Raw genomic sequence first — 57,671 nt, 5'->3', positions numbered from 1 at the left:
ACCGAAGGCGCGATGGTGGTCAAGGAACTGCCATTCGTCGTCGGCGTTCTCGGCGATTTCTCGGGCAATCCGACCCAGCCGCTGAAGCCGTTCGGCGAACGCAAATTCGTTCAGATCGACCGCGACAATTTCGATGAGGTGATGCGCCGCATGACGCCTGGCCTCAACATTGCCGTTGCCAATACGTTGCAGAAAGACGGCACGGACATGCAGGTCAACCTGAAGTTCGAAAGCATGGACGATTTCGAACCCGGCGCCGTCGTGCAGCAGGTTCCTGCCCTCAAGGCGCTTCTGGACGCCCGCAATGAGCTGCGCGACCTGCTTTCCAAGGCCGACCGTTCGGAAGATCTGGAGCGGATGCTGGAAGATATTCTGCAGAACAAGACCGACCTCGCAACGTTGGTTTCCGAACTCAAGGAAAAGAACGGCGCGAGCAAATAATCGCCTGTGCGGAGGAAAACCTCCCCGAACGGCCCCCGATTGCGGGGCTTCAACTGTTCAAGCGGCATTTTCTCGAAGCCGCATGTGGAAGGACTGAAACATGAGCGCTGAAAGCCTGCTGAAAAACGAAGCACAGGCAACGACCGCCGAAGATCAGGGACTGCTGTCCAAGGTGGTTGCCGCAACCCGCCAGACCGAACCGGACCGCGCGCAAAATCTTCTGCGCACGCTGACAGACCAGGCGCTGAAGGGAACGGTCAAATACGACCGCAACCTCACCGTCACCCTCAACCATGCCATTGCCGAACTGGACCGGACGATTTCCGAACAGCTCGCCGCCATCATGCAGGCGCCGGAATTCGCCAAGCTCGAAGGCACCTGGCGCGGGCTCAACTATCTCGTCAAGAATTCCGAGACGAGCGTCAACCTCAAAATCCGCGTCATGAATGCCGGTAAGCGGGAACTGGCGCGCGATCTGGAAAAGGCCGTGGAATTCGATCAGTCGCGTCTCTTCAAGGCGATCTACGAAGACGAATTCGGCACACCCGGCGGCGAGCCGCTCGGCGCGATCATCGGCGATTACGAATTCGACAATTCCTTCGATGACGTGCAGCTGCTGCAGGGGGTTTCGTCGATTGCGGCGGCGGCTTTCGCACCGTTCATCTCGGCGGCAAGCCCGCAGATGTTCGGCTTCGAGGATTATCGCGATCTCGCCCGTCCGCGCGATCTCGAGAAGATTTTCGATACGGTGGAATATGCCAAGTGGCGCAGCTTCCGCGAAAGCGACGATTCCCGTTTCGTCACGCTCGCTTTGCCGCGTGTTCTGGCGCGCATGCCCTATGGCCCGAAAACCAACCCGATTGACGATTTCGCCTATGACGAAACCAGGGGTGCGGTGAATGGCGACCTGCAGCATGACGAATATTGCTGGATGAACGCCGCCTATGTCATGGGAACAAAGCTGACCGACGCTTTTGCAAAGAGCGGCTGGTGCACGGCGATCCGCGGTGCGGAAAATGGCGGCCGGGTGGAAAATCTGCCCATGCACGTCTTCTCCAGCGATGACGGCGATCTCGATCTCAAATGCCCGACGGAAGTGGGCATTACCGACCGCCGCGACGCGGAACTCGGCAAGCTCGGCTTCCTGCCGCTCTGCCACTACAAGAACACGGATTATGCGGTGTTCTTCGGTGCCCAGACCGCGCACAAGCCGAAGCTTTACGACAAGCCGGAAGCCACGGCCAACGCCGCCGTTTCGGCCCGCCTGCCCTACATCATGGCCACGTCGCGCTTCGCGCATTACCTCAAAGTGATGGGCCGCGACAAGATCGGCTCCTTCATGGAAGCGTCCGACTGCGAAGTCTGGCTCAACCGCTGGATCGCCAACTACGTCAACGCCAATGACGAAGCGGGCGAAGAAAGCCGGGCGAAATATCCGCTGCGCGACGCCAAGGTGACCGTGCAGGAAGTGCCGGGCAAACCCGGCGCATACAATGCGGTCGCATGGATGCGGCCCTGGTTGCAGATGGAAGAACTGACGACCTCGCTGCGCATGGTCGCCCGTATTCCGTCGAAGAACTGAACCCGGACCGGGGTGGTCCGCCACCCCGGCCCCGTTCGTCACCCGGAGCCCGCTCATGGCGCATCAGTCCTTTCCGGACGCCCGCATTTTCGCCGACCAGCTCATCGCCCTCATCGACGATGCGTTGACCGGCCAGGTGAACGCCATTCTCCATCACCCTGATTTTCAGGCGATGGAAGCGAGATGGCGCGGGCTTGCCATGGTCGTTCGCGAGGCTGGCCGCGGAGCCGACGTTAAGGTGAAGCTGCTGAATGCCAGCTGGCGCGATCTTGCCCGCAACACGGAACGCGCCACCGACTTCGACCAGAGCCATCTTTTCGAAGTCGTCTATAATCGCGAATTCGGCATGCCGGGCGGCGAACCGGTCGGCCTGTTGATCGGCGACTACGCCTTTTCCCCTGACGATCTTCAGGGCGCCGATTCCATCACCACGCTGTCGCAGATCGGCATGGTGGCTGCGGCCGCCTTCTGCCCCTTCGTCGCGGCGGCCGCACCTTCCGCCGTCGGCCTGCAGGATTTCGCCGAACTCAGCCGGGTTCACGACTTTTCTTCGCTGAAGCAGGATAAATCGCGGCTGCGGTGGAATGCGCTGCGCGCACGCGACGATTCCCGCTTTGTCGGCCTTGTTGCGCCGCGCGTTTTGCTGCGCTCTCCCTACAGGCCCTATGCGCGCGGACGCGATGACGGATTTCCATTCCGCGAGCATGTGGCGGAAAGCGGTGAGACCCTGCTGTGGGGCAATGCCGCCTTTGCCTTTGCAACGGTGGTGGTGCGCAATTTCGTCGATTCCGGCTGGTTTGCGGATTTGCGCGGCGTGACGCAGGATGCCGTGGATGGCGGCATGCTCTCTTCCCGGCAATTGCCGCCGCTCGATCTCGGCATCGAGAGCAACGGCCTTTCCGCGCAGCCGCCCGTCGAGGTGCAGCTGACGACCGGACAGGAACAGCAATTTTCCGATCTCGGCATCGTGCCTGTCTCCACCACCTATCTCTCCGGCATGGCGATCTTCAACGCCAACCAGTCCCTGCATGCACCCGGCCATTATTCCAGCGAAGCGGCAAGACAGAACGCCCGCCTCGCGGCCATGCTGCAATATGTGCTGTGCGCCTCCCGGTTCTCGCATTACCTCAAGGTCATCATGCGCGACGATATCGGCCAGCTGAGCGATGCCTCGACGATAGAGCGCAAACTGGAAGGCTGGCTTTCCTCCTACACGCTCGGCAATGACGATGCCGAAGCGGCGCTGCGCACGCGCTACCCGCTGCGCTCTGCCGGGATCAACGTTTTCGAGGTTCCCGGTAAGCCCGGAACATTCTCCTGCACCGTGCGCCTTCAGCCGCATTTCCAGCTCGATGACGTCTCCACGAGCTTCCACCTCATTGCCGAAACCATGATGCCGCCCGCCGCCGCATCCCGGTCTCCGGCCGAGCCGCAAAGGATACCCGCATGACGCTGCGCGACGATATTTCCCGCCTTCTCGACGATGACCGGCTGCAGGACGCAATCGGGCTTGCGCGCGAACACGTCAAAACGAAGCCTACCGACAAGGATGGCCGCCATTTCTACATCGACCTGCTGGTCCTTGCCGGCGACTATGAGAAGGCCGATGCGCAATGCAATCTGGCCGCAACATTCTCGCCGCAGGAAAGCGTCGGCTTTTCTCTCTTTCGCCATCAGCTGCGCGCCATGGCCGCACGCAATGCGTGGTTCGAAAACGGCGCGGTGCCGGATTTCCCCGGCGGTCCGTCCGAACTCGATCAGCTGGCCATCCGGGCGAATATCGCTGCACGCAGTGGCGATGCGGATGCCGCCAGAACGGCACTGGCTGAACTCGATGATAAACGCGGCAATGTACCAATCGGCCGCAACGGCAAGAGCGCGGGCGATATTCGCGATCTTGACGACCGGATTCCGCATGCGCTGGAGGTGCTGACCAATGGCGGCCGCTACCTGTGGATCGATTACAGCCGCATAGAAAGCCTCGCCATCGACCCTATGAGCCGCCCGCGCGACCTCGCTTTTCGCGGGGCTGAGCTGACGTTGCGCGACGGCGCGGTCGCATCCGTGCTGCTTCCGGCGATCTATCACGGTGCGAAGGACGATGTCAGCCTCCTCCTCGGCCGGGAAACCCGATGGAGCGAGGAAGACCAGCCTCTGGCAACCGGGCAAGGCCAGCGCTGCCTGCTGATTGGCGACGATGTGGTGCCGTTCCACGAGATCGGTTCCCTTTCCGCCGCCTCCGACGATGAAAGGCAGATCGCCCGTGGTTGATCCGCTCGAGCAATATCGCGCGCGGCAGAGAACGCTGTCGCGCTCCGTTCTGGACCGGCTGCTCGATGACGCACCGGATGCGGAAACGGATTTGCTCGTCAGCCTGAAGGATCAGGCGCGCGAGATGCGCGAGGTGATCCGCCGCGATCTCGAGGCATTGCTCAATACCCGCCGTAACCCCGCCGGCCCGCCGACAGCACTGAAAGAGCTTACCGATGCGTTGGTGAGCTATGGCGTGGACGGCATTCTTTCGGCCAATCTGGTAACGGATGCCTCCAAGGCGCGGCTCGCACGCAGCATCGAGCGACGGATTTCCCTGTTCGAAACCCGCCTTGGCGATGTGCATGTGACGATCCTGAAAAACCGCACGGATGGCGACCGGGCGCTTCGCATGCGCATACAGGCGAGTTTCCGCCTTCAGGAAGGCATGCCGCCGATCAGCTTCGAATCCCGGATCGATCCGTCCACACAGCGATTCCTGGTGGAGGCGACGAATGGCTGACGGCTTTCTCGAAAAATACAATGACGAACTCTTCGCGCTCCGAAAACGCGCTTCGCGTTTCGCAGCGGCGTTTCCCAAGATCGCCGGCAGGCTGCGCATGACGGGCGATGTCGCCGACGATCCGCATGTCGAGCGGCTGATCCAGAGCTTCGCCTATTCCGCCGCCCGTGTGCGCCAAAAGCTGGACGACGAGTTTCCCGAACTGTCCGACAGCCTCTTGGAAACGCTCTACCCGCATTATCTTGCGCCGATCCCGTCCATGAGCGTGGTTCAGTTCACCCCAAGCACGGCGCTCGCAACCGTGCAGACACTTCCGCGGCACAGTGAAATCCTTGCCGAGCCGGTGGGTGGTGAAAGCTGCCGTTTTCGCACCACGCAGGCGGTGGAGATCGCGCCACTGCAAATCGCAGCCGCAACGCTGTCCGGCCAGCCGATCGACGCGCCTTTTTCGGCCTCGTTTGCCGGCGCCGCCAGCTGCCTACGGCTTTCGCTGCGCAGCACGGCGCCGCGCGGCGGCACCTTCCCGGAAATGGGCCTGACGAAGCTTCAGATTTTTCTGTCCGCCGCATGGCAGCAGGCCACGGCGCTTTACGAGCTTTTGACCAACCATTGCGTGGGCATGGCGCTTGCGCGGCACGCCGAGGACAAGGAAGCCGTCTTCCTGCCCGCCGGCAATCTCACGCCATCAGGTTATACGCGCGATCAGGCCATGTTGCCCTATCCGGCCAACAGTTTTGACGGATACCGGCTTCTCACTGAATTCTTCGCGTTGCCGCAGAAATTTCTCTTTCTCGACATCGACGGGCTGGGCAGATGGAGCGGCGGCGATTGCGAACTCTACATCTATCTGGATGCGGCGGACACGCAGCTTGAGCGCATGGTGTCGGTCCGGGATTTCGTGCTGAACGCCTCGCCGGTCATCAACCTGTTCAAACAAAGCTGCGAACCGCTCAGCCTCGATGGCACGCGCACGGAATACCGGCTGCTGCCGGATGCACGGCGGCAGCGGACCCGCGAAATCTATGCCGTCGAAAACGTTCAACTGACCAGCCGTTCCGGGCAGACCGAAAAGACCTCCCCGTTCTTCGGCCGCACCCAGCGCAACAACGGCGCGAACGTGTTCTGGCAGATACAGCGCCGTTTCGACGACGACGGTTCCTCCGATACGGACATCGCCTTCGTCGATCAGAAGCGCGGACCGCTGGGACCGCTCGACATGGTGGCGAGCATCGATACGCTGTGCATCAATCGCGAATTGCCAAGCCAGCTTCCCTTTGGCGGCGGCCACCCCTTCCTGCAGCTTTCGACCGGCAACGAGGCGGTGAAATCCATCCATGCGCTGATGCCGCCGACGGCGGCGATCCGCGTCAACGAACGCTCCGCGCGTGAATGGCGGCTGATCTCGCATCTCCTCCTTAACCACCTCTCCCTCACCGACAGCGGCGGCGCGCCGCTGAAGGACATTCTCTCGCTCTATTCCTTCAGGGACAGCCCGGAAACCCGGCAGCTCGTGGAGGCGATCAGCAATGTTAAGGCGCAGAATTCCCATGCCCGGATCGGCTCGGCCATGGTGCCGGGAACGGATATCACCGTGGAATTCGACCCTGCGCTGATCGCGCGGCCTGCCGCATTTGTTTTCGCCAATGTCCTCAATCATTTCTTCGGGCTCTACACCTCGATCAACAGTTTCACGCGGCTGACGGCGACGATGCGCGGCCACTCCAAACCGATTGCCCGCTGGCCAGCCCGCGCGGCAGACCGGCCGCTGCTCTAGGAGACCGGGATGGAACAGCAGACGCCAACCATGAAAGACCGGCAGGCGGCGCTTCTCAGCGACGATCCCGGCCGCTTTGAGCCCGCCACCGCGTTTCGCGTTGCGCAGCTCGTTTCGGCGGATGACGGGATTGTCGTCGGCGCCCATGGCGGAACACAGCCGACCCCGCTGGCGATCAGCGGTTTCAACCGCAAACGCGGCCAGGCCGAACTGAAATCCGCCTTCGCGCCCATTGTCGGGCCGCTCGGTTCGCTGCCGCCGGCCTATGGCGAATTGCTGCAACGGGAAGAACGCAATCGCTCCGGTGCGCTGGCAAGCTTCTTCAATCTGTTCGCGGCAAGGTTCAGCGAACTGTTCGTATCCGCAACGGAAAAATACCGCCTCGCGAGGGGATTGCGCTGGTCGGCCGAGCAGCGGGAGAACGGTTTTCGCAAAACCCTGCTTGCACTCACCGGGTTCCGCACAGCCGGTCTGGTCGAGAAGGCAGGCGTGAGCGAAGATGCGCTCCTGCGTTTCAGCGGTCTTCTGGCTGGCCGCAACCGCAATGTTGCCGCCCTGACCTCGATGCTTTGTGAATTCACGGGACTTCCGGTGAATGTCGAACAGTTTCGCCGGCGATGGGTGGTTTTGCCGCTTCACGAACAAAGCCAGCTCGGACAGGCATCCGGGCTGAGGCTCGGACAGAACACGACGGCGGGAAGCGCTGTCGAAGATATGAGCGGCGGTTTCCGGATCGTGATCGGCCCCGTCGCCTATGCGGATTATCTGGCGCTGACGCCCGGATCGAAGCGGCTTGCGGAGATATTTTCGCTGACACGCCTGTTCGTCGGAAGCGCCTTGCATTTCGATGTGCAGGTGATCCTGAAAAAGGAGGACATTCCCTTTTGCCGCCTCGGCCAGTCCGATGCCCCCGCTCGCCTCGGCTGGAATAGCTGGGCTCGCGTGGCGCCCGCAGAAAAAGACAGCGCCGATGCTGTGGTGACCGAGCGGGAAGGCTCGGCGATTTCCGCGTGAGGGCATGGATATGAAGCTTGCACTCAAGGACACACGAAATATCGGAGCCGCAAGAGCCAGTCAGTGGAGCTTCGAGCGCGGCCGCCGCGTCATCGGCCGGTCTCGCGATTGCGACTGGCAGATCGACGACAATGAGCGGCGCGTTTCCAAGCTGCACTGCACGCTGAGCCGCGATGGCGAAGGTTTTACGATCCTTGACCAGAGCGCGAACGGCACGCTGGTCGATGGCCGCCTGCTGCTGGAAGGCGAAAGCGCGCGTCTCCGCGACGGTTCGCAAATCAACATTGGCGGGCAGGTTTTTCAGGTCGCCATCAGCGGCGATGCCGAGCTGGATTTTTCCGATCCCGATGCTTCCCTGCGCATGAGTGACGAGCCGCTGACCATTTCGGCGATCCTTGCCGACATCGCCCCGAACGGCCGTTCGGCCGGCGGCGTGATGGGCAACACCGCCTCCGCCGACGACTGGTCCGAAACATGGCGCGAGGGCGCGAAGCGGAAGGCGAAATCCATTTCGCGAAATGTCGAGATCGGCTGGAGCGAACCGCCCGCGGCGCGCGGAATAGGCGCCGTTCTGCCTGATAACTGGGACGAGGAGCCGGTTGCAAGCAGCGAGCACGAACATACCGACGCACTGAACACGCCGGTCATGATCTCTCGTCCGGTTTCGGCCTCAGATAACGAGGATTTCGACAGCGTTTTCCCGGAAGCAGGCGAAGACCTGACCCCAGAGGGCGCATCGGCTGCGGGCGCTTCGACCGCGCAGGAGATCGGCGATCTTCTGACCGCGCTGGAGCAGGAAAGCGCCGATTGTCTGGCCATTCTCGACATTGAAGGCGAGCGCACCGGCCACGGTTCGTCAGCCTCCCTGAGCGAGCGGATGGAAACGCTCATCCGCCAGCAGCGGCGGCTCGCCGCCTCGCTTGAAACCCTGATCCACGGCTGCACGCAAAAACTCGAGCCGAGGCTTCTCGAAGCCTCCGTCGATGCCGGCAACGATCTTCGTGCCAAAATCGAGCGCCGCGACTGGCAGGGGCTGATCATGAAGACCGATTACTGGTCCACTTACAAAAAGCAATTTGAGGAAAACGGCCGTCCATTGCCGGTCAGGCAGTTCCTGCAGCGGGCAGCGCGCGGCGAGGCCGCGCCCACGCAGGAACCTGACGCGATAACGGCCGATGCAAAGGGGGTAAACAACCACGATGAGACATGAGAACCGTGTTGCCTGGAGCGAGGGCATGTTTCTTCGCGTTCAGCATTTTCAGCAATCCGACCGCTGGACCGAACGGCTGGTGCGCAACACCACGCGCAATCTCTCGCCTTACCCCTGGGGCATCGCCGAAATCGGCGTGGACCGCAGCGCGCTGTCGATAGGGCAATTCGCCCTGTCGAACCTGCGCGGCGTACTTCCCGATGGAACGCCCTTCGAAGCGCCGGAGGATTCCGACCTGCCGCCGCCGCTCGATCTCGACGAAAGCGTCAAGAACGCCGTTATCTATCTCGCCCTGCCGGCCCGGCAGCCCGGCAAGGCCGACATGTCCGCCAGCGGCCGCAACGATGCGAACAATGTGCGCTTCACCGCCTCCAGCTATGAGGTCTCCGACACCAATATCGAGACGGATTTCGTGGCCCCCATCGATGTCGGCCGTCTCAGCCTGAAGTTCCTGAAAACCGGCGACGATCTTTCCGGTTACGATCTCATCGGTCTTGCAAGGGTCATCGAGGTCCGCTCAGACCGCGCGGTCATTCTGGACCCGGATTTCATTCCTCCGAGCCTGAGCTGCGCGGCGGCGCCCCGCCTCAACGAATTGCTGACGGAGCTTCTGGGGATCGTTCGCCACCGCGCCCAGGCGATTGCCGAACGCATCGGCGATCCGACGATCAGGGGAACGGCGGAAGTGGGCGATTATTTCCTGCTGCAAATCCTCAACCGGGCCGATCCGCTGCTGGCGCATCGCTGCGCCAACGCCACGCGTTTTCACCCCATCCGTTTTTACGAAGACTGCATCCAGCTTGCCGGCGAGCTTGCAACCTTCACCACGGACAAAAAACGCGCGACGGATTTCCCGCCCTATCGGCACGAGGACTTGAAAGCCACCTTCGGGGCGGTTTTCGACGATCTGCGCACATCGCTGTCCGCGGTTCTGGAACAGGCCGCCGTTGCGATCGAGCTGGTGGAGCGCCGCCACGGCGTCCGCGTCGGCACCATCCACGACCGCACGCTGCTGCGCGATGCCGGCTTCGTGCTTGCCGTGCGCGCGGATATGGCCGCCGAAGACATTCGCCGCCGCCTGCCGGCACAGATCAAGGTGGGGCCAGTGGAGCGGATTTCCGAACTGGTCAATGTGGCGCTGCCCGGCATTCCCGTGCGCTCCCTGCCGGTCCTGCCGCGGCAATTGCCCTATCGGTCCGGCACCGTCTATTTCGAGATCGACACGCAATCACCCCTCTGGAAGCAGCTTGAGACCTCCGGCGCGATTGCCCTGCATCTGGCAGGCGAGTTCCCCGGACTTGAGATGGAAATGTGGGCGTTACGCGAATGAGCAAGGAAAACCCCTCTTCCTGGCAGGACTTGCCGACGGTGGTCGAAATCACCGAGGAAAGCCGCCGACGCAACCAGAACGCCCGCAACATGGCGGCGATCCTCGAAGACATTGTCGAGACCGACGCCCCGGCCGGGCGACCGAAGACAAGCGCGGCCGCCATGCCGGTCGACCAGCTGCTCTCCGGTTTCCATTTCGGCGGCGGCGATGTGCCGACGCTGGTGCAATCGGCCGCTCCCCTTCTCAACCTCGCGCATCTCCTGCGCTTCAGCGATGCGGAGCCGGATCCCGATCAGCTTCGCCGCGCCTGCATTGAGGCGATCACCCGCTACGAGCGCGACCTCGCTTCCGCCCGCATCAGCCCCGAGCGGGCAAGAGCGGCGCATTATGTCGTCTGCGCCACGGTGGATGATGTGGTTCTGAGCAAGCCCTGGGGCGTGCGGGCAGGCTGGGCGCGCTCCGGCCTTGTCTCCACCTTCCACAACGATGTCACCGGCGGCGACCGGGTTTTCGACATTCTCGACCATTTCCATCAGTCGCCCGGCGCCAGCAAGGATCTGCTGCTGCTGATCTATCTGTGCCTGTCGCTGGCTTTCGAAGGGCGCACCCGCGTTTCGCCAAAGGGTGCGCTGGAGCTTTCGCGCATCCGCGACAGCCTCTACAAGACGCTGATCGGCCAATACGGCACCTTCGAACGGGAGCTTTCACCGCACTGGAAAGGCGTGGAAGCCCGTCATACGCCATTGCGCACGATGGCCGCGCTGTGGACCCTGCTGTCCCTGATGGCGCTTGCCTTCGCGCTTGGTTATCTCTTCTTCACGCTGTCGCTCAACAACGCATCCGATGTGACCTTCGAGAGGCTCGCCCATCTGCCGCCGAACGAGACGCCGAGCGTGCTGATCGCAAGCCCGCCCCAGCCACCGGCGCAGGTCGAAACGCCCAAGGTCGTGGAACCGCCGAAGCCGGTGGAGCCACGGCAACCCTCCCGGCTTGAAAAGCTGATGGCCTTCCTTCAGCCGGAAGTCGAAAAGAAGCTTGTCACGCTGGCGGATGTAAACGGGCGGCTGCGCATTCGCATCAACAATTCGGGCCTGTTCTCCACCGGCAGCGCCGATGTCAGCCCGCAGTTCCGCGATCTCATCCAGCGTATCGGCGGTGCGCTTGCGGCTGAAAAATTCCGCGCCGTCGTCATCGGCTATACCGATACCGTGCCGATCAAGACGGTGGAATTTCCATCGAACTGGCACCTTTCCGAAGCCCGCGCCAAGGCGGTCGGGGACATTCTTTCACAATTCACCGGCCCGGAAGCGATCCTGACGGAAGGCCGTGCCGACAGCGACCCGATCGCCGACAACAAAACGGAGGAAGGCCGCCAGATCAACCGCAGAACGGAAATCATGGTCCTGACCAATCCCGATGAAAAACTGAGCGACGCCGGCATTCTCTCGCCGACCATCCAGAACAGTTCGGGACAGCAGCCGCAAGAGGCACAGCCATGAATCCATTGAGCTATTTTTATACGATCCGATCTTATGTCGAGAGCTATGCCGCTCTCATCGGCCGCCGTTTCCTGTCGCTGTTATGGGTGGTCGCGCTCTGCATCGTCATCTGGTTTTACGGCTATCTGGTCGCGCTGGGCGATTTCAAGCCATTGGGAACGACGCAGGCCCGGCTCATCGCTATCGGCATCATTCTCGCCATATGGCTGATTTATATCGCCGTCACCATCTATCGCGGCCGCAAGCAGGACAAGGAACTCGTCGACAGTATCGAGCGCGAAGCCCTGGCCAACCGCCAGGCAGAAGTCGGCGAGATACAGATGCGTCTCAAGGAAGCGCTGGCGCTGCTGCGACGGGTCACGAAAAAGCGTTTCGGTTATATTTACGACCTTCCCTGGTACGTGATCTTTGGCGCACCCGGCTCCGGCAAGACGACGGCGCTCACCAATTCCGGCCTGCAATTTCCGCTTGGCGATGCGCTCGGCGAAAACGCGGTAAAGGGCATCGGCGGCACACGCAACTGCAACTGGTGGTTCGCCGATGAGGCGATATTGATCGACACCGCCGGCCGCTACACCACACAGGACGACCTCGATGGCTCATCCAAAGCCGGCTGGGAAGGGTTCCTCGGCCTTCTGAGACGCTATCGCCGGTCGCAGCCGATCAACGGCGCGCTGGTGACATTGTCCATCCCCGATCTTCTCACCCGCGATCCCGAGGAACAACGGCAGGAACTGCGCTCCATCCGCCAGAGGCTTTCGGAACTGGATGAATATCTGCATGCCCGCGTTCCGGTCTATATCGTGTTGACCAAGGCCGATCTGCTGCATGGTTTCGTGGAATTCTTCGACGGTTTCAACAAGACCGACCGCCAGCAGGTGTGGGGCACCACCTTCAAGCTGGATGAGAGCTATACCGCCGAGAATCTGCCGCAACGCCTGACGGAAGAGTTCGAACTGCTGCAACAGCGGGTCGATGCGATGCTGATCGAGCGCCTGCAGCAGGAGCAGAATGCCGAGACGCGCGGCCGCATCTTCCGCTTCCCCGCCGAACTTGCACGGTTGAAAGACCGACTCCATGAGGCCCTGACCGAACTCTGCGCACGGTCCCCGCTGATCGAAGCGCCGCTTTTGCGTGGCGTTTATCTCGCTTCGGGAACGCAGCCGGAAACGGAAAGGTCTCCCGCAGCGGCCAGAACCCGCCGAAGCTACTTCCTGTCGCGGCTGTTCAAGGATGTCATTTTCCCCGAAGCCGCGCTGGTGATGCGCGACAAGCGCCTTTCCGGACGGCAATTGCTGGTGCGACGCATCGCCTATGGTGTTTCGGCCGCCGCGGTCGCCATCGTCTTCACCGGCTGGATTTTCACCTATTTCGCCAATACGCAGGCGCTTGCCGAAGCGGATCGCAAACTTGGCGCTTATGAACAACTCGTTCAGGGCATTCCCGTGCGCGATGTTTCAGACGCCGATTTTCTCCGCATCCTTCCGGCGCTCGACAATCTGCGCGACGTCAATTCCGGCTTTGCCCGCGAGAGAGTGTGGAATGTCAGCTTCGGGCTCGATCAGGAAGACAAGATCGCCGGACGGCAGCGTGACGCCTATCAGCGCGCGCTCAATGCCCTGCTCCTGCCGCGCATGATCGTGCAGCTCCAGAAACAGCTCAAGGACGAAAAGGATGTCACGCGCACCTTCAATTCGCTGAAGCTCTATGGAATGCTTGGCGGCATGGGTGCGCTGGACCCCGATTTCCTGACCGTGCAGACACACCAGATGTTCGCATCCCTCTATCCCGGCGATGGAAGGGCGGCGGCGAGAGAAGCGCTCGACCAGCATGCGAAAGCGCTGGCGGGCGGCGTGCTCGCCCCGATTGAGCTCGATGCGCGGCTCATCGCCACCGCCCGTGAAACCATCCGCAATCAGGCTGTCGGCACGCGCGCCTATGATATTCTTGCCGGTCTTCCGCAGACGCGGGAACTGATGGAATGGACACCAGCCACGGCCTTCGGCCCGCTGGGCGAGCGTGCCTTCGAGCGGCGCAGCAAAGCGCCGATGGCGGAAGGCATCGAAGGTCTTTTCACGGCGGAGGGATATCGCAGCGTCGTTATTCCGCAGGTCGCCCATGCGGCCCGTATCGCGCTTTCCGAAGGGTGGGTACGCGGTTCCGATGATGCCATAAGGGGTGCCACGGTCGAGCAGGTGGCGCAGGCCGCGCTGCAAATCTATTTCGACCGTTTCGAGAAAAAATGGGCCGATACGCTGGCCGACCTTCGGGTCAAGCCGTCCCAGACCCTTGGCGACGCCGTGGAAACAACCCGCGCGCTTGCCAATGAACGCAATATCGTGGTGGAGGCTGCCAGATCGATCGCGGAGGCGACCGATCTGCGCCCCGGAGCAAACCCCGCCGCCCTCGCCTCCGCCGCTGAAGGCGACGCGACCGCAGCCGTTCTGGCCGCCACCGTAAACGCAGCCGATCCCTATGCGAGACTGCGCGACATGCTGGCGGCGAAAGGCGCGGCCACAACGGGCGAGCAGGCCAATGGCGGCAAGGCCGGCGGCTCGCCATCGGAACAGTTGCTCGCGCATTTCAAGATGCTGAACGAGCAGCTTGCCCGCTCGGCAACCACCTCCGACGAGGTCGCCAAGGTGTTTGACGTGGATAGTCAACTCACCAAGGCCAATCAGGATCTGTTGCAGCAGGCCCGTGAATTGCCGGCGCCCCTCGATGTCTGGGTGGCGGGTGTGGCGGCGGATGTCGGCTCGCTTGCGGTCAAATCCGCCCGCAGCCGCATTGCCGAACTCTGGGCGGCCGATGCGGCATCGCTGTGCTCTTCCATCGTGACCGGGCGTTATCCTTTCGACAGGTCATCTTCCCGCGATGTCGCCATCGCGGATTTCACCCGTCTCTTCGGGCCGACCGGGGTTTTCCAGTCCTTCTTCAAACAGCGAATGGAAGCCTTTGTCGACAAGACGACCAACCCCTGGAGCTGGAAAGGCACCTTCGGCGCCGCCGGCATTCCAAGCAACGCCGTCGCCCAGTTCGAGAATGCCGACAAGATTTCGCGCGCATTTTTCCCGAATGGCAGCGAGACGCCGGCGGTGTCGATCAATGTCAAACCCGTTTCGCTTACCAATGCCTCCAGCGCGGTGATGCTGGAAATCGAAGGCGAGCGGGTGGTTTATTATCACGGCCCCATTCAGGCGAAATCGATCACCTGGCCCTCGCGTGAAAACACGGCGAGCCTATCGCGCATCGCCTTCCAGCCGGGCGGCTGGCAGCAGGCGAAAACCGAAAACGGCGACTGGTCGCCATTCCGGTTGTTCGACGGCGCCGATATCGAAAACCAGTCGGGCGACCTGCTGCGGGTGCGATTTGCGAATGGCGCTCAGGCTGCCGAATTCGATATCCAGTTCGGCTCGGTTCTCAACCCGTTCAGGCTGGACGCCATCGCCGGCTTTGCCTGCCCCGCGCAATTTTAGCGGCGGGGCGGCGCACCGTTTTTTTAAGGAGGGGATCTATGATGAAAGCAACGACGAAAAGCACCGCGGTCAATAACGACTGATGGCCAATCAGGCATCGAGGCCCGCGGAAACCGCAGCGGAAAGTGATCGCATCGGCTTCTTCGGCAAGGTCCCCAGCCATGGCGACTTTATCTCCGACGGGCTTGAACGGGAGCTGATCGGGACGTTTGACGACTGGATGCGATCCGGCCTGCACGCCTGCGCAGACCTGTTTTCAGGCCGATGGCCCGAAATATTCACGTCATCGCCCCCCATTCGCTTCATCATCGAAAGCGGCATATGGGGAAACTGCGCCTATGCCGGCGTGCTGGTGCCCAGCGCAGACCGGGTGGGGCGCAAATATCCGCTTGCCATCATTGCCCAGCTCAATAGCTTCCGGAAACATCCAAGAACGCTCTATCTCGACGACACCTGGTTCATGGCCGCCGAGGCGCTGGCCGAGACATCCATGACGGGCGATTTCGACATGTCCCGGTTTAACACCTCCGTTAAAAAACTGCGCCTGCCGAAACCACGGGAAGAGGATGACGCCCCGGAAATGGTGCGCGGCCGCGCACCGACGAGCCTCTGGTGGCGCATCGATCCTGTCAGCCGCCGCGCCCGCGGTCTCAAATTCGACGGCAAACCGAAAGCTTCCGATTTCCTGCGCCTCTTCAGTGACATGGCAGGCAAGGGCGAAGAGGACGGCTCGACACCCACGCAGGCGCAGGAAAGTGCGAAACACAAAACTCCGCCCGTGATCGCGCCCGCGCCGCCAACCGAACAGCCGTCATCGGTCGTCTACAGCTATGCCACGCACCCCGGAACACGGCTTTCCCTGAACGCGGATTCGCTCTTCGTTTCCCAGACCCCTGCCCTCTTCGCCATAGCAGATGGACAGGGAGACACGCACAGCGCCGTGGAAGCCGCACGTCTGGCCACAAATATTCTTGCCGAGACGCCCGATGCCGAAAGCCCCGAGGTGATGGCGCAGCAGATCAGGGGAAAGCTCGGCACCGTCAACAGCCTGCTTCTGTCCCGGCAAACCATGGGCGCCGACGGCAGGCCGATGGCGAGCGTCATCATTGCCTCCATTATCGGCCGCAGGTTGAGCGTCCTGTGGTCCGGCGACGCGCGCGCCTATCTCCTGAAAAACGGAACCATGCATCAGCTTTCGCGCGATCACGTCGTTGTCGGCATGAAAAGGCAGCTCTCGCAATGTGTCGGCCTTTCCCAGCAATTCCGGCCGGATATCGTCGGGGAAGACTGGGGTTCGCAGGACAGGCTGCTCCTGTGCAGCTATCCGCTGGTACAAATCCTGAAGGAACGGGCCATTGCCGAGATTGTCGGCAACACCCCGATCAAGGATTGCGCCAGCGCCCTGATCCAGGAAGCGTTGATCGAGGACGCACGCGAGAATGTCAGCGCCATCGTGATTGGAAACCGGCTTGAGCAAGGGTAAACAACCGGGCGATGGGCCTGCCTATCCGCAGGTTGCCGAGCGCTTTTCCGATCTGTGGCAAAGTATTCGCCATGACGGCACGCGGGAAAGGCCTGCCGAAGAACAGAAAGACCTGATCGATCAGGTCAGAAATGCGCTGGACCGGAAAATCTCGCATTTTTCTGACACAAAACCCGGCTGGATCGCCGACAGTTTTGCCCTCGAACGGATTGCCTATGAAAGCGAAAACACGCTGCTGCTGCAGGTGCGGCACCGCGATCTCGGCTCCCTTCACGCCCTGAAAACCACGCCGCCGGCGTTGAGAAACGACGCGGCACTGCTGCAAAGATTACGCGAAGAGGCGCAGCTCGGCCTGACATTGCGCCATCCGTGTCTGGTGGAAACATCGGCGCTGCTGAGACTGGCCGATGGCCGGCCGGGCCTGTTGCAGCCATGGTTCCCGCGGTCATTGGCCTCGCTTGCATCGCAGCCGCCGGTTAGCGCGCCGCAAGCGATCACAATCCTTCGCCGCCTGCTGGAAGGGCTGAGCGCCATGCATGCACGGGGATATGTCCACTGCGATGTCACGCCAGCCAATATTCTACTGGAGGACGGCGATTTCGAAACGGGCAGACTTGGCGATTTCGGCATTGCGCTGGAGATCGGCCAAAAACACGCGGACCGGGGCATGAGCTTTGCCGCCTCGCACGAATTTGCAGCACCGGAACGGATGCGCGACGCAACCGCAAAGCCGGATCAGGATATATTCTCCGTGGGGCGGCTTGCCCGGCGGCTTATCGCTACGGATGAGATGCGAACAACGCAAAGGCTGGCGGATTTTGCGGACGCCTGTTGCCAGGACGAACCCGCGTCGCGGCCGCAATCGGCAATGGAAGCGCTACAGCTTCTGTAGCGCTTCATTGATCAGTTGCCGCTGCCGGGAAGCGGTGCTGCCGCCGTCGGCACGCTCTTCTGGAACACGGTCAGGAGCTTGGCCGAATCCACCAGCGGTGCGTTGCTGGCATAGAGCACATCGCCCTTCTGCATCTGGAAGAGCTGCATGAGCGCAATGCTGGAAGCATCGCGCATATTGACGTGATAAATCACCGGCCGCATGGTCGTGGCCGTCGCAACCGGGCCTTTCGCGCCCGATGCGGTTGCCGACGGCACCTGAATGATCTCGTTGCGGAAGACATAGACATTGCGCGCGTCCGCACGGTCATCCAGCAATCCACCGGCGCGGCCGACAGCCTGCGCGAGGGTCAGTTTTCCGGCTTCGAACTGGAATTCGCCGGCGCTCTTGAAAGCGCCGAGCGCGGTGTAGCTCGCCGCATCGCCATCGATCATGATCTGATCGTCCGGCGACAGGCGGATATTCTGGCGGTCTTCCCGCATGACGCGGTCAAGCGGCGCGCTCGCCCTGTGCGAGCCGCGAACAACGGTAACCGTGGCAGCGCCCGGAGCGACGGTCGGGCCACCGGCCTGATTGAGCGCATCGAGCACCCGCTCCTGACGGGCGGTGAGCGTTATTTTTCCGGGGTTTTTCACCGCACCGCTGAGCATGACGGCGCTTGTCGGCTTGTCGACGACGGTGACGACGGCCTGCGGGTTCACGGCCGATCCCTTGAGCCCGGCAACGACCTGCGATTGCAGCCCCTCGGGCGTCGAATCCACCACCCTCTGTTTGCCGACGAAGGGGATATTCACCGATCCGCTCTGGTCCACCGTAAAGCGTCCGAGATTGAGCGTCTTGCTTTGCGTCGGGGAGAAAAGCCCGTCTTCGCCCGTATCGAGCACGGTGATGTCGATCACGTCGCCGCGACGCAATCTCTGGGCGTTGTAACCTGTGTTGCGAAGTGCTGTGAGGCCGGGGCCGGAGGCATTCTGCAGGCTTCCGGCGGATACCGTGGCCGCCGGTGCATTCGCCAGCTCGATGACGGGGATTTTTTCGTTGGTTCGAGGGAAAGTCGCAGATCGGATATTGCCTGCGGTCGGTCCGTCAGATGGCTTTGCACATGCGCTCAAAAGAGCCACCAGCAAAACCGCCCCCAACTTTTTCATCCCTCATCCCCTTGATGATTCAACCTGACGCAGAGATAACATCCAGACACGTCATCGCAACAACTTTAGCGGTTGCAATTTAGCGAAAACTTGTCTTCCGGAGAAAAGGTGTGACCATTCCGCAACCTTTTCGGAACCGCCTGCCGCAAACCCCAACAATGTACCGATGAGAAATCACCGGCCTTCATCGACTGGCGCCGGCCAGCGACATTCGATGGAACGGTTTTGCAGTCGAGGAGTTTGTTTTCTGCAAACCAAGACAGGAGCAAGAACAATGGATCACACCAATCACGTACGCCTGGTTGAAACCGAACTGACGCCGTCCGTTCTTGAAGGCGCCACCGTTTATGGTGCAGACGATCACAAGGTCGGCAAGGTCGATCATGTCCACGGCGTCGGGGCCGGCAGCACCGCCATCATCGATGTCGGCGGCTTTCTTGGTATCGGCGCAAAGCCGGTCGCAGTACCGCTCAGCGATCTTGATTTCATGCGGGATGAGGACGGCGATGTCCACGCGGTCACTTCATGGACCAAGGACCAGCTAAAGGACATGCCCGAGCATCGTCATTAACAGCATTGTCATTCATCAAGATGAGCGCCCGGCTGTTTGCCGGGCGTTCTTTTATTTCGGGCAGGCGCCTGCGCCTGAGACTTCCCTAAGACATCAAACGGCGAGGAAACCGCCATCGACCGGCAATACGGCTCCGGAAATCATGCGGCTGTCATCCGACAGGAGCAACGCGATGCTCTGAGCCACCTCTTCCGCTTCGGCGAACCGGTTGAGCGGATGGCGAACCATCATCGGCTGGCTTTTCGCCGGATCGTTCCATGCTTCCGCGGCCAGTTCGGTGAGGGTGATGGTGGGCGCAACCGCGTTGACGCGGATGCCGTGCGGGCCAAGCTCCTTGGCAAGAACGCGGGTCGCCCCTTCCAGCCCGGCCTTGGAGGCCGCGTAGCAGAGGTGATCCTGGAAACCGCGGTGACCGGCGATGGAAGTGATGTTGACGATGGCGCCGCCGCCGCCCTTCGCCACGCGGGCGCGGGCAAATTCCTGACATGCGACCAAAGCCGCGCGCAGATTGATGCCGAGAACGGCTTCATAACCGGCATCGCTCATATCCAGCACGCTTTCGAGCACGTTGATGCCGGCGCTGTTGATGAGGAAATCGCAAGGGCCGGCTTCCTTCATGGCGGCGCGGGTGGCGGCGACATCGGCAAGATCGACGCGGATCGAACGGCCGCCGATTTCGCTTTTCAGGCTGTCGAGATCGGACTGGGTGCGACTGATCGCCACCACTTCCGCACCGCGCGCGGCCATCAGGCGAGCGCAGGCGCGGCCGATGCCCTTTCCTGCGCCGGTGATGATGACGGATTTTCCGGAAAACTGCATGGAATCCTCTTTATTTTGCGGCCATGACGGCCGGACGATATGAGTTTGTGACGTGGTTCAATGGCTGGCGGCACGAATGGCGCGCGCCGCATTTTGCAGCGCCAGAAACGCGTCGTACCGCGCCTGATGAATCTTCTGAAAATCTGGATCGGGCGTAGCACAGCTGCCGACACGCGACATCGCGGGCATGGCGACCATCAGGTCCGGATAGGTCCCTGCGGCAACCGCACCGAGCATGGCCGAGCCGAGAAGCACCGGCTCCTCGCATTCAGTCAGTTCCACGGGAAGTCCGGTGGCGTCTGCCAGCAATTGTCTTGCAAGCGGATGCGCACCCGCCCCGCCGCTGACGCTGATGGTTTCCACCGGCGCACCGTTGCGGGCCTGTGTTTCGATGATCTGGCGAAGCCCGTAACCGAGGCCGAGAAGGCCGGCCACATAAAGCGCCACAAGGGAATCCACGCCCGTCTCCATGCCGTAACCGGCGATGACGGCGCGGGCATGGGGATCGGCAAACGGCGCGCGGTTACCGAGAAATTCCGGCACCACGTGAAAATCCTCGGCGATCTTTGCGGCAGCGGAAGCGGATGCGGCAAGATTGAGCGCCCGGTCAGCGAGCCATACCGGCAATGCTTTATCTTCCTTGCCGGCAAGCGCCTTCGCCTCGGCATATGCCGGGTGCAGCTGCACCAGGTAATCGATGGCCGCGCCGGCGGCAGACTGGCCGCCTTCATTGAGCCATGCGCCCGGAACCATGGCCGAATAATAGGGTCCCCAGACGCCGGGCACGAAGGCGGGTTCGGTGGTGGTCGTCATGGTGCAGGACGAGGTGCCGAAAACATAACCTAGGCATCGCGACGCATCGCCGCCCGCAGCCACCGTGCCGACACCGCCGGCATGGGCATCGATCAGGCCTGCCGCAACCGCGGTGCCCGCAACCAGACCCATGGCTTTTGCAGCATCTTCCGTCAAACCGTTACCCAGCGCCGTGCCGGGATGGACGACGTTTTGACCGATGCGGCGAAAACCCTGTTCGGCGAGATCGCCAAGTCCGATACGAGTGAAATACTCCGCATCCCAACGGTTCTCATGGGCCAGATAGGTCCATTTGCAGGTCACAGTGCAGGCGGAGCGATCAAGCGCGCCCGAAGCCTTCCATGTCAGAAAGTCCGTGAGATCGAAGAAGTGCTCGGCCCGGGCATAGATGTCCGGCCTGTTTTCGCTGAGCCACAGCAGTTTCGGCGTCTGCATTTCCGGGGAAATACGGCCGCCGACATATTTCAGCACGGCGTGTTCGCCGGCATTGATGCGCTCCGCCTGTTCGACGGCGCGGTGATCCATCCAGACGATGATGTCGCGCTCGGGATGATCGGGGGCGCCAACCGGCAGGGTCTCATCTTCCGGTCCGCGCACCACCAGCGAGCAGGTGGCATCAAAACCGATGCCGGCGACCTCGGCGGGATCGATGCCGGCGCGGGAAACGCTTTCCCGGACGCTGTCGCAAACGGCCTGCCATACTTCGCCACTCGATTGTTCGGCAATGCCGCCATCCTCGCGATGCATGCCGATCGGGCGTTTGGCGGTGGCGAGAAGCTTTCCCGCGACATCGAAGACACCGGCGCGCGCCGAGCCGGTCCCGACATCGACGCCAATCAGATAGGAAGCCATTTGCGATACTCCTCGGAGCGGATCATCCGGTGCTTGAACAGGGTTGAGCGGCGGGACCGTTTCCCATCTTTCCGCCACTCTGGAGATTTTTAAACGCGGTCGAAGTTGGTCGGCAAGACCAGCATGTCGCGGATGGTGACCGTGCGCTTGCGCGTCAGCATGTAGACAACGGCATCGGCCACTTCGCTCGCATCGATGAGGCTGCCGGACTCCTTGGCCTTGCGGAGATTTTCCTCCGGCCAGTCGGCGAGAAGCGCGGAAACGACCGGGCCAGGAGACACCTGCGCGACGCGCACGCCGTGCGGGATCATCTGGCGGCGCATGCCCTGCACGAAACTGGTGATCGCCCATTTCGAGCCCGAATAAACCGGCTCCCAATAGGTCGGGAAATGGCCGGCAATCGAGCAGGTGACGACGATATCGCCGGTCTTGCGCTCCGACATATGCGGCACGACGGCATGGACGTTCTTCATGACGGCGTTGACGTTGAGGTTCAGCATCTTGTCGATGGCTTCAGGCGTCGTTTCGGTGAGATCGCCGCCGATATAGGTGCCGGCGTTGCAATAGAGAATGTCGATATGATCGACCTTCCCGAGGATTTCGGGGATCATGGCGTTGCAACTGTCGGCATCCAGAAGGTTTGTCACCTGCGGGATGGCGCGCTCGCCGAGCTTGCCAGCGAGTTCATTCAAGGCTTTCTCGTTCCAGTCGACCATGACCACGGTTGCGCCCTGTTCCAGCAGCGCTTCGGTGGTGGCAAGCCCGATGCCGGATGCGGCGCCGGTGATGACAGCGATCTTGCCTTGCAGCGATTCAGACATTTAATTCTCCTGCGTTTATGAAGATGTTTCCGGGCCGGCTCAGCGCCATTCGCGCCCGATATAGATGGCCAGCAGAATGATGCCGCCCTTGATGACATCCTGCAGATAGGGGTTGATGCCCATCAGGTTGAGGCCGTTATTGAGGATGCCGAGCAGTACCGCACCAATCAGCGTGCCGAGAATGAGACCCCTGCCCCCGGCAATCGCCGTGCCGCCGAGAACGACCGCCGCGATGGCGTCCAGTTCGAAGCCGACGCCGGCATTCGGCTGACCGCTCATCAGACGACCGGTAAGGATGAGGGCCGCAAGCGCTGCGGTGACACCCGAAATGCCGTAGACGGCGAGCTTGACGCGCTGCGTCTTCACACCCGAAAGACGGGCAGCCAGTTCGTTTCCACCGAGCGCATAGACATGGCGGCCGAAAGCCGTGCGCTGCAACAGCACCCAGGCGATGGCATAGATCACCACCATGATGACGACCGGCACCGGAACGACGCCGATACGGCCGACGCCGAACCAGGAAATCCAGCTCGGAATGCCGCTGACCGGATAACCGCCGGAATAAATGAGGCCGAGACCGCGCGCCATGCCCATGGTGGCAAGCGTGACGATGATGGCCGGCATCTTGCCCCAGGCGACGAGCGCACCGTTGAAGATGCCAATGCCGAGACCGATGAAGAGACCGGCCGGCAGGGCAACCGAGGCAGGCAGGCCCGAATTCACCATCAGGCCGGCGGACAATGTGCCGACAAGCGCCATGACCGCGCCGACCGACAGGTCGATGCCGCCGGTGAGAATGACGAAGGTCATGCCGACGGCGAGGATGCCGACGACGGAAACCTGCCGCAGCACGTTCATGATGTTGTTGAGGCTGAAGAAATTGTCGCTCGCAAGCCCCATCAGGATCGATACGACAATGAGACCCGCCAGAGGCAGGGCAAGCGGCGAACGCAGCATGGCACTGAGACTGAAGCCGCCCGTTTTCGCGGCAGTGCCGGTGTTTGCATCAAGCGACATGTTCAACTCTCCCGGTGGTGGCGTTTGTCATTATTGTTTCTGAATTGATGTCTTCCCCCTCGACCGTGGCGACGATGCCGCCGGAACGGAAGACGCAGACCCTGTCGGACATGCCGATCACTTCCGGCAGCTCCGAGGAGATCATGATGATCGAATGGCCTTTGGCGGCGAATTCGCGCATCAGCGAGTAGATTTCCGCCTTTGCGCCGACATCGATGCCGCGTGTCGGCTCGTCGAAGATCAGCACGCGCATGTCATGGTTCAGCCAGCGGGCGATGACGATCTTCTGCTGGTTGCCGCCCGATAGCGTATCGACGCGGGCAAAGGGGCCCTGCGCCTTTACCTGCACCTGCGCCATGGCCTTCGTCGTGTGCTCCAGTTCCTTTTTGAGATCGAGGAACCAGTGGGCCTTGCGGTATTTGCGATAATTGTTCAGCGAAATATTCTGCAGGATGGAGAAGCTGGTAATCAGCCCCTCTTCCTTGCGACTTTCCGGCAGCAGGCCGATGCCGCGCATCAGCGCCTCATCAGGGCCAGAAAAACGCGTGTCCACGCCGTCAACCCTGATCTTGCGGCGCGAGGCGGAATGCGCGCCCAGCATGGCGAGAACCGTTTCCGTGCGGCCCGAGCCGACAAGCCCGGCAAAGCCGAGGATTTCGCCCTTACGCAGCGAAAAGCGCGAAACGGGACCGCCTTTCTTCAATTGCAGCTCTTCGACTTCGATCACCTTTGCGGCGGAAGGATCGAGCTGTGGCTTCGGCGGGAAACTGGCTTCGATGCGCCGGCCGACCATCATCTCGACCAGACGGTCATTATCGACCTCCGAGGTCAGGCAGGAGCCGATCAACTCGCCATCGCGCAGAACGGTGATGCGGTCGCAGATCTCGAATATTTCTTCGAGGTGATGCGAAATGAAGATGATCGCCACGCCCTGACGCCGCAGCTCGCGCATCACCTTGAACAGGTGTTCCGTCTCGGAGGGCGTGAGCGTCGCCGTCGGCTCGTCGAGAACGAGAATGCGCGCATCCAGCGACAGCGCCTTTGCGATTTCGACGAATTGCTGCTGGGCAACGGAAAGACGATGCACCGGCACGTCGAGCGGAACATCCACCGCCAGACGGCTCATGATCTCGGCCGCGCGCTTGCGCATCGCGCCCTTGTTCAAAAGGCGCAGCGGCCCGCGGATCTCGCGGGCAAGAAACATGTTTTCCACGGCATTGAGATAGGGGATCAGGCTGAATTCCTGAAACACGATGCCGATGCCGGCGGCAATCGCCTCGTCATAATTGGCGAAGCGGCGATCCTGCCCGTCGATGCGGATCGTTCCCTCCGATGGCTGCAAAATGCCGCACAGGATCTTCATCAAAGTCGACTTGCCCGCGCCGTTTTCGCCCAGAAGCGCATGCACCTCACCGGGGCGCGCCTGAAGGTCGACGCCGCGCAGGACTTCGATCTTGCCAAAGCTTTTTCTTATTCCATTCAGTTCCAGCATTTCACCCTCCTCGATGGTCGGGATTTAACCCCGCCCCCGTACAAGACGGGGACGGGACCTGGGAGGAGATCTTACCAGCTGAACTCGCCGGCGTTCTTGCTGTCGACGACCATGACGTCGATCGGCACTTCCTTCGGCACAACGCGAGCGCCCCACTTCTGGGCGAGCGCCATGGCAAGGCCAACGCGAACCTGGTCACGCGGGAACTGCGCGGTCGTTTCGATGAAGGGCGTGCCGTCGGCAATCGCCTTCACCGCTTCCGGAGCACCGTCCACCGAGGTGAGCTTGATGTCCTTGCCGGAACCCTGGATCGCGGCCATGGCGCCCATCGCGCCGCCGTCATTCACCGAGAAGATGCCGGCGAGATTCGGATGCGACTGGATCATGTTTTCAACGACGCCAAGCGCAACGGAGCGGTCCTGACGGCCGTTCTGCGTATCGACCAGCTTGATGTCGGCGAATTCGGCAAGCGCCGCCTTGCAGCCTTCGACGCGCTGCAGGATCGGCACGACCGGGATGCCATCGAGGATCGCGACCTCACCCTTGCCGCCGAGGGCCTCGCCGAGATATTTGCAAGACATGTAGCCGGCATCGCGGTTCTTCGAACCGACGAACGTATCGACCGGGCCGTTAGCGTTGGCGTCGACGGCAACGACCGTCACACCGGCAGCCTTGGCGGCGTGAACGGCGGCTTCGATGCCGGCGCTGTCGGTGGGGTTCAGAAGCAGGATGTCGATTTTCTGCTGCAGCATGTCTTCGACGTCGGAAATCTGCTTTGCCACATCGTGGCCAGCATCAGTCACGACAACGTCGGCGCCGATGCTTGCGGCGGCTTCCTTCAGCGCTTCCTGCATCGATACGAAATAGGGGTTGTTCAGCTCCTGGAAGGTCATGCCGATCTTCAGCTTTTCCTGCGCCAGCGCCGGAGCGGCCATCATTGCAATTGCGGCTGTCGCCATCAGAAACTTGGACTTCATTTTCATCTCACTCTTCCTCCCGGTTGGAAAATTGGGGCAACAAGACCCCGTTTCCGGACAGCCCTCTGCCCGAATTCTAAAAAATCGGCGATGTGTCGCTGGTTTAATCCGCCATGACCGCTGCCTTCTGGGCTGCGAATACGGTGCGGAACCTCGACGGCGACATTCCCTTCAATTTCAGGAAATGCCGGTTGAAATTCGAAAGATTGGAGAAGCCCACATCGTAGCAGACCTCCGCCACCTTGACCTCCTGATCCGCCAGCAGCATCTGGCAGGCAAGATCGATGCGTAACTGATTGCGATACCGCACCAGCGTCGTTCCCGTGTGACGCTTGAAGGCGCGGGAAAAGGCGCTCTGGCTCTGGCCCACCATCTCGGCGAGGTCGATTTCCTCGACCTGCTCGGTCAGGTGCTGGCGCAGATGCGACAGCGCGCGGTTGATGCCGCTGTCGCCGATGCCGGTCAGGTCCAGCTCGTAGCTCAGGCTTGCCAGCACCTCGGAAGACGGCGCGTTGACCAGGAGATCGAGAATTTCCCAGAAAAGCGCGAGCCGCGTCAGCCCCTGCGCCTCGATCAGCCGGAGGATCAGCGGACGAACGCGATCGCTCGTTTCATCGTCGAACAGAATGCCGCGGCGGCTGCGGTCCAGCAGCGCACGCACCACCTCCATCTCGGACATGGAGGTGCAGGCATCCTCGATAAAAGCCTCCGGAAACTGGATCACGAGAGAGCGTGTCGGCACGATCTCGTCCGGCTCGATCTCGCTGATCCAGTTCTGGGGGAGATTGGGACCGGTCATGATGAGCTGACCGGGGCCGAAACGGCCGACGAAATCACCGATATAAAACGTGCCTGACGTGGCGACGACGAGGTGGATTTCGTATTCGGGATGATAATGCCAGCGCACGGTGCGGAACGGATAGCCATGCCGCCAGGCGGCGAAGGATTCGCCCTTGCGGATGTGCACCAGTTCCAGATCGGGCTGCATCATACTTCCTCCCATCGACACGTCCGCCGCATTTGCGGAGCGGAGCCATTCCTCTTTATGGCTCGTCCCAGGCGTTGATGAGGAGCATATGGCGTGCGCTATCTGTGCTTCCACATCACGCCGAAGAAATTACCGATACTTTTTTGACTCTTTTTTGTCGGGAATTGAATAGTCGCCGGATGGGGATGGCCAGAAACTCGGCGGCCGCGCCGATTTTTTTGCACAATTCGGCGTGATCCGCTCAAACAATGCTCACCCGGAGGCGATATCCGGTAAATTTTTGGAGTGCGGACCGCCGGACAACGGCAGGCCGCACTCATACTTTTCCGCAGCATCTCTGCCACTCAATCATCGGTGGCAGGCATCGGCGGTCGGCACGCGATCTTTTATTGCGGCATCACGATCTGAAGTTTCACGTCCGTTTCCCGCGCCTCCACCGCCCGGTCGAAGCCGGCGATGCTGTCTTCGAAGGGAATGGTCGCGGAAATCAGCGGCTTCAGGTCGACCTTGCCGGAGGCGATGAGCGCAACTGCCCGGTCGTAAACATTGGCGTAACGGAAAACCGTTTCGACCCGCAGTTCCTTGGCCTGCAGGCCGACAATATCGACCGGAACCGGATCGACAGGCATGCCGACCAGCACGATCGCACCGCCCGGCCGCGCCAGCTTCGCCATGCCGAGCACGGCGGGTGCTGCGCCCGAGCATTCGAAGACGATATCGCAGCCCCAGCCGTCGGTCGCCGCCGAGACGGCCTCGGCGAGATTGCGTTCGCGGATGTTGACGGTTTCGATGCCATCATAGGCACCGATGATATCGAGCTTCGGCTGGGCGAGATCGGCAACGATGACCTTGGCGCAACCGCCGGCAAGCGCCGCCAGCGCCACCATCATGCCGATCGGACCTGCCCCGGTGACGACAGCGATATCGCCCGGTTGGATACGCGCCCGCAGCGCCGCCTGCATGCCGATGGCGAAGGGTTCGACCATGGCGCCTTCGGCAAAGGACACATTGTCGGGCAGCTTGTAAGTGAAGGCGGCGGGATGAATGACCTCAGGCGTAAGGCAACCATGAATGGGCGGCGTCGCCCAGAAGCGGACAGCCGGATCGACATTGTAGATGCCGAGCTTGGAGGCGCGCGATGTGGGATCGGGAATGCCGGGTTCCATGCAGACGCGGTCGCCCACCTTCAGATGCGTCACCTCGGCGCCGGTTTCGATCACCGTTCCAGAGGCTTCGTGGCCGAGCACCATCGGCGCGTTGACGACGAAATGACCGATCTTGCCATGGGTGTAATAATGGACGTCCGAGCCGCAGATACCGACCGTGTGGGTGCGGATGCGCACATCCCTGGGCCCGAGTTCACCGGATCCTGCTCCACCCGGAATGTCAAAATCCCTGAGCGAGAGCTTGCCTTTTTCTTCCAGCACCAATGCCTTCATCTCATCCTCCGTGGTTTGCGATACGCCTGACAGCGAATTCAGTGAGCGTGATGGCGTGCAACCCCGACAAAAGTAAACAGAAATCGGCCGGATCGGCCGGTTTTTCTTCACTCCGGAAAAACTGTATCGGACAGCCCGCGATTTCTCATCATCCGCAGCGCGACAGGATCCTTAAGAGGCAGGAAAACCGGCATGATTCGCCGGCCCATTTCGCGATCATCGCGTGCCTGAAAGCCTCTGGGACCGGTAAACCCGTTCGCTCACATTTTTTCGCCGGGCAACACGCTTGCCTGCCTCACCCACTCCACGAACTGCGCTTCATCGAACGCATCCTCGTGGATATCGAGGTAACGAACTTTCGGATGTTTGGAGGTGCCGGGCGGCAAGGGCTGCAAGGATGCGCCGTTAAGGAAGGTCACCTTGATATATTTTGTAAAGCAGTGAAGGCTGAGAAACCAGATATCGTCCTCCATGCCGTAGAAGGGCGAATTCCACTTCACAGCCTTGCGCACGCCGGGTACGACACCTTCGATCAGCCTGTCGATACGGCCACCGACCGCACTTTTCCAGCCCGGCATGGCGGTGATATAGGCCTGCACCGGCGCGTCGCCATATCCTTTTGCAATCTGGGGATTCCCGCCCGAAAGAAGCTTCAGCGATTGATCAGATGGCGCGCTTCCAGACGCTTTTTCCGACGGCTTGTCGACCATAACCTTGACCTCACAGGTGTCAAACAGGTGCTACCAATAACATGATCTGTACCTATTCCAGATATTTCTACACATTTTCCGTGATGATCGCCTCGCCGACCCGGAATAACAGATCGGCAGCTGTGCGGGTCAGTCTTTCCTGAGCCGCAATCCCTCCAGAAAGGTCCGGAAACTGCCGACAGCCCGTTTCGAGGTCGTTTCCGGGTCGTCGGAATTGGCTATCCATTGGGCGGCGCTGCTGCTCGCCGCATTGATGAAGCGGGCGCATGCCTCCGGATCGATGTCGCCGATGGTGCCTTCTTCCCGGAGCGCATCCAGGCTTCGGGCGACAGCCGAGATACAGCCATTGGCATTGGGCCAGCGCGACGGATCGCCGAGCACCGCCGGCCCGTCGCGAAACATGATCCGCTGGATTTCCGGTTCGAGAGCCATGCGCACATAACCGACATTCTCCTCGACGAAACCCTCCCACCGGGTTGCGGCCCTTGAGGAGATGTCGCAGAGCCTCTTCGTCATCTCCGCATCGATTTCGGCCACAACCGCCAGCAACAGGCCTTTCTTGTCGCCGAAATGGTGATAGAGCGCGCCACGGGTGAGACCGGCTTCGGCGGTGAAGTCGTCCATCGACGCTTCCGCATAACCGATGCTGCCAAAGGCCTTGCGGCCGGCAGCCAGAAGCTTCGCCCGCGTCTCGGCAATCATTTCACTGCGAGGTTTGCGCATTTCTTCTCCATTTTCCACATACGACGCGTATATTAGTTGACATACGCGTCGTATGCAATTATCTCATTCACATACGCCACGTATGTATGTGGTGGACACCCTTAGAACAAGGTGCATCCCGATGTCTAATCCATACAGAGAAATTTTCCGGGCTCCAGGCGCAAAAGGCTTTTCCGCCGCCGGTTTCTTCGCCCGCCTTCCCATTGCCATGGCCCCGATCGGCATCGTCGCCATGCTTTCCCAGACTCATGGCGAATATTGGCTGGCTGGCGCCGTCTCGGCAACCTTCGCATTGACCAATGCCGCCCTCTCCCCGCAAATCTCCCGTCTGGTCGACCGCAAGGGGCAGAGCAAGGTCCTCATCCCCGCCACCATTGTCTCGGTCATCGCCTTTGCGGCGCTGATTATCGCGACAAATCAGAGATGGCCCGCCTGGACGCTGTTCCTTTCCGCCTTCCTCGCCGCCGCCATGCCGAGCATTCCCGCCATGATGCGCGCCCGCTGGACGGAAATCTTCCGCGACCGGCCGGAACTGAACACCGCCTTCGCCTTCGAATCCGCCGCCGACGAACTTGTCTACATCTCCGGCGCCTCGCTTTCCGTTGGGCTTGCGGTTTCGCTCTTTCCGGAAGCGGGCATGATGATCAGCACCACCTTCCTGGCGCTCGGCACCTTTGCCTTCCTCCTGCAACGCGCGACCGAGCCCAAGGTGCGGCCGGTTGAAAGCGGCCGCCGGCAGCGTTCGGCCATCTTCCTGCGTCCGGTCCAGATCATCACGCTCGCGCTGATCTTCGTCGGCTCCACTTTCGCCACGGCCGAGGTAAGTGCTGTCGCAATCACCAAGGCGCTTGGTCAACCGGAAGCCGCCAGCCTCGTCATCGGCGTCTATGCCATCGGCTCCTTCGTGGTCGGCCTCATTCTCGGCGCGCTCAACCCCAAAATGCCGCTGCAACGGCAATTGCTGATCGCCGTCAGCATGCTCGCGCTCACCGCCCTGCCGCTGCTTGTCGCCAACACCTCGGTAGCACTTCTCGCTTTCGCCGTTTTCCTCAGCGGCGTTGCGATCTCGCCGATCTTCATCACCTCATTCGGCCTGATCGAGCGCCGCGTGCCGGAATCGATGCTGACGGAAGGCGTGACCTGGGTGATGACCGGCATCGGTATCGGCATGGCGCTCGGCGCCTTCGTCTCCGGCTGGGTGATCGACAATTTCGGTCCGGATAACGGTTTCTGGGTCTCCGTCGCCGCAAGCCTTTCGACAGTCGCCATCATCGCGCTCGGCCAGCGCAGCCTCTCCGGAGATCGCGGACGGTCGGATATGGAGGCCGTGGCACAGCCTGCCGAATAACAACCTTTACTCGCAGTCTGCATCGTTCGTCGCGGTAATTGATATATACGGAGGAAAGGTCACAGACTAATCCATAGTACAGCGACTGTTTTACTTTACCGTCGCCCCGCAAGCGTGATACCGGCAACATCAACGGCCGATGATATCATGCCTGCGGGGCGATCCTGCTTATCGAAGCCGTCGCTTCGCATATTCTCGAATTCGGCACCGATTGCACATAATCGACCGACGGCTGCATCGTTCGACACACCGACCGTCCGTTCACCGGGCAGGCACGGGGTCGACTACCGGAAGGCAAGGCTCTTGAGTTGGGATCTGCAGGAATTGTTCCGGCTATATGCGAAGGGCATTGTCAGGTCCCTGCGCAGCAGGGGCATCGATCCTGAAACGGCATCCGATCTGGCGCAGGATGCGTTTTTGAAGGTGCTTGCCTCACCGCCGCCGGCAAGTGCCGCTTCCCACAATCCCAAATCCTATCTCTATACGGTGGCGCGCAATCTCAGCATCGATCATTATCGCCGCGAACGCAGCCTCCGCCGTGTCGACCTGCCGCAAAATGCCTTCGATGCCATCATCGACCCGTCGCCATCGGCCGAAACCATCGTCTATGACCGCCAGCGGCTGCAACTGGTGGAACAGGCGCTTGCGGAACTGCCCCGGCGGGTGCGCGAAGCCTTTCAGCTGCACCGGATGGGCGGCCTGACGATCAGCGAAGTGGCGCAGAAGCTCGGCATGTCCACCACCCGCACCTGGGTTTTGATCCGCGACGCCTATGAGCACATAGAGGATCGCCTGAACGGTCTGTAGAGGACGGGAACCGTCGTCTTGCCCCAGATATCGCCGTTTAATCGCCGGCCTGCGCATTAAACTTCTTTCATTCGGAAATATGCGGCCTCTCATTCGTATATATCAAAGGCTGTGACATTGTCCGGTCTCCGGCAATCCTGAAAGGCTCCCTATGAACGAAGTGTCGGAAGAACGGCGCCTGTTTCGTGAAGCTGCGGATATTGCCATTCGCCTGCAGAACGATCCCGGCAATCCCGTCGCCATCGAAACGGCACGCGCCTGGATCGAGCGCGGACCGGCCCATGCCGCCGCCTGGGCGAAAGTCGCCGCGATCCACGGCATGACCGGCCAGATTCTCGCCGAGGAGGCCCGTTCCTCGCAAAAGGGCTTCGACCCCAACCGGCGTCTTCTGCTTGTCGGAGGCGTGCTCTGTCTCGGTGCGGCGGCAGGCGGTTCGGTGCTGGCGCCCTATGTGACGTTACGCGCCCGCGCCGATTATCTGACATCGACGGCCGAGATCAGAGAAATTCCCCTCGAGGACGGCAGCATGATCACGCTTGGACCGGACAGCGCAATCGCCGTCGATTTCGGTGAGCGGGCAAGACGGGTGAACCTCCTTGCCGGCATGGCCTATTTCGATGTCCGGCCCGATGCCTCGCGCCCCTTCTCCGTCACCTACGGACCATTGACCGCCACGGCGCTGGGGACCGCTTTCGACGTTTCAGGCGACGATCTCTCCATCTCCGTTTCCGTCGATCATGGGCTGGTTCTCGCCACATCGCCCGATCTGCCCTCTACCGAGGGAGAGAAACTGGCGGCAGGCGACTGGCTGACCTACGACCAGGCATCGCGCCGTATGGATCGCGGCGTCAGGGAGGCTTTTGAAATCGCGGCATGGCGCACGGGCATGCTCATTGCCGAGAAGGAGACGGTCGCGGCGGTGGTCAATCGCATCGCCCGCTGGCAAAAAGGCAAGGTGGTCATCGCCACCCCTGCCCTGAAAAACAACGTCGTCAGCGGCGTCTTCGATCTTGCCGACCCCATCCGCGCGCTCGATGCGGTGGTGCGGCCATTCGGCGGCAAGGTGCGGGCCGTCACGCCGTTTTTGACCGTTATTTCCTCCATCTAAGAAAACTTGAGAAAAAGAGGAAAATTTTCGAACGCCATTCGTATTGTCCTCAGAGAACCCGTCGCCAGCATAGGCCGGCCGGTCTCCGGGGACAGATTTAATGGAGTGGCTTTCACATGGGGAATGAGTTCTCATCGGCTCATAAGGGTACAAACAGGGGTCGTAAGGGTCGTGGCGCGCTGTTTGTCGCCTTTCTGGCGACGACCACGGCGCTCGCCGCCGGCATCGCGGCACAGCCGGCCTTTGCACAGGCGGTTTATTCGGTTCCGGCCGGCCCGCTGAACAAATCGCTGGCAACCTTCGGAAAACTGTCGGGGACGCAGATTTCCTACGATGCCTCGATTGCGCGCGGAAAACTTTCGCAGGGCGTCAGCCGCGCGACAACCCGCGAGCAGGCTATCGTGGAGCTTCTGCGCGGCACCGGCCTCGTTTATTCCTTCACCGACGCCACCTCCGTCGTCATCGCCGCGCCGGTCAGCGCGGCAAGTGCTGCGGCAGCCGGAAACTCCACCCTTCTCGCACCCATTACCGTTCAGGGCACGCGCGGCGCATCCGTATTGCAGCAGGACGGGCTGGCCCAGGATGGCTACCGGACAGAGACACTGTCCTCTCTCGGCCTGCTCGGACAGACGGCCATTCGCGATACGCCGTTTTCCGTCACCGTCGCGCCGAGGGAGCTGATCCAGAATATCCAGGCGCAATCCCCGGAGGATATCTACCGCGTCCTGCCGACCATCCGCAGCCAGACGCCGCAGATGTCCGGCTGGGCGCCGATGGCCAATATTCGCGGTTTCACCACCTATGACACCGCCGAAGACGGCTTCCGCCGCTCCTACAGCCACGCGACGGTGCTGGAAGACAAGGAACGCACCGAGGTTCTTTCCGGCCTTTCGGGCTTTCTCTATGGCGCGGCCTCGCCGGCCGGCATGATCAACTACGTCTACAAGCGCCCGACGCAGGAACGTTTGAATAGCGTGACGGTCGGCAATTACGGCGGCGCGCAGGCCTTCGTCCATGGCGATTTCGGCGGCCGCATCGATCCGGAAGGCGACATGGGTTATCGCCTCAATATCGTCCGTTCGGCGGGAGACACCGCCATCGACGACCAGAATGTCGACCGCTTTCTGGCAAGCGGCGCTTTCGACTGGAACATCACCGACCGGCTGAAGCTTGAACTCAATGCTTCCTACAGCAAATACAAGCTGGACGCCGCCAACTCCTACTGGGCTTTCGCAGACGGCGTGCTGCATGGCGATGCGCTCGACGCCAGCAGGAACTGGAGCCAGCCCTGGATTCACGACGAAATCGAGAAAAAACGATACTCGGCCAAGCTCACCTACGATGTGAACGACGCCATTACCCTGCGCGGCGGATATATGCGGGAATATATCGACCGGCCGGTTCAGGATCATACGATGAATCTTGTCCAGTCCGCGGAGGAATATTCCCAGATTGCAATTCGCTCCGGCAGGACAAAAAACGTCTTCGACGCCGCGAATATTTTCGCGGACGTCTCCTTCGACACCGGCGCGGTCTCCCACAAGCTGACCGCCGGATATTACATGTATCAGGGCAAGGACTGGGGTACGACTTACAATCCCAATACCGGCTGGCAGCCGACTTTCCCCCTGTCTTCTCCCCGGCATATTGCAGAGCCGACTTTCCCGCCCAACACCGGCACGCTCTACAAGTCCGGCTATGTGCGCAATCATAACTTCGTCGTCGGCGACCAGATCGAATTCGACGAACAATGGTCGGCCCTCGTCGGCGCCAATTACAGCATGATCCAGAGCCAGTCGCTGGACAGCAGCGGCGCCCGCTCCGCACCGGATTACGATGAAGCAAGGCTCTCGCCCTCGGCGTCGCTGCTGTTCAAGCCGATAGAGGCGGTGACGCTCTACGGCAGCTATATCGAAGGCCTCGAGCAGGGCGGCGTCGCGCCGGACACGGCCGCAAATAGCGGGCAGATTCTCGCCCCCATGGTCAGCAAGCAGAAGGAAATCGGCATCAAGGGCGATGTCGGCGACATGCTGCTGACGGCAGCGCTGTTCGACATCTCCAAGGCCTACGAACTGACGACGGATGCCAATGTCTACACGCAGGACGGCCGCCAGCGCCATCGCGGCATCGAGTTCACGACGACCGGCAAGGTGACGGATGACCTTACCATTCTCGGCGGCGTGACATTCCTTGACGCCAAGGTCGAAGGCGGAACCTATGACGGCAAGCGCCCCATGAACGTCGCCAATGTTCTGGCCAAGGTCTATGCCGAATATGAGGTTCCCACCGTCGAAGGTCTCTTCCTGACCGGCGGCCTCTATTACACCGGCAAACAATGGGCGACATCCGAAAACAACGACCGCCTTTCCTCCTATGTCACCGCCGATCTCGGCCTGCGTTACACCACCGAAAACTTCGGCAATCCGCTGACATTCCGGCTGAATGTCAGCAACATCACCGATGAGAACTACTGGCAGAACAGCTATTATCTCGGAGCGCCGAGAACCGTCTCCTTCTCGGTTCAGGCGAAATTCTGATGATGCTGCGCAGTTCCCTGTCCCGCAGAGCGCTGCTTTGCGGGACAGGTGCTTTTTTTCTTACAAACCGGCCGTCATCGGCCGCCCGTTCCGGCGGCATCGTCACCATGGACTGGGTGAGCGGGCAGAACCTGCTGGCGCTTGGCGTGCAGCCCGCAGCCATGCCGGAACTGGAACGTTATGGCAGCCTCGTCGTCGAACCGGCGCTGTCGCCCTCGGTCGCCGAGCTTGGATTGCGGTCCGAGCCCAATCTGGAACTTGTGGACTATCTTCGGCCACGCCTCATCCTGCACAGCGACGATTTCACCATGGCCGCCGGCAGGCTTGCCGCCATCGCCCCCACCCACCTTTTCGATTCCGGCGTCACTGCGGGTGAAAACCATTTAGTCAGTGGCAGAAACGCTCTCATCGCGCTCGCCGCGCGGATCGGCGATCCCGGCCGGTTTGACGCGTTTCAGGAAAGTTTCGACGCGGAGATGCGGCAGGCACGAGCACGGCTCTCCGCCTATGACGGACGGCCTCTGCTGCTGGCGACGGTCATAGATGGCAGGCGACTGCTGGTTTTCGGCAGGAACAGCCTTTTCCAGAATGTTCTCGATCAATTCGGCATCGAGAACGCCTGGGATGGTTACACCTCGCAATATGGTCATACGACAGTGACGGCCGACCAGCTTTCCCGCCATCCGCAGGCGCGGCTTCTGTGCATCGGCGATACCAGCAGCGAGAAGCTGGATACGCTTCTCAACGCGCCGGTCATCAAAAGCCTGCCCTTCATTCGCGAAAACCGGTTGGTGCGTATCAGGGACGTGCTGTTTTACGGCGGATTGCCGCCGGCAAGACGTTTCGCCCGCCTCGTTTCCGAAGCCCTTGCCGGTGAGGCATCGCCATGAAGACGACGGCGAACATATCCGCGATCGTCGTCACATCGCTCGCCATCGTCTGCGCCAGCCTTACCGGCTTCAACCTGTTCCTGCGCATGCCCGATGGGACGCCGCTTGCAGCCCTGTTTTTCCCCGATCCCGACATGACGGCGCAGGTGCTGCTGCACAATACCTTGCTGCCGAGGATCGTGGTGGCGCTGATGACCGGTGCGACGCTCGGCCTTGTCGGGGCGATCCTGCAAAACATTCTGCGCAATCCGCTTGCCGAACCGGCGACGCTCGGCATTTCGGCCGGTTCCTATCTGCTGCTTGCCATTGCCACGCTCTGGTTCCCGCAATGGATGGGCGCACGGGAATGGATCGCGTTTGCGGGCGCGGCGCTGTCGCTTCTGGCAATCCTCGCACTCTCCTGGCGCAAAGGCCTCTCGCCCGTCACGGTCACACTGGCGGGCATGATCGTCAGCCTTTATTGCGGCGCTGCGAGCGCCGTTCTGGTGCTGTTCAACCACGATTTTCTCGTCAGCATCTTTTTATGGGGTGCAGGATATCTCGATCAGCAGGACTGGAGCGCCGTCTCCTTTCTGGCCCCTCGTCTCGCCGTGCTCGTCCTCGCAGTCGCGCTGCTTCTTCGCCCCCTGACAATCATGACGCTTGAGGACGCCAATGCAAAAAGCCTCGGCCTGTCGCTTGCCACTTATCGGCTCATGACGCTGGTGGTAACGGCGGCCTTGACGGCGGTGGTCACCGCCTCCGTCGGCATCATCAGTTTTATCGGCCTTGCCGCCCCTGCGCTGGCGCGCGCCTGCGGCGCAAGGCGAATGGCGGCGCAGCTCGGTTATTCGGCGGCGCTTGGCGCGTTGCTGCTGACCTTGACCGACCAGATCGTCCTGTTCTTTCCCGTCACCTATCGATTGTTCCCGACCGCCGCCGTCACCGCTCTTCTCGGCGCGCCGCTGATGTTCGCGCTGATCCGGCGGCTGAAGATGCCGGCCCCGCCGCAGCCGGGCGCGCAGCCGGCGGCAGCGCGCCTTGCCTCACCCATTCCGGCTTTGCTCGGTCTCATCGCCATTCTCTGCATCGCCGCAGGTGTCGCACTCTCCGTCGGAAAAAACACGGAGGGCTGGTTTTTATCGGGACTTTACGATCTGCATGGCCTCGGCTGGCGCTGGCCAAGAGCGCTCGCGGCCTTCAGCGGCGGGGCGATGCTGGCGCTTGCCGGCGCCATTCTGCAGCGCGTCACCGGCAATCCCATGGCATCGCCGGAGGTGCTGGGTGTCTCGTCAGGGGCGATGCTCGGCGTCATTCTGGTTCTACTCACCCTTGCCGCCCCCACCCGTGGCGCACAAATCCTCGCGGGTGCGGCGGGTTCGCTGACGGTTTTGCTGCTGATGCTGACCCTGTCGCGCAAGCCGGGTTTTTCCGGCGATCGGCTGCTGCTGATCGGCATTGCGCTCAGTTCCGTCTCCGGTTTCGTCATGGCGGTATTGATGACATCGCAGGATCCGAGGCTCGGTCAGCTTCTCGCCTGGCTTTCCGGCTCCACCTATGCCGTCGCGCCGGGCGAAGCCATCATGGCAGCGGTCCTGCTTTCTTTTGGGCTTGCCTTAACCCCCTTCATTCGCCGCTGGCTGGAAGTGCTGCCGCTTGGCGAAGATATCGCCCGAAATACCGGCGTCTCTGTCGTGGCGAGCCGTAACGGTCTCTATTCGCTTTCCGCCATTCTCACCGCAAGCGCGACGATCCTCGTCGGACCCTTGAGTTTCGCCGGCCTGATGGGACCGCATCTGGCGCGACTTGCGGGTTTCCAGCGCGCCGGCACGCAATTGCCGGCGGCGGCGCTGATCGGCGGGCTTATCCTGCTCATCGCCGACTGGCTGGGGCGCAACCTTATCTTCCCGTTTCAGATACCCGCCGGCCTCCTGGCGACGGTGGTTGGCGGGCCGTTTTTGCTTGTACTTATCGGAAGGCGCGCATGACCATATTCGCGGATGACAGTTTCAGGATTCTGACAGTGGTCGACAGCCAGCGCCTTGCCCCCTTCATGCAGCGCCTGCGCTTTACCGGCACCGGGCTTCACCGTTTCAATACGCTGAAAAACCTCCATGTCAGGCTTTATTTCTCAAAGCAGAACAAGAGCTTCGACCGCAATCTGCCCGCCGCTAGAAATGCTGCCGAACCCGCGGATACCTTCGACGTCCGCTATTACACGATCCGGGCGATAGATCCCGATAGCGGTTTTATCGATATCGATTTCGTTCTGCATGAGGATGCGGGGCCGGGATGTTCCTTTGCCCGGAATGCACGTCCCGGCGCGCTTTGCGGCATGTCCGGCCCGTGCGGGCTGGGAATGAAGCCGGCAAAAAACTATCTGTTGGCAGGGGATGAAACGGCCTTACCCGCCATCGCCCGCATCTGCGAGAACCTGCCCAGGGATGTTAACGGCCAGATTTTCCTTCGGGCCGAGAATTCCCTATATGACATCGTCGCACCGCCCGGCATACAAATATGCTGGTTGCCGCGCTCGACGGTATCTCCCGCAAAATTCATCGAACATGTTGGCGGTGCGGCGATGGAGACAGCCGCTTCCACCAATGATTATTTCCTCTGGCTCGCCAATGCATTCTCCCAATGGCAGGACTTTCGGGACAAGTTGTCGGTCCTGTCCAAGAAACGTTATCTCAACGCCTGTTACTGGCGGGACGACATGACGACGAGCCACTGAGAAAGGACGCGAATTACGGTTCCGCAAGAACGCGCATTCAGCCCATGCGTTCGGACACATGTTCTCCGGGAGACGCGGGAAAAACGACCGTCCTGTTTCCGTTCAGGAAGACCCGGTGATGAATATGAGCGTGGATGGCCCGCGCAAGCACCTGGCTTTCCACATCCCGGCCAAGGCTGACATAATCCATCGCGCTCTGGGCATGGGTAACGCGGATCGTATCCTGCTCGATGATCGGCCCCTCATCGAGATCGGCGGTGACGTAGTGGGCGGTCGCACCGATCAGCCGCACGCCACGCTCATAGGCCTGTTTATAGGGATTGGCGCCCTTGAAAGACGGCAGGAAAGAATGATGGATGTTGATGATGCGGCCAGACATTTCCTGACACAACGAGTCCGACAGAACCTGCATGTAACGCGCCAGCACCACGAGCTCCGCCCCGTTATCCCGCACCACCTGCAGGATCGCGGCTTCGGCCTCGGGCTTCGTTTCCGGCGTGACGCGGATGTGATGGAAGGGAATATCCTCATTCACCACCTGCTTCTGGTAATCGAGATGATTGGAGATCACGGCGACGATCTCGACCGGCAGCGCACCGATGCGGGAGCGATACAGCAGATCGTTCAGGCAATGACCGAAGCGCGAGACCATGATGACGACCTTCGTCTTTCGCGAAAGGTCGTGAATGTCATAATCCATATCAAAGTCCGCCGCGACGGGACCGAACCCGTCAAGCAGTGCATCGCGTCCCGATCCCTGTTCGGAAACGAAGCTCAACCGCATGAAGAAGCGGCCCGTCTCCTGGTCGGTGAATTGCGAACTGTCGTTGATGTTGCAGCCGGACCGGGCGAGATAGCCGGAGACGGCGGCGACGATGCCGCTGCGCGCCGGGCACGCGACTTTCATGATATAGGTGGTCAAATCCTGCTCCCCCTTGATGGATCAGCACTCCGGCAGGTTGACGGCGATGCCGCCCTGCGAGGTTTCCTTGTATTTCACATGCATGTCGCGGCCGGTCTCGCGCATCACGGTGATGCAATTGTCGAGCGGCATGAAATGGGTGCCGTCGCCGCGTAGCGAAAGGCTGGCCGCCGAAACGGCCTTGATGGCGCCCAGCGCATTGCGTTCGATGCAGGGAACCTGAACGAGCCCCGCCGCCGGATCGCAGGTCATGCCGAGATGATGCTCCAGTGCGATTTCGGCGGCGTTTTCCACCTGCGCGTTGCTGCCGCCCAGAACCGCGCAAAGCCCCGCCGCCGCCATCGCCGCCGCCGAACCCACCTCGCCCTGGCAGCCGACTTCCGCCCCTGAAATCGAGGCATTGTGCTTGATGAGACCGCCGATTGCCGCCGCCACCAGCAGAAGGTCGCGGATGCCTTCGCGGTGCGCACCGACGCAATGGTCGAGATAATAGCGCGCCACCGCCGGCACCACGCCCGCAGCACCGTTGGTGGGCGAGGTGACGACGCGCCCGCCGGCGGCGTTTTCCTCGTTTACCGCCATGGCGTAAACGCTCATCCAGTCATTGGCCTGATGTGGCTGGGTAAGGTTCAGCCCGCGCTCGGATTGCAATTGCGCATGGATAGCCTTCGCCCGGCGCTTCACTTTCAGCCCGCCGGGCAGGATGCCCTCCTGCGTCAGGCCCCGCTCGATACAGCTTTCCATCACCTCCCAGACGCGGTCCAGCCTCGCATCCAGTTCCGGCCCGTAAACAACCTCTTCATTCGCCCGCTTCATCTGAGCGATGGTCTTGCCGGACGCGCGGCCCATGCGCAGCATTTCCGCCGCCGAGCTGAAAGGATAGGGCACCGGCTGCTGCTTGCCGGCGCTCAATCCCCCGGCCGACCTTTGCAGCTCCGTTTCGGTGACGACGAAGCCGCCGCCAATCGAATAATAGACCTCCCGGTGATAGGTGTTGCCCTGACGGTCGCAGGCAATGAGGACCAGCCCGTTGGCATGGCCGGGAAGCGGCGGGCCATAATCGAAGACCAGATCCCTGTCCGGATCGAACCGCAGCGCCGGCAGCCCCTCGGGCCCGACGAGGCCGGTCCTGCGCACTTCCGCCTCGATCTCCTCCACCCGGTCGGGGTCGAGCGTATCGGGTTTCAGCCCGCACAGGCCGAGAATGACCGCGCGATCCGTCGCATGGCCCTTGCCGGTGAAGGCGAGTGAGCCATGCAGGCTCGCCCGCAGGCCGAACAGGTCTCCAGCCCCCGGGAACTTGTCGCCGCCACGCAGATCGTCAAGAAACCGGGCGGCAGCGACCATGGGTCCCATCGTATGAGAGGACGATGGGCCGATGCCGATCTTGAATATATCGAAGACCGACAGAAACATTTACGAACCGTAGATCGGGAAGGCGTCGCAAAGCGCTGCAACCTGCGCCCGCACGTCGGCCTCGATTGCGGCGTCACCTTCGGCATTCGCCGCCAGCGCATCGATGACACGCAGGATCAGCGCACCGATCTGTTCGAACTCGGCGACGCCAAAGCCGCGCGTGGTGCCGGCGGAGCTGCCGAGCCGGATACCCGAGGTGACGAAGGGCTTTTCCGGATCGTTGGGAATGGCGTTCTTGTTGCAGGTGAGCCCCGCCCGCTCCAGCGCGATTTCGGCGATCTTGCCGGTCACGCCTTTCGGGCGTAGATCGACCAGCACCATATGGCTGTCGGTGCCGCCCGAGACGATCCCCAGACCGCCCTTCGTCAGCACTTTGGCCAAGGCTTGCGCATTGGCGATGACCTGACCGGCATAATCCGCGAAGTCCGGGCGCAGCGCCTCACCGAAAGCCACGGCCTTGGCGGCGATGACATGCATCAGCGGACCGCCCTGATTGCCGGGGAATACCGCCGAATTGAGCTTTTTGGCGAGATCTGCATCGTTGGTGAGGATAACGCCGCCGCGCGGGCCGCGCAGGGTCTTGTGGGTGGTGGAGGTGACGACATGGGCGTGCGGCACCGGGTTCGGATATTTGCCGCCGGCGATCAGCCCGGCATAATGGGCCATATCGACCATCAGATAAGCGCCGACTTCATCGGCTATTCTGCGGAAGCCGGCGAAATCGATTTGCCGCGGATAGGCCGAGGCCCCTGCCACGATCAGCTTCGGTTTCGTCTCCAGCGCCTTTGCCCGTACCTTCTCCATATCGATCAAATGAGTTTCGGCGTCGACCTCATAGGAGACCACATCGAACCACTTGCCGGACATGGTGACCGGCGAACCGTGCGTCAGGTGGCCACCATGGGCCAGTGAAAGCCCCATGATCCGGTCGCCGGGCTGAAGCAGCGCCAGAAACACCGCCTGATTGGCCTGCGCGCCGGAATGCGGCTGCACATTGGCGAATTCAGCACCGAAGAGCTGCTTCAGCCGGTCGATGGCGACCGCCTCGACCTTATCGACGAATTCGCAGCCGCCGTAATAACGCTTGCCGGGATAGCCCTCGGCATATTTGTTGGTCAGCACCGAGCCTTGCGCCGCCAGAACATCGGCGGAAACGATGTTTTCCGAAGCGATCAGCTCGATCTGCGTCTTCTGGCGATCGAGTTCCTCGGCGATGGCGTCGGCGATCACCGTGTCCGAAACGGTATTATGTGACAGTCGGTTGAGCATTGTTTTCTTCTCCCAGATCAGGCGATGTCCGCCGCAAGTTCCTTGCAGCCGGTTTCAAGCAGATGGCCAAGATGCGATACGAAACTGTTCCAGATATCCATGCGAAAACGGTTTTCCGCATCGCGCCAGAGCACCACGCTGACGCCATCGAAAATCGTCCGGCGTCCCTCGCCAACAGCAATCGTGTCGATATCGCGGGCGCAGCCCAGCGTCAGCAATTCGGCAGCCCGCGGACCTTCGATCAGGAGCGTCACTTCTCGTCCGGAAATATCGACGAGACTATGCGGATGGCTGGCGTAAACACCTGCGCAGGCGACAATCAGCCCGTCAACCGCGCTGACAGGTGCAAGCACGGTCCATTCGTCGGGGCCAAGGCGCAGGACCTTGATGTCGCCTGAGGCGGCGCGGAGGCCGATCCGGTCCGGCAGCGTAAGGCCAAGGGCGGCGTTGAGCGGGGCGAGATCGCCGCGCGTCCGCAGCGACAGCCGCGCCTGCGCGGCCAGAATGCTGACCCGGGCTGCTTTGCTCTCGGCCAGCGTGCCGGGAACGGGGGAGGAAACGCGCATGTTCATTGTCATCTCCTAGAGCATTTCCAGTAAAGGCGAATTCGCCTTTACGTCCGGAAAATGCGCAAAAACAAAGAGTTATAGCATATCTGGCGAACTTGTGTTCGCCGGATATGCGCTAGTCAAATCTTCAGGCGGGTATTTTCGGGATCGACGAAGACCATCCCGGTGATTTTCGCGGCAATGGTGCGGTCCAGCATCGGAATGTAGACGGTCTCGCCCATCCGCTCATGACCGCCTTCCACCAGAGCGAGCGCAATCGGCTGGCCTGCGGCATCCGAGTGATAGGAGGAGGTGACGTGACCCACCATTTTCATCGGAATCGGCTGTTTCGGATCGAAGACGATCTGCGCGCCCTCTTCCAGCTTCGAGCGGTCCTCAGTCAGAAGACCGACGAGGTGACGGCGGCCCTTGGCAACGAGATCGGGGCGGGCAAGACCGCGCTTGCCGACGAAATCCGGCTTGTTCTTGCCCACGGCCCAGCCCATCGCCGCATCATAGGGCGTGACCGTGCCATCGGTGTCCTGGCCGACGATGATGTAACCCTTTTCGGCGCGCAGCACATGCATGGTTTCCGTGCCGTAAGGCGTGATGCCATATTGCTGGCCGGCCTCCCACAGGATTTCCCAGAGCTTGCGGCCGAGCGGCGCCGGCACATTGACCTCGAAGCCAATCTCGCCGGTGAAGCTGACGCGGAACAGCCGCGCCGGCATGCCGGCCACGGTGCATTCCACGCAGGACATATGCGGGAAAGCCTCTTCCGTCAGTTCGACACCTTCCACCAGCGGCGTAAGCAGCTTTGCCGCGTTCGGGCCGTTCAGCGCAATGGTCGACCACTGTTCGGTGGTCGAGGTCAGCCAGACATTGAGATCTGGCCATTCGGTCTGGAGGTAATCCTCCATCATGTTCAGCACACGGGCGGCACCGCCGGTCGTGGTGGTGACATGGAAACGGTCCTCGGTCATGCGGCCGATAACGCCATCGTCGCGAATGAAGCCGTCATCGCCGAGCAGCAGGCCATAACGGCAGCGGCCGGCGGCAAGCTTCGTCCACGGGTTGGTATACATGCGGTTCATGAACTCGACCGCATCGGGACCGACAACCTCGATCTTGCCGAGCGTCGAGGCATCGAAAATGCCAACGCTCTGGCGCACCGCCCGGCATTCACGGCTGACCGCCGCATCCATGTCTTCGCCCGGCTTCGGGAAATACCAGGCGCGACGCCATTGCCCGACCGGCTCATAAACCGCGCCGTGCTCCTCAGCCCACCCGTCGATCTGCGTCTTGCGCGTCACTTCGAAATGCGCGCCACGGTGATAACCCGCAAACGCTCCGAAGGTCGTTGGCGTATAAGGCGGACGGAAGGTGGTCAGCCCCACCTGCGGCTGGCGCTTGCCCAGCGCTTCCGCAGCAATGTTGAGACCGTTGATGTTTGACATCTTGCCCTGATCTGTCGCCATGCCGTTGGTGGTGTAGCGCTTGACATGTTCGATGGAGCGCATGCCCTCACGCACGGCGAGCCGCAGATCCTTGGCGGTCACATCGTTCTGGTAATCCACGAAGGCCTTGGCCTTGCCGGCATCGCGGTCGCTCGGCAGTTCCGTGTGCGAGACGCCGCTGCCGGTACGGTCATGTTCCACCGCATGGCTGGAACTATTGGCGGCCTTGCCAAGCGCTGTGGCGACTTCACGGCCCCGCTCCGCACCGTCCTTCAGCGCCGCCTCGATGCCCCACAGCCCTCGCCCGGCCCCGGCAATCACGCAATCCTCGTTGGTGAGGGCAGGAAGGAACGTAGTCCGCTCGTCGTCCCAGGCGATCTTGCCCTGCGTATGGGAAAAGAGATGCAGCGACGGCGTCCAGCCGCCCGACATCAGCACGGCATCACAGGCGATCTCCTGTCCCGCACCGACCGACGCGCCACTAACCGCATTGACCCGGACCGACTTGACCCGCAGCCGGCCCGAGGTCGCCGTGACCGTATGCGACAGCCTGACCGGAATGCCGAGCGCGCGCGCTTCGTTCACCAGTTCCTCGCGCACTTTGGCGCGGGTATCGACAATGGCCTGAACACGCGCGCCCGCGCCGTGAAGATCGAAGGCCGCATACCAGGCGCTGTCGTGGCTCGTCACCACCACCGGCCGGTTGCCGACCTTGACGCCGTAACGGTTGAGATAGGTCTGGGCAGCGCCCGCCAGCATCACACCCGGCCGGTCGTTGCCGTGGAAGACCAGCGGCTTTTCCAGCGCGCCCTGCGCCAGCACCACCTGGCGCGCCCGCACCCGCCACAGGCGCTCGCGCGGCGTATCCTTCGGCACGGTTTCCAGATGGTCGGTCAGCTTTTCGCAGAGGCCGATCATGTTCTGGTGGTAATAGGCAATCGCCGTCGTGCGGGTCATGACCCTGACGCCACGCTCCTTCAGCGCCTTCAACTCATCCGCCAGCCAGTTCCATGCAGGCTTACCGTCGATCTTCGCCTGCGGTTCGGAGAGCAGCGTGCCACCGGCTTCGGCATTTTCATCAACCAGCACGACCTTAAGGCCATCGACCGCCGCCGCACGCGCCGCCGCAAGACCGGCAGGACCGGCGCCGACGATCAGCACATCGCAATGCAGGTTGCGCGAGGCATAGGTGTCGGGGTCCTCCTCCGTCGGCGAAACGCCGAGACCCGCAGCCGCGCGGATGAAGGGCTCATAGACCTTGTTCCAGAAGCTTTTCGGCCACATGAAGGTCTTGTAGTAGAAGCCCGCCGAAAACAGCATATAGGCCATGTCGTTGACCGCGCCTATATCGAATTTCAGGCTCGGATATTTGTTCTGCGAGGTGGTTTCCAGCCCGTTCCAGATTTCCTGCACCGTGGCGCGGGTGTTCGGCTCGAAACGTCCGGCGCCGCGGCGGGTGCCGATCAGCGCATTCGGCTCCTCGGAACCCGCCGCCACCGGGCCGCGCGGGCGGTGGTATTTGAACGAGCGGCCCATCAGATGCACGCCATTGGCGAGAAGCGCGGAGGCGACCGTATCGCCCTTCACACCGCGATAGGTCTTGCCGTCGAAGGTGAAGCTCACGGAGCGGGCGGCATCCACACGGCCACGGCCGGAAACGCGATAGGAGTTCATTTCGACACCTCGGAACTGGCTGGTGCACGGGTCAGGGAAGAAAGTTCAGGACGCGGCTCGCCCGCCCGATAGGTCGTGAGGAAACGGTCGCTCACCGTGTCGCGCACGGCGTTGAAGAAGCGGCCGCATCCATGCAGGTGCCGCCAGCGCTCGAAATGTGGACCTTTCACGTTTTCGCGGATGAACAGGAATTCTTCCCATTGCTCATCGGTCTGCGACGAGGGATCGGCGGCGCGGCTAATATGGGCCTGCCCGGCATAGGTGAATTCGGCTTCCGGCAGTGTTTCGTTGCAATAGGGGCAGCGGATCAAAAGCATCGTCGTATCCTCAGAGCATTTCCAGTAAAAAAGCGAAGCGGTTTTACGTCCGGAAAATGCGTGGAAATTAATGCGCCACAGCAGCGGCGGCGGCCTCGTCGATCAGGCGGCCGGAACGGAAGCGCTCCAGCGTGAACGGCGCGTTGATCGGGTGCGGTTCGTCTTTGGCGATGGTCCAGGCGAAGGTATGCGCAGCGCCGGGCGTGGCCTTGAAACCGCCCGTACCCCAGCCGCAATTGACGTAAAGCCCGTCAACCGGCGTCTTGCCGAGAATGGCCGAGCGATCCGGCGTCACATCGACGATGCCGCCCCATTTACGCAGCATCCGCATGCGGTTGAAGATCGGGAAGATTTCGACGATGGCCGCGATGGTGTGCTCGATCAGCGGCAGGCCGCCGCGCTGCGAATAGGAGGTATATTGGTCCGTACCCGAACCGATCACCAGCTCGCCCTTGTCGGACTGGCTGATATAGGCGTGGACCGCGTTCGACATCACCACGCAGGGGAAGATCGGCTTGATCGGCTCCGACACCAGCGCCTGCAACGGATAGCTTTCCAGCGGCAGACGCACGCCGGCCGTATCCATGACAACCGAGGTGTGGCCGGCGGCGGAAACCGCGACCTTCTTCGCCTTGATGAAGCCCCTCGCCGTCTCGACGCCCGCGACGGAGCCGTCGGCGTTGCGGCGAATGGCCGTGACCGGGCAGTTCTGGATGATATCGACGCCGCGGGCAGCGGCGCCGCGCGCATAACCCCAGGCGACGGCATCGTGACGGGCCGTGCCGGCCCGTTCCTGAAGCGCACCGCCCATGACCGGGTAACGCGCATTCGGCGCGATGCTCAGAGGCGGGCAATATTCCTTGCACTCTTCCGGGGTGAGCCAACGATTATCGACGCCATTCAAACGGTTGGAATGGATGTGGCGCTTGAAGCTCTGCACATCATGGACGTTATGCGCCAGCATCAGCACGCCGCGCCTTGAATACATGACGTTGTAGTTCAATTCCTGACTGAGATTTTCCCACAGATCGACGGCGTGATCGTAAAGACGGGCGCTCTCGTCATAGAGATAGTTCGAGCGGATGATCGTGGTGTTGCGGCCGGTATTGCCGCCGCCGAGCCAGCCCTTATCGATGACGGCGACATTGGTGATGCCGTGCTGGCTGGCCAGATAATAGGCAGCGCCCAGACCATGGCCGCCGGCGCCGACGATGACCACGTCATATTCGGCTTTCGGCTGACTGTCGGGCCATTGCTCGTCCCAGTTCTTGTGGCCGGTCAGGGCATTCCGCAAAAGATTGAAGGCATTAAAACGCGTCATGAGCGGACCCGATGGTTGGAAAATCTCGTGTCGTAAAAGCTGGAGCATTTCCAGCCGAAGCGATCTCGCTTCGGCGTCGGACAATGCGGCACAAAAAAAGGGTAGAGCATTTGCCGCGCCCCGGCTGGACAATCGCGTCTGTTTGCATGAATATTTGCGTCATGACCTCACACCGCGCCAGAAAACGCCTCAGCGTCGCCTTCCTGCTTGCCGACCGCTTCACGCTGTCGGCCTTCGCGAATTTCGTCGATGTGCTGCGCCTTGCGGCCGATGAGGCGGACCGTTCGCGGCCTATCCTGTGCGAATGGTCGGTGCTTTCGGCGACCATGAGCAGCGTGCAGTCGAGCTGCGGCGTGAAGGTGCAGCCTGATACGCGGCTGATGGACGCCGGGCATTACGACTATATCGTCGTTGTCGGCGGCTTGATCAGCGATCACAGCGCCCTGCCGCAGGAGGCGCTGCGCTTCCTGAAAGACCGGGCGGCGGCGGGCGTTCCCATCGTCGGGCTCTGCACCGGCGTTTTCATCCTGCACGAAGCGGGCCTGCTCGATGGTTATCGCTGCTGCGTGAGCTGGTTCCACCATCAGGATTTTCTCGACCGTTTCGATACCGTCCAGATGATCTCCGACCAGATCTTCGTCATCGACCGCGACCGGCTGACCTGTTCCGGCGGCCACGGCGCCGCGCATCTGGCAGCCTTCCTCGTCGAGCGTCATGTCGGCCAGTCCGCCGCCATCAAAAGCCTCAACATCATGATGATCGATAGCGCACTGAGCGGCGAAAAGCCTCAACCCGGCCAGCAGAGCACGCGCAAGGCCAATGATCCCCTCGTCAAAAAAGCAATCCTGCGGATGCAGCAGAATATCGAGGTTCCGAGAACCGTGCTGGAACTGGCGAATGATCTCGGCCTTGGCCGCCGCAGCCTCGAACGGCGGTTCCTCGCCGACCTGGGCGCAACGCCTTCGAAGGTCTATCTCGAACTGCGGCTGGATCGCGCTTTGTCGCTCCTGCGCACGACGCGTGACAGCATCACCCAGATTGCGCTCGCCACCGGTTTTTGCGATGCGCCGCACCTTTCCCGCACGCTACGAGCCGAGCGCGGTTTCACTCCCAGCGAATATCGCAAGACTCAGGCCGGGCACGTCGCAACCGAAGAGGAATTCGCTGTCGGCGTGCTGCTTCCACAATCCTGAAAATCTTGCCTCGGTTCTAGGAACCGGCGCCCATGAAGGTCATCCGGGTAAGAGCCGTATAGCTGGATTCCGAGGCCATCAGGGCTGCGAAGACGAGCACGAGAACCGGCGGAAGCAGGATGGCGTAGATCAGGACCAGCCGTTCCCAGGCCATGTGCATGAAAATCGCCATGATCAGCCCCGCCTTCAGGATCATGAACAGGATGATGAGAGACCATCTCGGATAGCTCTGAATGCCGAGATAATCGACCATATAGGAGAAGGCGCTGAGGACGAAAAGCAGTCCCCAGACCACCATGTAAAGTCTTATCGGATGCTGCTGTCCCTGTTGTGACTGTTGCTGTGCCATGATGCCATCCTCACTCACCACAGATAGAAGAATGCGAAGATAAAGACCCACACCAGATCCACGAAGTGCCAGTAAAGCCCGGTTATCTCGACGATCTCGTATTGCCCCTTGCGGCTGGTGAAGAACCCCCGCCTTTCCTCATCGAAATCTCCCCGCCAAACCTTGCGCGCGACGATGAGAAGAAACAGGACGCCGATGGAAACATGGGTGCCGTGAAAGCCCGTGATCATGAAGAAAGCCGAACCGAACTGCGCCGCACCCCACGGGTTTTCCCAGGGGCGAACGCCCTCCGCGATCAGCTTGCTCCATTCGAATGCCTGCATTCCCACGAATGTCGCGCCAAGCGCTGCCGTCGCCACCATCAGCGCGGCGGTTCTGCGCCGGTCGCGGCGATAGGCGAAGTTGACGGCCATGGCCATCGTGCCGCTGCTGCTGATGAGAACAAAGGTCATGATGGCAATCAGGATCAGCGGAATGTGCCTGCCGGCAATCGTGAGCGCGAAAACCTCGCTCGGATTGGGCCAGGCTGCGGTGGCCGACATGCGCGCCGCCATATAGGCCAGCAGGAAACAGCCGAAAATGAAGATATCGCTTAGGATGAATATCCACATCATCGCCTTGCCCCAGGGGACGTTCTTGAACGCCCGCTGGTCCGATGACAGATCGGCGGCGACGCCGCGCAGCCCCGCCGGCCGCAGATGCGGATCACTTACCGGTCTTTCCTCCATGGATGCGGCCATGATCGACACTCCTCAGGTGACCAATTGACGGCAGAGATCGACGAAACTATTCGCCCAGCCGGCGAAAAGCGCAAAAAGGACCAGCCAGACGACCAGCATGAAATGCCAGTAGATGGCGCACAGCTCCACACTCAGGCGCATTCTTGCCGACAAAGGCTCGCTCCGGGCGCGGATTGCGGTGCGACCAAGCACGAAAAGCCCGCCCAATATATGCAGGCCGTGCAGGCCGGTGATCATGTAGAAGAAGCTGTTCGATGGGTTATCCGCCAGAACATAGCCTGCGGAGATGAGTTGCCGCCACGCCAGGAATTGACCGGCGACAAAGAAAACAGCCGCCGCAAAGGCTGTCACAAGAGCCGCATTCAGCCTGTCGCGACGATCTGGACGGATTTCGGTTTTCGCCCATTGCAGCGCCAGACTGCTGGCGGCGAGCGCCGCGGTATTCACCCATAACAGTCCGGGGATCGGGATACCCCACCAGTCGGCGCCGCCCATGCGGCCGAGATAGGCGCTGATGAGCAAGGTGAACAAGGCACCGACAACCGCCAGAAATATCCCAAGTCCGACTTTCGCGATTGTCGCCGACGATCCCTGCATCTGCGGCGCATCGCCTGCCAGACCGACCTCCAGCCAGGGCTTCGAGGCCAGCCGCTGCCGCGCCATCCACCAGCCGATGATGCCGGCGATCCCGGCCATGAAGACGAGGATGGCGCTCATGACAGGGCCCTTTCGGACGGCCCGGCCGCAGCCGGCTGGTTTTGCGGCAGGAAATCCTCAGCCGCGCCGGGCACGCTGTAATCATACGGCCAGCGATAAACGACCGGCAGTTCCTTGCCCCAATTGCCATGAACCGGCGGGGTCTGCGGCGTCTGCCATTCCAGTGTCGTGGCCCGCCACGGATTGCCGACCGCCTTTTTGCCCCAGCGCAGGCTCCACTCGAGATTGAACACGAACAGCAATTGCGCCGCACCGACGATGAGCGCGGCCACGGTGATGAATATGTTCAACGTGTGCGCCGAATCTGGAATGAAAGCGGTTTCGCCCAGCTCGTAATAGCGGCGCGGCACGCCCATCAGCCCAAGATAATGCATCGGGAAGAAGATGGCATAGGCACCAAGGAAGGTGATCCAGAAATGGACGTGCCCCATTGCCTCGTTCAGCATCCGGCCCGTGACTTTCGGATACCAGTGGTGAATCGCACCGAAGATCACCATGATCGGCGCCACCCCCATCACCATATGAAAATGGGCGACCACGAACATCGTATCCGAAAGCGGCACATCGACGACGACATTGCCGAGGAAGAGACCCGTCAATCCGCCATTGATGAATGTGACGATGAAGGCGAGCGCAAACAGCATCGGCAGGGTGAGATGGATATCGCCGCGCCAGAGCGTCAGCACCCAGTTATAGACCTTGATCGCTGTCGGTACGGCGATGATCAGCGTCGTGGTTGCGAAAAAGAACCCGAAATTCGGGTTCATGCCGCTGACATACATATGATGCGCCCAGACGACGAAGCTCAGCGCCGCGATGATGACGATCGCCCAGACCATCATGCGGTAGCCGAAGATATTCTTGCGCGCATGGGTGCTGATCAGATCCGAGACGATGCCGAAGGCGGGAAGTGCGACGATATAGACTTCCGGATGGCCGAAGAACCAGAACAGGTGCTGGAACAGGATGGGACTGCCGCCCTCCTGCTTCAATTGTTCGCCCATCTCCACGATGGCCGGCATGAAGAAGCTCGTGCCGAGCAGCCGGTCGAACAGCATCATGACGGCGGCGACGAAGAGCGCCGGGAAAGCAAGCAGCGCCATGGCGGTCGCCGTGAATATGCCCCATATCGTCAATGGCATGCGCATCAGCGTCATGCCCCGCGTGCGTCCCTGCAACACGGTGACGACGTAATTCAGCCCGCCCAAAGTAAAGCCGATGATGAACAGGATCAGCGATGACAGCATCAGGATGATGCCCCAGTCACGCCCGCCCGGCGTTCCCGAAAGAAGCGCCTGCGGCGGATAGAGCGTCCAGCCGGCGCCCGTCGGCCCGCCGGGTGCGAAGAAACCGGCCACCAGCACAAGGACGGCGGAGAGGTAAAGCCAGTAGCTCAGCATATTGGCATAGGGAAACACCATGTCGCGCGCGCCGAGCATCAGCGGGATGAGGTAGTTGCCGAAACCGCCGAGAAACAGCGCGGTGAGCAGGTAAATCACCATGATCATGCCATGCATGGTGATGAACTGATAATAATGCTCCGCATCGATGAAGGAGAAATAGCCGGGAAAACCGAGCTGCAGGCGCATCAGCCAGGAAAGCACCAGCGCCACCATGCCGATTGCGATGGCTGTCAGGAAATATTGAATGGCAATGATCTTGGCATCCTGGCTGAAGACATATTTCGTCCACCAGCTTTTCGGGTGATAAAGCTCGACGTCCTCGACTTCAGCGGGCTGAATGACCTGCCCGGCGCCGGATCCAATCTCGACCATGTTCCAACCTCCCTGTTCCCCCGATGCGGTCTTCCCTTCCAATATGCGCGGCGCTTATCTGGCCGCCGGCGTTTCCGCCGAAGCCAGCAATTTCGAGAAAGTCGGCTGCTGCTGCAGCCAGGCTTGATAATCGGTCTCGGTATCGACGACGACGGTGCCGCGCATCTGCGGATGGCCCACACCGCACAGTTCCGCGCAGAGAACCTCGAAGGTTCCCGTCCGGGTCGGCGTGAACCAGTAATAGGTGACCGAGCCGGGGATCATGTCCATCTTGGCCCGGAACTCCGGCACGTAGAAATCATGCACGACATCGACCGCGCGCAGCAGCATCTTCACCGGCCTGCCGGCGGGCAGATGCAACTCGCCGCCTTCAACGATGACATCGTCCATTCCGGCGGGATCGTTCCTGTTCAGGCCGAGCGGATTGCCGGGTCCAATAGCGCGCGTATCCGCCCGCCCGAGCCTTCCGTCCGCTCCCGGCAGGCGGAAACTCCATTGCCATTGCTTACCGACGACTTCCACCTCGCTCGCACCGTCCGGAACGGTTACGAACTGGTTCCATACGAAGAGGCCCGGCAGAAGCATCGCAGCCACCCCAACCCCGGTTCCGCCCGCCAGCCACCATTCCAGGCGCTTGTTTTCGGGCTGGTATGCCGCCCGGTTTCCGGCGCGGTGCCTGAAGCGGAACACGCAATAGGCGACGAACAGCACAACGGCCGAGAAAACGAAGCCGGTGATCCAGAAAGTGACGATGATCGTATTGTCGATATAGCTCCAGTTCGAGGCTATCGGCGTCCACCACCACGGACTCAGCAGGTGGAATACGATCGATCCCACCACCAGCAGAACGAGAATCACAACGACAGCCATCGTCTCCTCCCGTGACCCGGCCACGAATACTTCTACAACCCCATCGCGAAGTATATTAGAATTATCTCATAAATTGATCGGGCGAGCAATTACGGTGGCGCCTGCGGCAGCGTCTCCTTCCTGTGCTACGGCCTCAATCGTGAAAGCAATCGCGAAAAGCAGACAGATCGGAAGAAAACGATACCACATGGCATGCCCACACTCTCCATGGCCATCCCACCCGCCGCGGCTCCCCTCAGCGGGGCCGCAACGGCAGGCAGGATGATCTACGGATAGATTTCCTCTATGAATTCAGGGCGTACGGCTTGGATAATCGGACACGATCAGTTTCCGATAAAGGTGCCAGGTCGAGTGGCCGAGGATGGGCATGACGACCGCGAGGCCGATAAATACCGGGATCGTGCCGACGACGAGCAAGGCCGCGACGATCAATCCCCAAAGCGCCACCGGAACCGGGTTGGCAAGCGTGGCGCGGATGCTCGCATCCACGGCCGCGACTGCGCCGACATCCCGGTCGAGCAGCAGCGGGAACGCCACCACCGTTGTCGCCAGCACGACGACCGCGAAAACGAAACCGGCCAGATTGCCCCAGACGATGAGGGAGAGACCTTGCGAGGTCGTCAATACGTCCGACAGAAAGGTGGAGAGCGAAACCGGACCGGTCGCATCGAAAGTCGCAGTGTAGATGTTCTGCGCAACAATCAACCAGACGACGAAAAGCACGAACAGCATGACGGCGACCGCGATGATAGACGGCAGGGCCGGAGAGTGACGAACCTCCAGTGCATGCCGCCAGGAGCTATCCAGCCCCTGCTCACGTCGCCGACTGATTTCATAAAGCCCGATGGCCGCGATCGGACCAATCAGTGCAAAACCCGACATCAGCGGATAAATAACCGGCAGCAGATTGGCGCCGGAACTCCACATCACCAGAAAAACACCGGCGATCGGATACATAAGACAGAGAAAAACATAGTGGGACGGCTTTTCTTTAAAGTCCTCAAGTCCCAGCTTCAACGCATCCACAATATCCGGGATGCCAATCTTGCGGACTTCCGGGCGGGCAAATTCACCACTCGCACCGGCCATGACATGGAATGCCGTCATAGCACTTCTCCTCCTGCGCCATGATCCGGCTGGCGGTACAGGAACGCTCGGTGACTTCTATCGACGCGTCAAACCGCAACCGGCTGTTTTGTAATTTATCAAATTCTGTCGCCTTTGTCGCCTATTCTTTAAATTGGAGAAATCAGACGCCCGCCGCCGGCACGGTCGACAGAACCGCACTTGTGCAGGTTTTGGATCGTTGCCAGCTCCGCGCACTGTCTATGGCGCGTGCGAAGCGGGCATGGTCTTCGGCATCGACCGATCCATCGGGCGTGAATATCTCGGCATCGCCTCGCAGGGCCGCGACATCGACACCGCACAGTTCCGCCAGACCGAGCGCCGTCAGCTCGCGCATGGCGGGCACGCAAATGGTTCGACCGCTGGCGGCGGCCAGAAAGCGGGCGAAATAACGGCTGTTCGACAAGCCGCCATCGATGGAGATCGTGTCGCCTATGGGGGCGACGGCCGATGCCGCCTCGATCAACCGCGCCGTCAGCAGGGCAATGCCTTCCAGCACGGCGCGCACCATGTCACGCCGCTCGGTGGCGTGGTCCATGCCGATGAACAACGGCACGGCCTGCCTGTCCCAATAGGGCGCGGCAAGGCCAGAAAGGGCGGGCACGAAGACAAGGCCTCGGCGAATGGCCGATGGTCCCTCGAAACCGTCGAGTTCGGTATTTTCAGCATAGAGGCCGATCTTTTTCGCCCATTCGAGCGCCGCGCCGGCATCATAGATCCCGCCTTCGATGGCGAAAACCGCAGGCGCGCCCTGCATTTGCCAGCCAACGGTCGGCAGAAGCTCTCCCGTCAACGGCCGCCCGTTACCGGCAACGGCCAGCAGAAAGGCCCCGGTTCCGAAGGTTATCTTGCAATCGCCGGCCTTGCGGCAGCCATGCCCATAAAGCGCCGCCTGCTGATCGACGATGGAAACGCGGATGGGCGTTCCCTCAACCGCGCCGAAGCCGCTATCGACAGGGCCGATTTTGGGCAGGCAATCCGGCGGCACGCCGTGAAGCGCGCAGAGTTCCGGGCTCCAGTCTCCGGTTGAAAGATCGAGCAGACCCGTGCGCGACGCCGTTGCAAGGTCGGTGCGGAAACAGCCCGTCAGCCGGTCCAGAAAAAACGCATCGGTGGTGCCCAGCCGCAAACGGCCTGCGGCGCGTGCCTGTGCCACTGCCGGATTGTGCCTGACCAGCCAGGCCAGTTTGCTGGCCGAAAAATAGGGATCGAGCGGCAGCCCGCAAATCTCTTTCGAACGACCCGTTGCCGAAGGCGGCAGGGCGGCCAGCGCTTCGGCGGTGCGGGCATCCTGCCAGACGATGACCGGCGACAGCGCCTCGCCGCTCACGGCATCCCACGCCAGGCAACTCTCGCCCTGATTGGCGATGGCGATGGCATCCACCGGCCCGGCGGCAGCCAGCACTGCGCGGATGTTGCCCAGCAGTTCTTCCGGATCATATTCCACATGGCCGGCGGCCGGATAAAATTGCGCGTGACGCCGGCTGACCACGACCTCCGCCGTGCCGCCATCGCTCACCACAAGGCACCGGGTCGATGTCGTTCCCTGATCGATTGCGGCGATGCGCATCAATTGGTCTCCTGAAAGTGAAAAGCAATCTGGCTCGCTTCAAACGCAGCGCCGGGAATGGGCACCAGTACACGGCGTTCAGGACACCAACGATCGGTCTTGCTCCACACTTCCGTTCCATCGAGATGCAGCGAAAGCCGGCCTTGAATACGTCTGGTGAAACGAAGCTGAAAGTCACGAAATGCGGGTCTGTCGAGCCCACCCGGCCGCAACATGGCGGGAACCGCCAGCTTGAGCGGATCGGCGAAGGTGACGGGCACCCCCGGCGCGCCGCACGGTTCCCGGGCGAGATCGTCAGCCACCGCCGCGCCAACCCGACGGCCCTCGCGAAACGCCCAGCCGCCCGTTTCCACGGCCCGCAAGACATTCCCGCCGGCGAAGAATATCGGGTTGGGCATCCGTCCGTCCTGATCGATCAGCGGCCCGGCGCTGCCTGCCGCAACATCCACAGGGGACGCATTGAGAAGCGCTGCCTCCGGCGTGAACCGCCCGGTCAGCAGAATACCGTCGCATTGAACTGTCAGGATGCGACCATTCGCAAGACGGATATCGGCCTCCTCGACCCGGCCGCGTCCGCGAATATCCTTGAGTGTCGCACCACAATGAAAGGGCACCCCGGCCAGTCGCGGAAACCAATGGAAAGGCGACCGCGCCAGCGGATGGGGCTCCGGCTCGATCATCGCCACCGGCCGGGCGCGATGCGTCAGGCAGGTCAGAAGCGCGGAAAAGGAAACCAGTTCCGAACCGATGATAAGCGGCCGGCGAAAGGGCATGATGCCGTGAAAGGCGACATAGGATTGCAGCGTGCCGGTGGTGACCACACCTACCGGCCTGTCGCCGGGCAGAAGCCGCGCGGAGCGTGGTTTTTCCCGCGCGCCGGTCGCAAGCACGATACGCCGGGCCTTCAGCGTCTCGACACCGCGCGCCGATGCCACCAGCAGCGCACCATCCTGCCTGAATTCCACCACGGAATGACCAGTGCGGATATCGACACCCGCATCCTGCGCCTGCCGCTGTAGGCGTTGCGCATAGGCCGGACCGAAATAGACGCGTCCGAATTCACGCATCCCGAAGGGCGAATGCAGGCAATGCCGGGTCGCGCCGCCAAGGGCCGGCTCGCGGTCAAGGATCATCACGCGGGCGATACCGCGCGCTTTCAAC

At 61.4% G+C, this 57,671-nt stretch carries 48 protein-coding genes (2 of these 48 running past the window's edge); 22 read left to right on the top strand and 26 right to left on the bottom strand.

Translation table 11 applies throughout. From position 1 onward, the window contains the following. The 13 genes from tssB to ACQZ60_RS20245 all read left to right on the top strand — a co-directional run. A protein-coding gene (gene tssB / locus ACQZ60_RS20305) for a type VI secretion system contractile sheath small subunit (protein WP_035263819.1) crosses the window boundary here: on the top strand, nucleotides 1-441 show its 3' portion. It extends 69 nt beyond the left edge of the window; 441 of the gene's 510 nt are visible here — the last part of the coding sequence; the start codon falls outside the window, past its left edge; its stop codon occupies nucleotides 439-441. Nucleotides 442-541: 100 nt separating this feature from the next. Further along, on the top strand, nucleotides 542-2,023 hold the full coding sequence (tssC, locus tag ACQZ60_RS20300; RefSeq protein WP_059761077.1) for a type VI secretion system contractile sheath large subunit: 1,482 nt from the start codon (nucleotides 542-544) through the stop codon (nucleotides 2,021-2,023). A 55-nt stretch (nucleotides 2,024-2,078) separates the two neighbouring features. Further along, the gene (gene tssC, locus ACQZ60_RS20295) at nucleotides 2,079-3,473 is read left to right on the top strand and encodes a type VI secretion system contractile sheath large subunit (protein ID WP_135398345.1); all 1,395 of its coding nucleotides are present in this window, start codon (nucleotides 2,079-2,081) and stop codon (nucleotides 3,471-3,473) included. Beyond that, nucleotides 3,470-4,294 (top strand): type VI secretion system accessory protein TagJ, encoded by an 825-nt coding sequence (locus ACQZ60_RS20290; protein WP_269831588.1) that lies wholly within the window; start codon nucleotides 3,470-3,472, stop codon nucleotides 4,292-4,294. The genes tssC (ACQZ60_RS20295) and ACQZ60_RS20290 overlap by 4 nt, the downstream gene beginning before the upstream one ends. Next, the gene (gene tssE / locus ACQZ60_RS20285) at nucleotides 4,287-4,796 is read left to right on the top strand and encodes a type VI secretion system baseplate subunit TssE (RefSeq protein ID WP_269831587.1); all 510 of its coding nucleotides are present in this window, start codon (nucleotides 4,287-4,289) and stop codon (nucleotides 4,794-4,796) included. The genes ACQZ60_RS20290 and tssE overlap by 8 nt, the downstream gene beginning before the upstream one ends. Then, entirely contained in the window at nucleotides 4,789-6,570 is a 1,782-nt protein-coding gene (tssF, locus tag ACQZ60_RS20280; protein WP_269831586.1) for a type VI secretion system baseplate subunit TssF, read from the top strand. Before tssE ends, tssF begins: the two co-directional genes overlap by 8 nt. 9 nt (nucleotides 6,571-6,579) lie before the next feature. After that, complete coding sequence (gene tssG / locus ACQZ60_RS20275) at nucleotides 6,580-7,584, top strand: type VI secretion system baseplate subunit TssG (RefSeq protein WP_448735997.1); 1,005 nt, start codon at nucleotides 6,580-6,582, stop codon at nucleotides 7,582-7,584. A gap of 4 nt (nucleotides 7,585-7,588) precedes the next feature. Beyond that, complete coding sequence (locus tag ACQZ60_RS20270; protein ID WP_448735996.1) at nucleotides 7,589-8,794, top strand: type VI secretion system-associated FHA domain protein; 1,206 nt, start codon at nucleotides 7,589-7,591, stop codon at nucleotides 8,792-8,794. Next, nucleotides 8,784-10,124 (top strand): type VI secretion system baseplate subunit TssK, encoded by a 1,341-nt coding sequence (tssK, locus tag ACQZ60_RS20265; protein ID WP_059761087.1) that lies wholly within the window; start codon nucleotides 8,784-8,786, stop codon nucleotides 10,122-10,124. Before ACQZ60_RS20270 ends, tssK begins: the two co-directional genes overlap by 11 nt. After that, entirely contained in the window at nucleotides 10,121-11,623 is a 1,503-nt protein-coding gene (tssL, locus tag ACQZ60_RS20260; RefSeq protein ID WP_174058614.1) for a type VI secretion system protein TssL, long form, read from the top strand. Before tssK ends, tssL begins: the two co-directional genes overlap by 4 nt. Then, on the top strand, nucleotides 11,620-15,099 hold the full coding sequence (gene tssM / locus ACQZ60_RS20255) for a type VI secretion system membrane subunit TssM (RefSeq protein ID WP_448735995.1): 3,480 nt from the start codon (nucleotides 11,620-11,622) through the stop codon (nucleotides 15,097-15,099). Before tssL ends, tssM begins: the two co-directional genes overlap by 4 nt. 82 nt (nucleotides 15,100-15,181) lie before the next feature. Next, entirely contained in the window at nucleotides 15,182-16,582 is a 1,401-nt protein-coding gene (gene tagF / locus ACQZ60_RS20250) for a type VI secretion system-associated protein TagF (RefSeq protein ID WP_448735994.1), read from the top strand. Next, nucleotides 16,569-17,474, top strand: a complete 906-nt coding sequence (locus tag ACQZ60_RS20245; protein ID WP_020812311.1) for a protein kinase domain-containing protein — start codon at nucleotides 16,569-16,571, stop codon at nucleotides 17,472-17,474. Before tagF ends, ACQZ60_RS20245 begins: the two co-directional genes overlap by 14 nt. Before the next feature lie 11 nt (nucleotides 17,475-17,485). Here ACQZ60_RS20245 and ACQZ60_RS20240 read toward each other — a convergent pair whose 3' ends face one another. After that, nucleotides 17,486-18,622, bottom strand: a complete 1,137-nt coding sequence (locus ACQZ60_RS20240; RefSeq protein WP_020812312.1) for a polysaccharide biosynthesis/export family protein — start codon at nucleotides 18,620-18,622, stop codon at nucleotides 17,486-17,488. 274 nt (nucleotides 18,623-18,896) lie between these two features. On the opposite strand from ACQZ60_RS20240, the gene ACQZ60_RS20235 reads away from it, so the two are divergent. Next, the gene (locus tag ACQZ60_RS20235) at nucleotides 18,897-19,193 is read left to right on the top strand and encodes a PRC-barrel domain-containing protein (protein WP_003522015.1); all 297 of its coding nucleotides are present in this window, start codon (nucleotides 18,897-18,899) and stop codon (nucleotides 19,191-19,193) included. Nucleotides 19,194-19,286: 93 nt separating this feature from the next. Here the strand turns inward: ACQZ60_RS20235 and ACQZ60_RS20230 are convergent, their stop codons facing one another. The 10 genes from ACQZ60_RS20230 to ACQZ60_RS20185 all read right to left on the bottom strand — a co-directional run bounded on the left by ACQZ60_RS20230 (nucleotide 19,287) and on the right by ACQZ60_RS20185 (nucleotide 29,844). Continuing rightward, complete coding sequence (locus tag ACQZ60_RS20230) at nucleotides 19,287-20,012, bottom strand: SDR family oxidoreductase (protein ID WP_020812313.1); 726 nt, start codon at nucleotides 20,010-20,012, stop codon at nucleotides 19,287-19,289. Between the two features lie 57 nt (nucleotides 20,013-20,069). Continuing rightward, nucleotides 20,070-21,677 (bottom strand): FGGY-family carbohydrate kinase, encoded by a 1,608-nt coding sequence (locus ACQZ60_RS20225; protein ID WP_020812314.1) that lies wholly within the window; start codon nucleotides 21,675-21,677, stop codon nucleotides 20,070-20,072. A gap of 89 nt (nucleotides 21,678-21,766) precedes the next feature. After that, nucleotides 21,767-22,498, bottom strand: coding sequence for an SDR family oxidoreductase (locus ACQZ60_RS20220; RefSeq protein ID WP_020812315.1), 732 nt, complete (start codon nucleotides 22,496-22,498; stop codon nucleotides 21,767-21,769). Between the two features lie 39 nt (nucleotides 22,499-22,537). After that, complete coding sequence (locus ACQZ60_RS20215) at nucleotides 22,538-23,515, bottom strand: ABC transporter permease (RefSeq protein WP_020812316.1); 978 nt, start codon at nucleotides 23,513-23,515, stop codon at nucleotides 22,538-22,540. After that, nucleotides 23,505-25,007 carry a sugar ABC transporter ATP-binding protein gene (locus ACQZ60_RS20210; RefSeq protein ID WP_448735993.1) on the bottom strand — a complete coding sequence of 501 codons (1,503 nt, stop codon included), beginning with the start codon at nucleotides 25,005-25,007 and terminating at the stop codon, nucleotides 23,505-23,507. Before ACQZ60_RS20210 ends, ACQZ60_RS20215 begins: the two co-directional genes overlap by 11 nt. A 71-nt stretch (nucleotides 25,008-25,078) precedes the next feature. Then, nucleotides 25,079-25,990, bottom strand: coding sequence for an ABC transporter substrate-binding protein (locus ACQZ60_RS20205; RefSeq protein WP_020812318.1), 912 nt, complete (start codon nucleotides 25,988-25,990; stop codon nucleotides 25,079-25,081). A 97-nt stretch (nucleotides 25,991-26,087) separates the two neighbouring features. Then, the gene (locus ACQZ60_RS20200) at nucleotides 26,088-26,972 is read right to left on the bottom strand and encodes a helix-turn-helix domain-containing protein (RefSeq protein ID WP_448736066.1); all 885 of its coding nucleotides are present in this window, start codon (nucleotides 26,970-26,972) and stop codon (nucleotides 26,088-26,090) included. Between the two features lie 386 nt (nucleotides 26,973-27,358). Further along, nucleotides 27,359-28,411 (bottom strand): NAD(P)-dependent alcohol dehydrogenase, encoded by a 1,053-nt coding sequence (locus ACQZ60_RS20195; RefSeq protein WP_433823801.1) that lies wholly within the window; start codon nucleotides 28,409-28,411, stop codon nucleotides 27,359-27,361. Between the two features lie 260 nt (nucleotides 28,412-28,671). Next, a complete protein-coding gene (locus ACQZ60_RS20190; RefSeq protein WP_448735992.1) occupies nucleotides 28,672-29,121 on the bottom strand; it encodes a DUF1801 domain-containing protein in 450 nt (149 codons plus the stop codon). 129 nt (nucleotides 29,122-29,250) lie between these two features. Continuing rightward, nucleotides 29,251-29,844, bottom strand: a complete 594-nt coding sequence (locus tag ACQZ60_RS20185; RefSeq protein WP_162936034.1) for a TetR/AcrR family transcriptional regulator — start codon at nucleotides 29,842-29,844, stop codon at nucleotides 29,251-29,253. A 121-nt stretch (nucleotides 29,845-29,965) separates the two neighbouring features. On the opposite strand from ACQZ60_RS20185, the gene ACQZ60_RS20180 reads away from it, so the two are divergent. The 7 genes from ACQZ60_RS20180 (at nucleotide 29,966) to ACQZ60_RS20150 (ending at nucleotide 39,247) form a co-directional block, all read left to right on the top strand. After that, a complete protein-coding gene (locus ACQZ60_RS20180) occupies nucleotides 29,966-31,192 on the top strand; it encodes an MFS transporter (RefSeq protein ID WP_448735991.1) in 1,227 nt (408 codons plus the stop codon). A 303-nt stretch (nucleotides 31,193-31,495) separates the two neighbouring features. Next, entirely contained in the window at nucleotides 31,496-31,999 is a 504-nt protein-coding gene (locus ACQZ60_RS20175) for an RNA polymerase sigma factor (RefSeq protein WP_020812324.1), read from the top strand. Between the two features lie 151 nt (nucleotides 32,000-32,150). Next, the gene (locus ACQZ60_RS20170) at nucleotides 32,151-33,107 is read left to right on the top strand and encodes a FecR family protein (protein ID WP_448735990.1); all 957 of its coding nucleotides are present in this window, start codon (nucleotides 32,151-32,153) and stop codon (nucleotides 33,105-33,107) included. Between the two features lie 116 nt (nucleotides 33,108-33,223). Next, entirely contained in the window at nucleotides 33,224-35,644 is a 2,421-nt protein-coding gene (locus tag ACQZ60_RS20165) for a TonB-dependent siderophore receptor (RefSeq protein WP_448735989.1), read from the top strand. Further along, nucleotides 35,644-36,534 (top strand): ABC transporter substrate-binding protein, encoded by an 891-nt coding sequence (locus ACQZ60_RS20160; protein WP_448735988.1) that lies wholly within the window; start codon nucleotides 35,644-35,646, stop codon nucleotides 36,532-36,534. Before ACQZ60_RS20165 ends, ACQZ60_RS20160 begins: the two co-directional genes overlap by 1 nt. Further along, nucleotides 36,531-38,501 (top strand): Fe(3+)-hydroxamate ABC transporter permease FhuB, encoded by a 1,971-nt coding sequence (gene fhuB, locus ACQZ60_RS20155; protein ID WP_448735987.1) that lies wholly within the window; start codon nucleotides 36,531-36,533, stop codon nucleotides 38,499-38,501. The genes ACQZ60_RS20160 and fhuB overlap by 4 nt, the downstream gene beginning before the upstream one ends. Beyond that, complete coding sequence (locus ACQZ60_RS20150) at nucleotides 38,498-39,247, top strand: siderophore-interacting protein (RefSeq protein ID WP_448735986.1); 750 nt, start codon at nucleotides 38,498-38,500, stop codon at nucleotides 39,245-39,247. The genes fhuB and ACQZ60_RS20150 overlap by 4 nt, the downstream gene beginning before the upstream one ends. Before the next feature lie 37 nt (nucleotides 39,248-39,284). Here the strand turns inward: ACQZ60_RS20150 and purU are convergent, their stop codons facing one another. From purU to ACQZ60_RS20115, 7 genes are all read right to left on the bottom strand, one after another. After that, complete coding sequence (purU, locus tag ACQZ60_RS20145; protein WP_003521996.1) at nucleotides 39,285-40,169, bottom strand: formyltetrahydrofolate deformylase; 885 nt, start codon at nucleotides 40,167-40,169, stop codon at nucleotides 39,285-39,287. A gap of 21 nt (nucleotides 40,170-40,190) precedes the next feature. Beyond that, nucleotides 40,191-41,585 carry an L-serine ammonia-lyase gene (locus tag ACQZ60_RS20140; RefSeq protein WP_448735985.1) on the bottom strand — a complete coding sequence of 465 codons (1,395 nt, stop codon included), beginning with the start codon at nucleotides 41,583-41,585 and terminating at the stop codon, nucleotides 40,191-40,193. Then, a complete protein-coding gene (gene glyA / locus ACQZ60_RS20135) occupies nucleotides 41,586-42,854 on the bottom strand; it encodes a serine hydroxymethyltransferase (RefSeq protein ID WP_448735984.1) in 1,269 nt (422 codons plus the stop codon). It abuts the gene before it with no gap. A gap of 17 nt (nucleotides 42,855-42,871) precedes the next feature. After that, complete coding sequence (locus ACQZ60_RS20130) at nucleotides 42,872-43,426, bottom strand: sarcosine oxidase subunit gamma (protein WP_448735983.1); 555 nt, start codon at nucleotides 43,424-43,426, stop codon at nucleotides 42,872-42,874. A 116-nt stretch (nucleotides 43,427-43,542) separates the two neighbouring features. Beyond that, the gene (locus ACQZ60_RS20125) at nucleotides 43,543-46,533 is read right to left on the bottom strand and encodes a sarcosine oxidase subunit alpha (protein ID WP_448735982.1); all 2,991 of its coding nucleotides are present in this window, start codon (nucleotides 46,531-46,533) and stop codon (nucleotides 43,543-43,545) included. Next, complete coding sequence (locus ACQZ60_RS20120; RefSeq protein ID WP_080853706.1) at nucleotides 46,530-46,850, bottom strand: sarcosine oxidase subunit delta; 321 nt, start codon at nucleotides 46,848-46,850, stop codon at nucleotides 46,530-46,532. Before ACQZ60_RS20120 ends, ACQZ60_RS20125 begins: the two co-directional genes overlap by 4 nt. Before the next feature lie 67 nt (nucleotides 46,851-46,917). After that, nucleotides 46,918-48,171 (bottom strand): sarcosine oxidase subunit beta family protein, encoded by a 1,254-nt coding sequence (locus ACQZ60_RS20115; protein WP_448735981.1) that lies wholly within the window; start codon nucleotides 48,169-48,171, stop codon nucleotides 46,918-46,920. Between the two features lie 146 nt (nucleotides 48,172-48,317). Here ACQZ60_RS20115 and ACQZ60_RS20110 point away from each other — a divergent pair, with 146 nt between their 5' ends. Further along, complete coding sequence (locus tag ACQZ60_RS20110) at nucleotides 48,318-49,364, top strand: GlxA family transcriptional regulator (RefSeq protein WP_448735980.1); 1,047 nt, start codon at nucleotides 48,318-48,320, stop codon at nucleotides 49,362-49,364. Nucleotides 49,365-49,380: 16 nt separating this feature from the next. Here the strand turns inward: ACQZ60_RS20110 and ACQZ60_RS20105 are convergent, their stop codons facing one another. The 8 genes from ACQZ60_RS20105 to ACQZ60_RS20070 all read right to left on the bottom strand — a co-directional run. Beyond that, nucleotides 49,381-49,713 carry a cytochrome C oxidase subunit IV family protein gene (locus tag ACQZ60_RS20105; protein WP_142781206.1) on the bottom strand — a complete coding sequence of 111 codons (333 nt, stop codon included), beginning with the start codon at nucleotides 49,711-49,713 and terminating at the stop codon, nucleotides 49,381-49,383. Between the two features lie 14 nt (nucleotides 49,714-49,727). After that, nucleotides 49,728-50,453: a heme-copper oxidase subunit III family protein gene (locus ACQZ60_RS20100; RefSeq protein WP_448735979.1), complete on the bottom strand. Its 726-nt coding sequence runs from the start codon at nucleotides 50,451-50,453 to the stop codon at nucleotides 49,728-49,730. Nucleotides 50,454-50,465: 12 nt separating this feature from the next. Next, the gene (locus tag ACQZ60_RS20095; protein ID WP_448735978.1) at nucleotides 50,466-51,170 is read right to left on the bottom strand and encodes a cytochrome c oxidase subunit 3; all 705 of its coding nucleotides are present in this window, start codon (nucleotides 51,168-51,170) and stop codon (nucleotides 50,466-50,468) included. Continuing rightward, nucleotides 51,167-52,945, bottom strand: a complete 1,779-nt coding sequence (locus ACQZ60_RS20090) for a cytochrome c oxidase subunit I (protein WP_149743074.1) — start codon at nucleotides 52,943-52,945, stop codon at nucleotides 51,167-51,169. Before ACQZ60_RS20090 ends, ACQZ60_RS20095 begins: the two co-directional genes overlap by 4 nt. A gap of 54 nt (nucleotides 52,946-52,999) precedes the next feature. Further along, complete coding sequence (locus ACQZ60_RS20085; protein ID WP_448735977.1) at nucleotides 53,000-53,815, bottom strand: cytochrome c oxidase subunit II; 816 nt, start codon at nucleotides 53,813-53,815, stop codon at nucleotides 53,000-53,002. A gap of 291 nt (nucleotides 53,816-54,106) precedes the next feature. Further along, nucleotides 54,107-54,922 (bottom strand): DUF2189 domain-containing protein, encoded by an 816-nt coding sequence (locus tag ACQZ60_RS20080; protein ID WP_448735976.1) that lies wholly within the window; start codon nucleotides 54,920-54,922, stop codon nucleotides 54,107-54,109. A 142-nt stretch (nucleotides 54,923-55,064) separates the two neighbouring features. Beyond that, on the bottom strand, nucleotides 55,065-56,510 hold the full coding sequence (locus tag ACQZ60_RS20075; protein ID WP_448735975.1) for an FGGY family carbohydrate kinase: 1,446 nt from the start codon (nucleotides 56,508-56,510) through the stop codon (nucleotides 55,065-55,067). Then, a protein-coding gene (locus tag ACQZ60_RS20070) for an NAD(P)/FAD-dependent oxidoreductase (RefSeq protein ID WP_448735974.1) crosses the window boundary here: on the bottom strand, nucleotides 56,510-57,671 show its 3' portion. It continues 59 nt past the right edge of the window; only the last 1,162 of its 1,221 coding nucleotides appear in the window; the start codon falls outside the window, past its right edge — the gene reads right to left on this strand; the stop codon is at nucleotides 56,510-56,512. The genes ACQZ60_RS20075 and ACQZ60_RS20070 overlap by 1 nt, the downstream gene beginning before the upstream one ends.

Source organism: Agrobacterium sp. 22-223-1 (assembly GCF_053522385.1).
The sequence above is the reverse complement of the archived record's forward strand: the minus strand, read 5'-3'. Positions and strand labels throughout refer to the sequence as shown.

Coding starts and splice junctions, on each gene's coding strand:
- ACQZ60_RS20230 (WP_020812313.1), bottom strand. CDS start 20,012: ATGCAGTTTTCCGGAAAATCCGTCATCATCACCGGCGCAGGAAAGGGC.
- ACQZ60_RS20200 (WP_448736066.1), bottom strand. CDS start 26,972: ATGCAGCCCGATCTGGAACTGGTGCACATCCGCAAGGGCGAATCCTTC.
- ACQZ60_RS20225 (WP_020812314.1), bottom strand. CDS start 21,677: ATGGCTTCCTATCTGATTGGCGTCGATGTCGGGACCGGCTCGGCGCGC.
- ACQZ60_RS20100 (WP_448735979.1), bottom strand. CDS start 50,453: ATGGCCGCATCCATGGAGGAAAGACCGGTAAGTGATCCGCATCTGCGG.
- ACQZ60_RS20240 (WP_020812312.1), bottom strand. CDS start 18,622: ATGAAAAAGTTGGGGGCGGTTTTGCTGGTGGCTCTTTTGAGCGCATGT.
- ACQZ60_RS20130 (WP_448735983.1), bottom strand. CDS start 43,426: ATGAACATGCGCGTTTCCTCCCCCGTTCCCGGCACGCTGGCCGAGAGC.
- ACQZ60_RS20105 (WP_142781206.1), bottom strand. CDS start 49,713: ATGGCACAGCAACAGTCACAACAGGGACAGCAGCATCCGATAAGACTT.
- ACQZ60_RS20095 (WP_448735978.1), bottom strand. CDS start 51,170: ATGAGCGCCATCCTCGTCTTCATGGCCGGGATCGCCGGCATCATCGGC.
- ACQZ60_RS20165 (WP_448735989.1), top strand. CDS start 33,224: ATGGGGAATGAGTTCTCATCGGCTCATAAGGGTACAAACAGGGGTCGT.
- tagF (WP_448735994.1), top strand. CDS start 15,182: ATGGCCAATCAGGCATCGAGGCCCGCGGAAACCGCAGCGGAAAGTGAT.
- ACQZ60_RS20170 (WP_448735990.1), top strand. CDS start 32,151: ATGAACGAAGTGTCGGAAGAACGGCGCCTGTTTCGTGAAGCTGCGGAT.
- ACQZ60_RS20075 (WP_448735975.1), bottom strand. CDS start 56,510: ATGCGCATCGCCGCAATCGATCAGGGAACGACATCGACCCGGTGCCTT.
- ACQZ60_RS20210 (WP_448735993.1), bottom strand. CDS start 25,007: ATGCTGGAACTGAATGGAATAAGAAAAAGCTTTGGCAAGATCGAAGTC.
- ACQZ60_RS20270 (WP_448735996.1), top strand. CDS start 7,589: ATGGATATGAAGCTTGCACTCAAGGACACACGAAATATCGGAGCCGCA.
- tssM (WP_448735995.1), top strand. CDS start 11,620: ATGAATCCATTGAGCTATTTTTATACGATCCGATCTTATGTCGAGAGC.
- ACQZ60_RS20120 (WP_080853706.1), bottom strand. CDS start 46,850: ATGCTTTTGATCCGCTGCCCCTATTGCAACGAAACACTGCCGGAAGCC.
- ACQZ60_RS20180 (WP_448735991.1), top strand. CDS start 29,966: ATGTCTAATCCATACAGAGAAATTTTCCGGGCTCCAGGCGCAAAAGGC.
- ACQZ60_RS20290 (WP_269831588.1), top strand. CDS start 3,470: ATGACGCTGCGCGACGATATTTCCCGCCTTCTCGACGATGACCGGCTG.
- ACQZ60_RS20185 (WP_162936034.1), bottom strand. CDS start 29,844: ATGCGCAAACCTCGCAGTGAAATGATTGCCGAGACGCGGGCGAAGCTT.
- tssK (WP_059761087.1), top strand. CDS start 8,784: ATGAGACATGAGAACCGTGTTGCCTGGAGCGAGGGCATGTTTCTTCGC.
- ACQZ60_RS20235 (WP_003522015.1), top strand. CDS start 18,897: ATGGATCACACCAATCACGTACGCCTGGTTGAAACCGAACTGACGCCG.
- ACQZ60_RS20220 (WP_020812315.1), bottom strand. CDS start 22,498: ATGTCTGAATCGCTGCAAGGCAAGATCGCTGTCATCACCGGCGCCGCA.
- fhuB (WP_448735987.1), top strand. CDS start 36,531: ATGAAGACGACGGCGAACATATCCGCGATCGTCGTCACATCGCTCGCC.
- ACQZ60_RS20125 (WP_448735982.1), bottom strand. CDS start 46,533: ATGAACTCCTATCGCGTTTCCGGCCGTGGCCGTGTGGATGCCGCCCGC.
- ACQZ60_RS20085 (WP_448735977.1), bottom strand. CDS start 53,815: ATGGCTGTCGTTGTGATTCTCGTTCTGCTGGTGGTGGGATCGATCGTA.
- tssF (WP_269831586.1), top strand. CDS start 4,789: ATGGCTGACGGCTTTCTCGAAAAATACAATGACGAACTCTTCGCGCTC.
- ACQZ60_RS20090 (WP_149743074.1), bottom strand. CDS start 52,945: ATGGTCGAGATTGGATCCGGCGCCGGGCAGGTCATTCAGCCCGCTGAA.
- tssC (WP_135398345.1), top strand. CDS start 2,079: ATGGCGCATCAGTCCTTTCCGGACGCCCGCATTTTCGCCGACCAGCTC.
- tssL (WP_174058614.1), top strand. CDS start 10,121: ATGAGCAAGGAAAACCCCTCTTCCTGGCAGGACTTGCCGACGGTGGTC.
- ACQZ60_RS20215 (WP_020812316.1), bottom strand. CDS start 23,515: ATGTCGCTTGATGCAAACACCGGCACTGCCGCGAAAACGGGCGGCTTC.
- ACQZ60_RS20190 (WP_448735992.1), bottom strand. CDS start 29,121: ATGGTCGACAAGCCGTCGGAAAAAGCGTCTGGAAGCGCGCCATCTGAT.
- ACQZ60_RS20115 (WP_448735981.1), bottom strand. CDS start 48,171: ATGACGCGTTTTAATGCCTTCAATCTTTTGCGGAATGCCCTGACCGGC.
- ACQZ60_RS20160 (WP_448735988.1), top strand. CDS start 35,644: ATGATGCTGCGCAGTTCCCTGTCCCGCAGAGCGCTGCTTTGCGGGACA.
- tssC (WP_059761077.1), top strand. CDS start 542: ATGAGCGCTGAAAGCCTGCTGAAAAACGAAGCACAGGCAACGACCGCC.
- glyA (WP_448735984.1), bottom strand. CDS start 42,854: ATGCTCAACCGACTGTCACATAATACCGTTTCGGACACGGTGATCGCC.
- ACQZ60_RS20110 (WP_448735980.1), top strand. CDS start 48,318: ATGAATATTTGCGTCATGACCTCACACCGCGCCAGAAAACGCCTCAGC.
- ACQZ60_RS20140 (WP_448735985.1), bottom strand. CDS start 41,585: ATGTTTCTGTCGGTCTTCGATATATTCAAGATCGGCATCGGCCCATCG.
- ACQZ60_RS20195 (WP_433823801.1), bottom strand. CDS start 28,411: ATGAAGGCATTGGTGCTGGAAGAAAAAGGCAAGCTCTCGCTCAGGGAT.
- ACQZ60_RS20080 (WP_448735976.1), bottom strand. CDS start 54,922: ATGACGGCATTCCATGTCATGGCCGGTGCGAGTGGTGAATTTGCCCGC.
- tssG (WP_448735997.1), top strand. CDS start 6,580: ATGGAACAGCAGACGCCAACCATGAAAGACCGGCAGGCGGCGCTTCTC.
- ACQZ60_RS20150 (WP_448735986.1), top strand. CDS start 38,498: ATGACCATATTCGCGGATGACAGTTTCAGGATTCTGACAGTGGTCGAC.
- ACQZ60_RS20205 (WP_020812318.1), bottom strand. CDS start 25,990: ATGAAAATGAAGTCCAAGTTTCTGATGGCGACAGCCGCAATTGCAATG.